Below are 55,998 nucleotides of genomic sequence, written 5' to 3' on the forward strand. Positions count from 1 at the left end.
TCCACCGGCCCATACTGATGACCCCGCAACCACCACCCGCTCAACCCCACCTGCGCGGCGAAGGTCAGCAGCGCCAGTGCCAGCATCGTTGTGGGCGGCACCTGGTCGGCGAGGCCGAGCCCGTAACCGGAGTAGAGGGCCATCAGCACGACCGATTGCGCGATGTAGTTCGTCGCCGCCATTCGCCCTGCCGGAGCCAGCCATTCGAGGTAGCGCCGGAGGAACGGCGCGTAGACCGCCACCTGCATGATGGCGGCGACGTAGGCCAACGTCATCAGCGGGTTGACGAGAGCCTGGAGTTCCGACCAGGTCTCGGGCTGGTCTATCCACCGCATGGTGTCGGCGAAAGTGACCAGCGAAACCGGCAGGCCCACAAGCAGACCGACCCGCACGGTTCGAGGCGCCCACCGGTACAGGATGTCGGGACGGTGCAGGATTCCTCGCTTACCCGCGGCCATGCCGATCAGCAGCAAACCGAGGCTCGGCAGGGCCTGCCCGAACCAGTTCAGCAGCATGAACTTCGGCCCGACCGTCGTCTGGGCATCCAGGGTCTCGGCGAAGCCGCGGGTGAAATCCGCTCGCAGACTCGGAAAGTCGAGCACGTTCCAGACTGCGTAGAAGGCCGCATCCATACCGGGCATCAGTACCGATGTGATGTAGAGCACGGCGCCGGCGATCCAGGCGGTGCGCGGGCGCAGGTGACGGCAGGCGATCAGAACCAGGCCCAGGACCGCGTACAAAGTGAGAATGTCACCGAGCCACAACAGGGACACGTGCGCGAACCCGATCGCGCCCAAGGCCACACATCGTCGCAGCAACCGAGCTCGCTCGGAGACCCGCGCCTGCCGCGCCGCCGCCATCTGCAGGGTGAACGAATATCCGAACAGGAACGCGAACAGTAGGTAGAACCGGCCGGAGAACAGAGCGTCGAGTATCGCGAGTACCCAGTGCCCGTTGTCGCGCGACGACTGCTCGAAGTCGCGGGCGTTGCCGAAGTCCCACAGTTGCGTCGCGACGAAGACATTGACCACCAGGATGCCGAACAGGGCGAATCCGCGCAGGATGTCGATCTCGGTGATGCGCGTCGGCGGGGCTGCCGCGACGGGCGGCGCGGAATCGGGTGAAACGGACATCCGGAGACCGTATGCCATGGCCTCGGCATCGGCTGATCCGGTAGCGGGTCTATCGCACGCCCGGCGCCAATTCCTCATACAGACCTTGCAGGGCGGTGTGGTCGTCGTCGGTGCCGGTGTGCGGGCCGGCGAACCATCGGGCGTACTCGGCGATTTCGGCCAGGCGCCAGTCCAAGGCGAAGAGTTCGACCATTGCGGGGTCCGGATGCGGCAGGGCGGCAGCCGGGAGGTCGGCGTAGTCGCGTGGCGCCAGCGCCAGTGACTCCCAGTCGACCAGGCGCAGGCCGTCGGCGGTCACGACCTGGTTGTCGTTGTGTGGCTCACCATGGGTGGGTACCCATGAATCTCGTTCGGCCAGGGCGGTTTCCGACAGCTCCAGGTAGCGGTGCGTCCAGTCCGCGATGTGATCGTGGTGCGCGGCCAGAGCGTTGCGGGCCGATTCGGCCAGTGGACCACTCGTCCATGGTTCGGCGGTGCGAGCGCGCAAGAGATCGGGAAAGTCGGCACCTACTTGCGGGGTCCATGACCGCAGACCGGCGGGCGGAGCCGAGGCGTGCAGAGCAGCCAGCGCGCTGACGACCTGCCGCACATGGCTGGGCTCGCCGGCCTCGGCGCTGCTGGGGCTGCGGCCGCGCAGCCACGGCGTCGCGCTGAGCACACCCGCGCCGACATCGACGGTGAAGCGTCCGGACCGTGCGAGCAATGGCGGGCACACCACCTGCAGACCGGCGTCCGACAAGGAGGCCGCCCCGGCATAGGCAGCCTCCAAAGACGCCGCGGTGTGTCGCGGCTCGAGCTGATCCAGCGTCACGAACAACACGGCTTCCCGGCCGGTCGCACGCCAATGATGCGCGCCGAATCCCCATGGCAGATAACTGATCTCGGCGATGTCGGGCAGCCACTGCGCCGCGACCACCTCCGCGATCGCCGCCGCACCGATAGCGGAAGGAGGGGTGAACATGAACTCCGCTCTCTACTCTCCAACGACTGCGGCACGCCCAACCGGCTTGTGGCCGACAAGTCAGCGGTGCCGAGCACAGAATGCGATCACGATGCAGTACACCCGCGCACCGATCAAGTGGATTGATCTCCGGGCTGATCCCGCAGCACGCGGTAGCGAAGGTGCGTCACATCGCGGGCTTCCAGCCGCCGGATCAACTCGAGCTCGATGTGGTCGGGCCCCAGACTGTCGAACAACCGGCGTCCCTCGCCCAGTAGAACCGGCACGAGGTGGATCTCCATCTCATCCAGCAACCCGGCCCGCAGCAGCGCTTGCGCCGCACCCGCGCCGTGCACGAGCACGGGACGGCCGCCCGCGGCGGCACGGGCGCGCGCGACACAGTCTCCGACATCGGTGACGAACCGCGCGCTGCCCGGCGGGACATCGTCGTCGTCGATGTGATGGGTGAGGACGAGGATCGGCACGCCGTCGTGGTGGTCGCCCTGCCAGCGCCCGGCCAACTCGAAGGTGCGCCGACCGGAGATCACCGCCCCGGTGGCCGAGGCTTCGCTGAACACCTGCCCGCTCGGGCCGTCCGACATCCGATCGTCGAGCCAGTTGAACAGCCGCCCGCCGTCGCGACCGAGTTCCTGCCCTGGACGGTCATCCGGGCCGGCGATGAAACCGTCCAGCGACATCGACATGTAGAGCCGGATCGGCGATTCGCCCTGCGAGATATCTGCGTTCATGTCCGTTGAGACGAGCCCGGATCACCGAACTCATCGGTGACGCTTGCCGCTTCGACCCCGGCTTATTTCGCGGCGGTATATGTCCAGTGGCATTCGATCAGGCACGGTCGTGCAGGGTGATCTGGTAGCCGTCGGGGTCGGCGAAGGTGAATGTCCGGCCGAAGGGGCCGTCGATCGGCGCGGAGACGATGGTGTGACCGTCGGCGGCGAGCGCATCGTGAATGGCCTGAACGTCGTTGGCGTGCAACCAGATCGCGGCTCCGATGCCGGGGTGCGCGACGGTGCTGAGATCGGTGCCGGGAATGATCTCGCGGAGCGCGAAGGCGATCGGCTCGGTCGCGAAGACGACGGCGTGTGGCGGTCCGGCCGGCGAGCGGACGAGGCCGAGGTACCGCTCGTAGAACGCCTGCGAAGCCGCGAGATCGCGCGCTTGGAGCGAGAGGAAATCGGGACCGGTGGCGGGCATGGTGCTCCTTCTGTACGTGTCAGTATCCTGACATAAATCACCATATGTCAGCATGTTGACATCGGTCAAGGCGTGCCGGACTCCGGTTGTCGAAAATCGGTGGCTCGTCAGGCCCGCGTGCGGTTGACTGCGCACTCATGATTCCCCTCGATACCCGCCCGCTGTTCCGCGGCGAAAGGCAGGCGCTGCTCGAGCTGCTCGATTCTCTGGACGCCGCCGACTGGCAGCAGCCGACCGTATGTCCGGGCTGGAATGTGGCCGACATCGCCGCGCACATCCTCAACGATTACCTACGACGGATCTCCGGCAGCCGGGACGGGCACACCGGTGCGGTGTTCGCCGACGACGAGACCCTGCCGTCCTACTTGGCGCGCGTCAACGAGGAATTCGTGCGCGCGATGCGCCAAGGCAGCCCCCGGGTGCTCACCGATCTACTGGCACATCTTGGCCCCCAACTGGATTCGGTCTGGGCAACCACCGTCGATCTCACCGAACCCGCACGGCTCAACGTTTCCTGGGCGGGACTCGGTACCAGTCCGGCGTGGCTCGATATCGCCCGCGAATACACCGAATTCTGGGTCCATCAGCAGCAGATCCGCGACGCGGTGTCGCGCCCCGGCGCGGACGACGCCGCGTTGCTGGGCCCGGTGCTCGTGACTTTTCTGCACGCGTTGCCGTGGGCACTACGCGAGCAGGCGCGGCCCGAGGGCACGACTGTGCGTTTCGAGATCAGCGGCCCCGCGGGCGGTCACTGGTCGGCGGTATCCGACGGTGCGCGCTGGGAGCTCACGACCGCGCAGGTCGACGAGCCCGCCGCGGTTGTTCGCATGGACCAGGACACCTTCTGGCGTCTGGCCAGTCGCGGGATCACCGTCGAGGAGGCGCGTGCCCGAGCTGACCTTCGTGGCGATCCCGAGCTGACGGAGGCGGCGACGACATTGCTTGCCGTGGTCGTTTGAATCACCGCGGCCGGAGCAAGCGGACCGCTGGCGGCGGGCGAACCTCCGCAGATACGTGACGCTGACCAGGGATGGCCGATCCCTGGCCAACGGCCCGCCGCCGGGTACGCGGGGGGTTACTTCGCTATCGCGTAGCGCACGAGCATCACTCCATTGGCGAACGAGGCGGCCTCGATCAGCTTCAGGTCTCGCCGATCGTCGAAAAGATGTGTGCCTTTGCCTCGGGTGACCGGGCAGACGAGCATCTGGATTTCGTCGACGAGGCCCGCGTCGAACAGCGAGCGCATGAGTGTCAAACTCCCGAACAGCCAGAGGTTCTTGCCGTCCTGGTCCTTGAGTTCGCGGACCGTGGCGACCGGGTCGCGGGTTACGGTCGCGGCGGGGAAGTCGCCCCAGGGCGCGTCGTCCAGTTTCGACGAGGCGACGAACTTGGTGAGGTTGTTGAGCTTCTCGCCGTACTCACCCTGATCCTCGGCATCGGCCCAGCCGGTCGATTGGGCGTAGGTGTTCGCGCCCAGAATCATTGTGTCAACCGAGTCGATAAGACCCAGCACGCTTGCCTTGAACACCTGGTCGGTGGTCTCCGAGAAGGGCTCCACCGAGACGAAACTCAGCCCTCCGTCCTCCTCCGCGACAATGTTGTCCGCGGTGACCCACTGCTGGACTATGAGCTTGCGCATGGCGGTGATTCTCCTTCGTCGGGCGGCCCGTGATCGCCGCTGTGCCCCTGGGACGGAGCCGGGCCGGGATTCTCGACATCAGGATTGCCGGGGAATGGAAACCGGCTCAGTACAGGGGCGGCGCCGGTTGCGCCTATCGACCCGGGTCGTACTCGTAAGCATTCGACGGCAGACCCGGCCGCGTCGGAAACGGGGTGATCCTGGCGTCGAGTGCGAACCCGATCTGCCCCAATGTCACCGGCATCATGCAGTCCCGGCCGGGGTGGGTGTAGAGCTCCCGGCCGGGCGTGGGATCAGCGAAGCCGGTGACCGACTTGTTGTAGGTCCCCACGATCGGACCACCGGCCAAATTCACGCCGACACAGTCGACTTCGAGAATGTAGGTGCCGTCCCCGCCGCAATGCGCCGCCGCACCTGTCGGCGAACGGTGCAGCGTGCAATCCCGGGGCTCGGCTCCCGCGGGCGCGGCGGCGACCACCGTCATCGTGGCCGCTCCGGCGATCAATAGCGACACACCGAGCACACTTCGCGTCTTACCCATTGTCAGCTCCTTCGATTGTCGTTGATGAGGGACGATGCGCGACGCGTCGGTGGCCTCGCTGTGCGGCGGCCTCAGGGTTTGGTGGCGACAACCAAGACGTTCTTGCCGAACAGTTTGCCGGTCATGCGCTGCAATGCCTTGCTGAGCGGAAAGACCAGCCGATCGTAGAAATGGAGCGCACGCGGATTGATTGTGCCGTCGTCACTTCCGGCGATCTTGTACACGAGTGTCGCGAAGAAGCCGATCGGGTCGCAGTAGCGGGATTCCACGACCTCCAATCCCGCGTTGCGCAGGATGCGGTTCAACTGGGTGCGGCGATAGCGCCGGTAATGACCCACCTTGGTATCCATCGAGGTGAACAGGATTTCCAGCGCGGGCACATAGACGACGAGCGTGCCGCCGGAACACAACCGGGAAGCGATCTGCTCCAAGGCCTCCTGGTCGTTCTTGATGTGCTCGAGCACATTGAAGGTGTAGATGAGGCTGTAGGTATCGGCGCCGGACTTGCGCGTGGCATCCTCGACCACGCAATAGCCCTTCGCATGCAGCAGCTTTCGCAGCTCCGTGTCCGGCTCGAGGCAGTCGGGGATGATCTGTCGCGCGGACAACATATCGGCGTAAGTTCCGCTGCCCGCACCGAAGTCGAGGATTCGCAGGTTCGGCGACGTGACGTGTTTGTCGACACAGTCGATCAGAAACCGGTTGTAGTTGACGGCGCCGGACATCGCTTCCAGGTTGTCCCGGCCGGTGTACACGAACTCGCTGGGCGTCAGAATCGATCCCCTTCGCTCGGAATGGAATGTAAACGACTCTCCGTTCGGAGATGATGCCACGTCGTTGATGCTCAGCCGGGATTTTGGGACCAGAAAACCGAATGGCTGCGCGGTTTCGGCTCAGCCGTCCGAGCGAGCGCGGCCGACAGCGAGCAGGGCGATCGGGACGATGGCAGCCAGAGCCGCGGCGAGAACCAGGAATGCCGTGGTGTCGCCGTAGGTCCGGGCCAGCGGCGCGACCAGAGCCAGCACGAGCGGCGGGCCGGTCTCCATCGCGGTGTTGGCCAGCCCACCGGTCGAGCCTTGCCGCGCGGGACCTGCGGCGGCCATCGTGATGGCCATCGCCGCCGAAAGGGCAAGTCCGACACCGAAGGGAAAGATCAGCAGCCCTGCCAGTTGCAGACCCAGATACGGACCCAGCGTGCTGACCAGCACCGTGCCGGCCGCTGCGAGCAGCAGGCCGGTGACGAGAACGGCACGGGCGCCATAGCGGCCGAGCAGTCGAGCCGCAGCCGGACCGGCGAGCAGTACCACGATCGCGGCGGGCACGAAGGCCGCCGAAATGCCCGCCGGGCTGTATCCCACAGAGGCCAGATACAGAGTCAGCAAGTAGTACAGCGACGCGTTGGCCCCCGCCGAGATCAGGATCGCCGCCAACCCCGCCCGTCCCGGAATGGCCAGCACCGGAAGCAACGGCGCGGAGGAATGGCGTTGCGTCACAACGAATCCCGCGAGCAGCAGCAGCCCCGCTCCGGCCAGGGGCAGCGATTCCGCCGCGAGACCATAGAGCAGAGCGGTGAGACCGGCGGTGACCGCGACGGTGCTCACCGGAGCTATCGCCGCATGTGGGAACCGCGCGGGCGGATCTATCGGAACGAGCGCGGCGATGACGACGGCCGCGCCCGACGCGATGAGCGCCACGGGCATGAACAGCCACCGCCACGACACCGCGTCGACCAGGAAGCCCGAAATCACCGTTCCCGCAGCGGCTCCGGTGACCGCGAGCACACCCCATACAGCCGTGGCGCGGATCCGGCGGCCAGAGTCGGCGAACACCGCGGGGATCAGCGCCATTGCCGCCGGCACGGCGAACGCCGCGCCGACTCCCTGGAGGAGCCGGGCCGCTACCAGGACCGTCATGCCCGGCGCGGCGGCCGCGGCGACCGAGGCCACCGCGAAGACCGCCAGCGCTCCGATCGCCGTGCGGCGCGGACCGTACCGATCGGCGGCGCGACCCGCCACGAGCAGCAACGCCCCGAACGTGACGCTGTAGGAGGTGGCGAGCACCACGAGTTCCGCGGAACTCGAGCCCCAATCCCGCTGTAGCTGAGGTAATGCCACGGTCAGCATGGTGATCGAGGCGATCATCACCAGCTGCACCGCTGCCAGCGCCGCGAACGCCGCCTCGGCCCGGCGTGCCGTCGGCAGCGCTCCGGTCATCTCTGTCGCTGACATACTTCCCCACTCTTTCTAGAACGATCGGTCTTGAATTGAAGCCGAAAAAACGGCGCGACCGAGGGATGCCGGAAATGAACCCGGTCAGCCCAGGACCGACACCGCTACCCGCGCGGCGTCCCGTAATCGAACGGCCGCGTCCGGGGTGCGTTCGAGCACTCGCACGCCTTGCAGGAACACCAGCAGGAACCGCGCCAACGCGCGCGGATCCGCATCCGCGGGCAGCTCGCCTTGCGCTCGGGCCCGCAGTAACGCGGCGGTCAGTGTTGTTTCCAGATGCGCCCAACTGGCTTCCACCAGCCGCGCCACGCCCCGATCCCGAGCGGCGAGCTCGACCGCGCTGTTGACCACGAGGCAGCCGAGATGACGCTCGTCCTCGGCCGCCTCGGTCGCATAGCGCCACACCAGCGCTCGTACCGCCGGCACTACCGGACCCGGCTGCGACAACTCGTTCATGATCTGCGGGTCGGAGATATCCAGATACCGCCGCAGCGCCTTGGCGAAGAACTCCTGCTTACTGCCGAAGGTCGCGTAGATACTGGCTTTGGCGATTCCCAAGTGGCGCACCAGGTCCGCCATCGAGGTCGCCTCGTAGCCACGTTCCCAGAACAGCTCCAGCGCACGCTCCAACACCGTGTCCGGATCGAACTCCTTTGCCCTTGCCATGGCCGGAACGATACGCAGTTCTAGACCAATCGGTCAATAATAGGTCGGAAAGTCATGCCCGCATTCCGCCATCGACCCGCAGGACCGTCCCGGTGACATAGGAGGAACGATCGCTCAGCAGCCAGGCGGCGGCCTCGGCGATCTCTTCCGGAGCGGCCGCCCGGCCCAAGGGGGTTCGGGCATTGAGCTGGTCGATCGTGCCCGGCGACTTCGCATCCCACTCGTGCAGCATCTCGGTGAGCGTGGTGCCGGGCGCGATGGCGTTGACGCGGATGCCTTCTGGACCATAGGTGACAGCGGCGGATTCGGTCAGGCTGTTCAGAGCTCGCTTCGCCGCACCATAGATGGGAAGCGCGGGATTGCCCATCAGGCTGCCGACGCTGGAGGTGTTCACGATCGCCCCCTGTCGCGCGGTGGCGCGGATGGCGGCGATCTCCGCGGTCATGGCCAGCCAAGGGCCCCTGAGGTTTACGGCGCAGACATGGTCGAAATCGGCCTGCGACAACTGGTCCAGCGGACCGGGTGGCTGGCCCGTCGCACCGTTGTTGAAGGCGCCGTCGAGCCGGCCGTAGCGCCGCACGCACCGATCGACAGCGGCTTGGACGCTGTCCGGGTCGGCCAGGTCGCAGACGACATAGTCGGCCGTGCCGCCGGTCGCGCGGATTTCCTCGGTGACCGCTTTCAGCTGAGTCTCGGTGCGGGCGGCGAGCAGCACCTGAGCGCCCTCCCGGGCGAACAATCGTGCGGCGGCCGCGCCGATGCCGCGGCCCGCGCCGGTGAGGAAGACGACTTTGCCGACAAGCAAACCGGGGGTCGTGGATGGTGTGTTGGTCATATCGCCGAGCTTGTCCGCGTCCGCCGGACCTATCCAGGTACCGGCGGTGCCTGGATGGATTTGCCCGCCTTGACACACTGAACCGGTGGACAGAGGAGAACTGGCCGGGTTCCTGCGCAGCAGACGTGAACGCATCACCCCTGCCGACGTAGGGCTTCCCGCCGGGCAACGCCGCCGCACCCCGGGGCTGCGCCGCGAGGAGGTCGCGCAGCTGGCGTTCATCTCGACCGAGTACTACACCCGGCTCGAACAGGCCCGCGGCCCGCATCCCACCCGAGAAGTGCTGTCCCAGCTTGCCCGCGCCCTGCGACTATCCGATGCCGAGCGCGATCACCTGCATCACCTCGCCGGTGTTCCGCCCGGGCCGCCGCCCGGACCCGCACGGGAGGTCCGCCAGAGCATCCTGGACCTACTGCGCCGATTGCCCGACACCGCCGCGCTCGTGCTCTCGGCCGCCTATGAGGTCCTCGCCTGGAACGACCTGGCCGCCGCCCTGCTCGAAGACTTCTCCGCGCTGTCCCGGCGCGACCGCAATCTCCTCCGCCGCGCGTTCCTCGGCCCGCACCGCGCGGGGCGTCGGCTCTACGGGATCTCGGACGCCGATGAGTTCAGCCGCACCGCCGCACAGCATCTGCGCGCGGCCGCGGCCCGCTACCCCGACGACCCGGAATTGACCGCCCTGATCAGCGAGCTCCGCTCCGGCAGTCCGGAATTCGCTGAGCTCTGGGCAGCGCACGACGTCACCGACGGCCCCACCCTCTGCAAGACCTTCGACCATCCGCTCGTCGGCCCCATCTCGGTGAACCGCGATGTGCTCGATATCGCCGACCGCGACCAGCGAGTCATCCTCTACACCGCGAACCCCGGCTCGCCCGCCGAACAGGCGCTGCGGCTGCTGTCCGTCATCGGGACGCAGCGCATGGAAACGACGCCCGGCTGACCGTCGCCACCGCAGGAAATACGCCAAGCGCCCCAACGACTTTGCCCCTCCGTCCGAAGAACCACGCCTCCCCCTTCGGCATCATTGTCCTCGATCACCGACCACAAGGTCGGGACACTCGCCGTGGCGCGCGCGGGCAGGTAGCCCGCAATCGTCTCGAAACTTCCTGCCGGCTGCCGCATCTCGGCGGTCCCGACGCGCGGAACCGGGAGTCACATAGCGCACCCGGCATAGTCAGTGCCAATCAGGTTAGGCTAATTTTCCTTGCATGCGCCCGGCGTGAGTTTGCTGGACGCATGTACTGATGGCACCACTGCCTCGGGCATACCCCGAGAGAAGTCAGGAAGAGATGACAACTAATCCGAGCACCGGATCCGGCTTGCTCACGCGATCTTTCGGAATCCTGGGCACCACGGTCGCGGCAGTCGGACTGTTCGCACCGGGCACAGCCACGGCCGACGTTCTCGTGCCGCTGCCGGACGGCCACAAGGTGGCGCCCGGCGCCGTCATCACCCGCACGGGTGAGCGGGCCCTGGTATCGCCGTCCTTGGCGGCAAATGGCGCGGGCCGCGTCGTGTGGGTTTCGGGCATGGTCGTCGCCGAGGTCACCGAGACACCGGAGGGGAAGGTCGGGCCCGATTCCGGCCCCTCGAACAACCCGGGCAGCAACAACTCCGCCACCTTCGGTGCGTCCCAGCTCAACACCGGGTACATCATCGGCTGCCAGGTCAGCATCGCCGACAACGCCGTCTCGCTGGGCGCGTCCGGTGGCGCGACCCTCCAGTCGGCCAGCATCAGCGGCTCGATCGGGGTGCGGATCAAGCCCGGCGAGGTGCGGTTCGTGCAGCTCGAGCGCGCCGACATCGTCAAGCCCGGAACGTATTCCGTGGACTACACCGACGTGGAGATGTCGATCGAGGGCTGCGCCGGTTACGCGCAGGCTCGCGCGTACACCAACCTCGAGATCATCGGCGAGAGTCACACCAAGACGACCCTCTATGGGCAGCCGTTCAGCATCGGCTGAGCCGGCGGCGTAGTCAGCACATCAATCCGCACCGAACCCTCGAAGGGTTAAATCTTCATGTTCAACCGTAGAAACCGCGCGGCCGTCTCCGGACTCGCCGCTGCCGCCACCGCAATCGGTTTGTTGTCCGCCGGAGCCGCGAGCGCCGACACCTTCATTCCGCTGCCCGGTGGCGAGATCATTCGTGACCTGCCCAACGGCATGACCATCACGGTCCGGCTGGTCGGCGAGTCGGCCACCATCAACCCCTCTCTGGCCAGCACGCCCCTGCACCGCAACACCTGGGTGTCCGGTACCGCGCACGTCGAACTCACCGGAGGCGACCGGTCGAGTGTCGGCGCGAAGATCGCGCCGGGCTATGTGGTGGGCTGCCAAGTCGACATCGGCGGCGGCAGTCTCACCGGCAACGGCAGTACCAGCCTGAGCGACGAGAATGTGTCCGTGTCCTCGCGAGCGGGCGGCAGGCTCACCCTCGGTCCCGGTCAGACCGGGCGGCACATGCTCCTCGATTTCGAGGCTCCCGACGATTACGGCAACGAGGAGCACAGCCGCGCCAATTCCTTCCGCGGCCCCACCGGCAGCGTCAATTGGACCGACGCCACCCTGGCGCTCGACGGATGCGCGGGCTACGCCCAGGCACGCGCTTTCGTGCTGGTGAAAGTTCGTGGCGCGCACGGTGTTTCCGTGGTGACCCTGTGGGGTCAGCCCTTCAGCCTCGGCTGAGAAAATCGCGTGCGGGCTCGGCGAGCGGGGTCGCCGAGCCCGTTGCACGTGGCGGCTACCTGCTGGGGTAGGGCAGCGTGGCGGCGAGACCGGCCAGCAAGATGTCCAGGCCCCGTTCGAGTTCGGCGGCGCCGTCGTAGGAAGCCAGGTCGGAGGCGAGACCGCGTAGCAGCGGGAAATCGCCTACCGGGAGGCGATGCAGGCCGAGCCGCAGCAGGTCGTCGGTTTCTTCCGGCCGTTCCACGACTTCCTGGAGTTCGTTCAGTACGTGCCCGTAGAGGAATCCGAACAGCGCGCGATAGATGTGCAGGGCGTCGGGGCCGGCGAAACCGGCCCGCGTGAGCAGCGCGAGCACATCTTCCAGCGGCCGCAACACCGACTGCGGGCGCTGCCCCAGCGGTGTCGACAACGGGCGGGTCACCAGCAGCGGCACCACTTTCGGATGCCGCAGGGCCAGTTGCCGGAATTCTCTGGCGACAGTGCGCAATTGATTGACCCAGTCCGGGTCGGTGGGATCGACGGTCAGTTGCGCGAACACCATTTCGGCGACCCCGTCGAGCACCGCCGCCTTGTTCGGCACATGCCGGTAGACCACCATCGGATCCCGCTGCACCGCCTCGGCCAGCCGCCGCATCGACAGACCCTCCACACCCTCACGATCGACGATCTCCAGCGCGGACGCCAGCACCATGTCCCGGGTGACTCGACTGGACTTGCCCTTCGAACGAGTTCGCGAAGTTTCTGCCATCACACAGTCAGTGTAGGGCTACGACGTTGACATCCGCTCTCGCAGGACATAACGCACGATCCTGAGTGCGACGGCCGTACCGGTGGGCTCCGCTGAAAAAGCCCCTGCCACAAGGGAAGTAGTCATGTTCATAGTGTAGGCCTACAGCGTTGACATTAGTTGCGCAACAGTGTCTACTGAGGGAATCCAAGACCGCCATCGCCTTTCAGCCGGATCCGAGGCAACACCATGAGCCCCCAGTCGACCACGACCCTTCTCCGCCCGGCGCCAGGCAAGAACGAGGGCAATGGCGGCTTCTACGCCATCGAGCAGTTGTTCGCCGATTTCGCCCAGCTGCGGCACGACGACCCTCGTCGAATCGTCGTGCGAGAGGAACTGCTCGCCAGCTGTCTCCCGCTGGCCGAGCACATCGCTCGCAGGTTCGACGGCCGTGGGCCAGCCTTCGAGCAATTGCTGCGGGCCGCGCGATCGGGCATGACGAGGGCTATCGATCGGCACGATGGCAGCAAGCCATTCCTGCACTCGGCGGTACCCGTGGTCACCGATGCCGTCCGTTCGCATTTCCGCGCGCCCGGATCGGTGACGCGAATGCCGCAGCGCCTCGCCGATATTCGGCACTCGATCGGCCCCGCCACCATCGCGCTCGACCGGCGACTGGGGCGGATGCCCACCGCCGCGCAGATCGCCGCCGAACTCGACGCCGACCTGCTGGAGGTCGTCCACGCACTGGTCATCGGCAACGCGACTCGATAGACACCCTCGCCAGCGCAGGCTCCGAGCATCAGCGCAGCACCCGATCACCAGCGTCATCGGCTCGAACGATCTCGTGATCGTCGACCCGGGCCTCGATTCAGTGGGCAACGGGTACCGGATTCGGCAGTAGCACAGCAACCTACCGGCCTGTGCGACGGTTCTTGCCGGAGTGAATGTAGTCGATGCCGACGACCTGACAGTGTCACCCATTGGGCAACAAGGAGATTCGACAATGAGAACTTATCAACGCGACAGCCGGCGGATGCGCGGCGGTGGCCGCTCCAGGATCACCGGTCTGCTCGCGGTAGTGGTGTTCGGGTGGCTGATCATTGGCGCGATCGCCGGCGCGCAGCGGGACTACTACACCGACGCACCGAACAACTGCGCGAGCACCGGAACCATCGCGGTGACCATTCTCGCCGGGCCGCTGAACTACCTCGGCATGAATCCCAAAGTCACCGACTGTCAGATCGATCTGCCACAGCCGAGCCAGTAACGACCCGAAGGAGAGACCGCCCACGCGGGGACTGTCGGACCTCCTCGGTAGGGTCGAGCGGGAGTGGCGGAGTTGCGAAGGGTTGGTTCATGGTTGAGGCGGCGGTCCGTATCCCGGGGTATGCGCACGGCTATCCGGAGGTGGCTTTCGGCGGGTACGTCGCCGGAGTGCTCGCCGCGAACTCGGAGGATCCGACGGAGTTGCGAGTCGACTTCCGGGCTCCGGTGCCGGTCGAGACGCCGTTGACGATCACCGCCACCGAGTCCGGCGGGCGCGCGCTCAGCAACGCCGACGGTCTGCTGCTCGCGCAGACCGCGAAGGCGACGGTCACCATCGCGGCCCCGCCCGCACCGTCCTGGGCCGAGGCGCAAGCCGCCACGGCGGCGGCGCTGTCCTCCCCCGAACGCTCGCGTGGCGACTGCTTCGGCTGCGGGGCGGATTGCGAACCAGGGCGCGGTATGCGCCTTTTCACCTCGAAGCTGCCCGGACACGACTTGATCGCGGGTGCGTGGAGTCCGGACCCGGCATTGGGCGGGGCCGGAGGCGAGCTCAGCGCCGAACACGTCTGGTCCCTGCTGGACTGCCCCGGCGGGTGGGCGGCGATGACCATGCGCGGTATGCGCCCCGGTGCGGTGACCGCCGCGCTGACCGGCACCCAGTTGCGGCCGGTTTCCGTTGGCGCGGAGTACATTTCGTATGCGTGGGCGGCCCATCGAGCGGGCCGCAAGTACACCGTCGGCGTCGCGCTCGCCACTGCGGACGGTAGCCTCTGTGCGCTGGCTGAGGCGCTGTGGATCGAGCCGCGCCCGAGCTGATCGCTCAGAACAGAAACTGTGCGGCGACACCGGCGAGGATGCCGCCGAGTGCGGGCCCGAGCACCGGCACCCAGGCGTAGCTCCAATCGCTGGTCCCGGCCGGTCGCGCCGGTCCCGGATCGGCTTGCGGGTGCGCGCCGGCCGCGACCGGCGTCCGAGCGGATCGCCCGACCGGCAGGACGGCATGCGCCAACCGGGGGCCGAGATCGCGGGCGGGATTGATGGCATAACCGGTGGGTCCGCCGAGCGAAGCGCCGATACCGACAACCAGCAGCGCCACCGCGAGCGGGCCGAGACCCGACGGCGTGTTCCCGAACGACAGCACCACCAGCACCAGCACGAAGGTCGCGATGATCTCGGTGAGCAGATTCCAGCGGTAGTCGCGGATCTCGGGTCCGGTGGCGAAAACGGCGAGCTTCTTGGCCGCGTCCGGTTCGGCGTCGAAATGCTTCTTGTAAGCGAGGTAGGTCAGGCACGCACCGGCAAAGGCCCCGGTCAGTTGCGCGGCGAGATAGGTCGCCGTGGCACCGAAGGTCACGGGAATGCCCGGCGCGTAATCATCGGCGCCGCTGGTCAGAATGCCAAGGGTGACTGCCGGATTCAGGTGCGCGCCGGTCTTGAACGCCAGGTACACACCGGCCATCACACCCAGGCCCCAGCCGAAGCTGATCAGCAGCCATCCGCCATCGAAACCCTTGGACTTGACCAGCAATACATTGGCTACGACTCCGGTGCCAAGCAGAAGCAGCACTGCCGTACCGACTGCTTCGCTGACGAACACCGATCCGAGACCCATCGCTCCTCCGTTTCACATGCCCCCAAACAGACACAGCGGACCGACAGTAACCCACCGGGCTGTTGGCTAACGTTCAGCAGCCGTGCGGCGGGTGAGTTCAGGTGTTCTCGGTGAAGCGATACCAATCGCCGTCGAAGTCTTCGTATCCGATGCCCGGCCCCGGCGGCCGCCCCAGCACCGGCGGCGGATTATCGGGGAAGTAGGCGAACCCGGACCGATCCAGGTCACCGCCGTCGATATAGAACAGGCATCCGCCGTCGCGGCGCTCGACGAAACGCACCAGGTAGACGCCCAACCGGGTGCGCTCCCCCGGGTTCACACAGTCGACCGCCTGGTCTTCCAGGATGCCGCGGGTGATCTCCCACCCCGCCCGTTCCGGAATCTCGTACCAGACCAGCGCGGCCAGCGCGCCGATGAACAGCGGTGCCGCCAGGCACAATTGGATCGCGTGATAGCGGATCAGGCCGATCAGTCCGAGCGCCGCCGACACCAGCCCGAACCCCACCAACGCTGCCCACAGCAGCGCTTTGGCGACGAAAGTGCCCTGCGCGGCGAGCACCCAGCACAGGGCCAGGCACAGGGCCGCGACGACCAGGGTGAGCAAACCCATGGTGCCCACGAACCAGCGCGGTGTGCGAATCCGCTCGCCACCAACGCTCATGTCCCACAACATACGACGACGACCGCGTCCCCGCATGAGAAAACCCCCGGGTCATATCCTCGAACGAGGTTACCGACCAGGGGGTTTCGCCAAGATTCGCTCAGCTCGGCATCACAGCGGCGGGAATCCGGCGGAGCCAGTGGCCATCCAATTCCAGAATGCCGCGGCGCGGTTGATGAGCAAAGCGAAAATATCGAGCGCGGTGCTTCCCATGTTTTCCTAACCTCGAGCGATCTTTCTAGCAGCGACCAGGGTAACGGATCGCGGTAACCACTGCTCAACCACACGAAACCACAATCCGCCACCGGCAGCTACCGGCCGGGTACCGTGTGCGCGGTCCCACCCGCGGTCGAACCCGCCCAGTCGGCAGACGGCGAGCCCCGTTACCGGACGAGCGGCGAAAGGTCCTACCATCCAACGTAAACCGCCCGTCACAGCCTGCCGACGGGTCGCATAGCGCACTGTGTGCCCAGACCCGAGGATCCGGATCGAGAATGACGACAACGGTGGACGACCGCGCACCACGGCACGACATCTCGACCCGCATGCTCATAGCCGCGTTGCTGGCGGCGGTGGCGACCCTGGTCTGGCATATCTACGCCATCCCGATCGGGAGCCCCTACTACGGCCTGTTCAACAATGACGTCGACCAGTACGTCTACACCGCCGGCGGCGAAGCCGTCCGCTATGGAGTCAGCCTGTACGACACTCCGGTCTTCTTCGACATGGAGTTCACCTACACGCCGTTCGCCGCGCTGCTGTTCGTCGCGTTCACCCTGACCGTTCCAGTGGTGGCCAAGGCGGTGTGGTGGGTCGCCATCATGGTCGCGCTGATCGCGCTGGTCGCCGTCTGCCTACGTGCGTTGAACTACCGGAATACTTGGCGCACTTGGCTGTTCGCCGCTCTCCTAGCGGTGCTCTGCACGGCCTTCGAACCAGTGCGGACCACGATCTGGCTCGGGCAGATCAATATCTTCCTGGTCCTGCTCTGCGTATGGGATCTAACCCGCGCCCGCACCGCCACGCTGCGTGGTGCGGGCGTCGGCATCGCGGCCGGCATCAAGCTCACCCCCGGGTTCTTCCTCGTCTATCTCGCCTGCACCCGCCAGTGGCGGGCCTTCTGGATCGCGACGACCGCCTTCGCGACCACGGTCGGCATCGGCTTCCTGATCCGGCCCACCGACTCCACCACCTATTGGGGACGCCAGTTCGACGCGACCGGCCGGGTCGGCCCCGTCGATTCGCCCGCCAATCAATCCGTCAACGGATTCCTCGCACAGATGCTGCGGTTCTACGACATCGAGCGCTACGCCGTACACAGTCCCACAGCGACCGTGTACGCCGCACCCACCTGGATGTGGCTGGCCGTCGCCACCCCGCTGGTCCTGCTGGGACTCGCCGCGAGCGTTCGTGCCTATCGTTGCGGGCAGGTCCTGCTGTCGATCACCTTGGCGGGCATGACCGCGGCGTGCCTGTCCCCGTTCTCCTGGGGACACCACTGGGTGTGGTTCGTCCCGCTGTTCGTCCTCGCGCTGCACTACGCGCGGACCACCCGAGTGCACCTACGCTGGGCGCTGCCGATCCTCGTCTTCCTCATCAGCTTCTGCTGGTGGTGGAACTACCCCGAACGACCGCCCATGCGAGACGCACCCCACCCCATCGGCCTCGGCTTGTTCATGCTCCCCCGCGACAACCTCCCCACCTGGCTGGCCCACCTCGCCGTCCCCTTCTACTCAGGCTGCTACCTGCTGCTGTTCATCGTGACCGCGGCGTACGTCCTATGGCATGAACGCAACGTGCGCGGGGCGAACGCGGGCATCAAGGTCAGGGCCGCCGCGTGAAAGCCGGGGCCCCAAGCGGGCAAAGCCGTTTCGGGCTGCTCGGATGCCGAGCGGCTCAGTAGCCGAAGTTCCGCACCACTGGTCGCTGTGGGGCATACGCCGGCCAGCCCGGGTCTCCGGTTGTCGCGAATGCGACCCAGGCGGCGTGCATCTGGGCCGCGAGGCCACGCGGGGCGGCGCCGGGTCCGAGCAGACCGGTGGCCCCGTGCAGCCACGGTTCGTCGGCATTGTCGAACACGAACGGCAGTTCGACGGTATGGGCGGCGCCGAGGCGGCCGTTCAGGGCTGTCGAGCGATAGCCGAATGAGTAGACGTGGGTTCGACCACCCGAGATTCCGGCGTGGGCCCCGGCCATACGCGCCGCACCGGCCCCGAACAAGGCGTCGCCGAGGAGCACCGAGCGCAACTCGCCCGGTGTCGCGTCCGGATGTGCCGAGCGCAACGCGGCAACCGTGGCTTCCGGGTCCGGGTGCACTCGAGCGGCGACAGCGCGGAGGTCAGCCTCTGTCGTCGACTCCAGCGTGCCCGCCGGCACGAGATAAAGACGCCCTTCCTCGGTGTTGGTGCCGATCAACAGGTCGACCTCATCGGCTGGGCCGTCGCCGAGACCATCGGCAGGCTGGACCGGGAGCACCAGGCTGAACGGGCTCAAACCGACCAATGGGTCCGTGGCGGTGCCGGTGCGTAGGTCCAGGTCGGTCAGTGCCGGGAGAACAGCCAGAAACCGTTCGTCCGCGATCGTGGCGAACGCCTCGGCGGTTGGTTCGATACCCAGTGCGGCAGCTGCCGCACTGGTAACCCGGCGCGCCTGCTCCGGAGTGAAAGCGCCTGTGCCGCTGCCACTTTGGATGATCGACCGCCGGAAGAGACCTCGAGCGTCCGGTGTCGCGAGCAGCCCGCCGACAATTGTGGCACCGGCGGACTGGCCGAAGACGGTCACGTTCTCCGGGTCACCGCCGAAGGCGGAAATCGTGTCGTGCACCCAGCCGAGCGCGGCGAGCACGTCGAGCAGTCCGCGGTTGGGCAGAGCTCCTTCCAGGTCGAGGAAGCCGGGGACACCGAGGCGGTAGTTCACCGTCACCAGGACGACGCCGTCGCGGGCGAAGGCGCCGCCGTCATAGATCGCGGCGCGCGTGGAGCCGCTGACGAACCCCCCGCCGTGCACGAAGACCATGACGGGACGTGCACCGCCGTCGGCGGCGGGGGTGCGGATGTCGACGGTCAGGTACTCCGCGCCGCGTACCCAACCCGGTCCGAAGTAGGGCGTCATATCGAGCAGGCCGAAATCGCGGGTGGGCTGCGGGGCGGTCGGCGCGGGCCGCGTGCCATCGCGCACACCGGACCAGCCCGGATGCGGCGCGGGTGGCTCGAAACGGCCGCGGCCGATCGGGGCTGCCGCGTAAGGGAGGCCGCGGTAGAGCTCGCCGGAGCTGTCACGGTGGCCACGTATGGCGCCCGCCGGGGTTTCGACAACCGGAGTTGTGGACTGAGCCATGGGAATTGCTTCCTTTCTGATCAGGAGATCCGGGAGAAACCGGCCCACCCCTTGATCGCGAACCGCGACCCGCTGCGCTCGACCGATACCGCGCCGTGGCCGCCGAAATGGGCCGGGAAGACGAGCGCGTTGCTGTCGGCGGCGGACCCCAGCAGCTTGTAGCGGGTGGCCCGGGACTCGACCGGATCCTCACAAAAGCAGGAGTTGGTCTCCGGCTCCATGACCTGGAGCGCGGTGTGCATCAGATCCCCGACGAACAGCGCTCGATCGCCGCCGGACTGCAAGGTGAGCACGGACGAGCCGGGCGTGTGGCCGGGAGCCAGGTCGAGTCGTAAGTTCTTGTCGATTCGGTACGACCCGTCCCACAGGTGGGTCAGCCCCGCCTGCTGGACCGGTGCGACGCTGTCTTCGAAAACGTTCTGGTTACCGCGACCGAGCACGGAGGTGTATTCGTTGGCCGGGTCCCAGAACTCGAAGTCCCGACGCGGCATCAGATAGGTGGCGTTGGGGAAGGTCGGCACCCAGGTTCGGCCGTCGAGCCGGGTGTTCCAGCCGACATGGTCGATGTGCAGATGTGTGTTGACCACGATGTCGACGTCCTCGGGCCGCACGCCGACGGCGGCCAGATTGTCGAGATAGTTGGTGTCCAACCTGCTCCACACGGGCGCGTAGGGCCGTTCCTTGTGGTTGCCCACGCCGGTGTCGACGAGGATCGTGCGTCCCTCGCTGTGCAGCAACCAGGACTGAATGGTGGAGTGGCACTCATCCGTTTCCGGGTTCCAGAAGTCCGGCGCCAATTCGTGGCGGTGTTCGTGCCACGAATCGGCAGGACTGTCCGGAAAGAACTGCGCCGGAGTCATTTCGACGGAGCCGTAATACTCTTTGATGCGGGTGACGGTGACGTCGCCGAGCATGATCTGTTCGGGAAACTGGTCCATGTGGCCGAGTCTGTCCGTGCGATCGGGCGCGAACCACTCCCGCGTTGTCCTACCCCTGACAGGGTGTGGCTGGGCTCGTGCCGGGCCCCGGATACTGAAGAGATGAACGGACCCGGCCCACTCGGCGACTTTCTCCGAGCTCGACGCGCGCGGCTCGAGCCGGAGGACGTCGGCTTGCGCGAAACCGGCACGCGCAGGCGAGTCCGAGGCCTGCGCCGCGAAGAATTAGCCCAGCTGGCCGGGGTCAGCGTCTCGTACTACACACGGCTGGAACAAGGTACGTCCCGCGGGGCGTCGGCCGAGGTACTCGATGCGGTCGCCCGCGCGCTACGACTCGACGACCACGAGCGCGAACACCTCGACCGACTGGCCGACGCCGCCCGCCACCACCCACGGGTGCGTCGTCCCCGCCCCGAGAAGCTCGTCGACGAGACTCGCGACCTGCTCCGCGCCGTCGACGGTGTCCCGGCACTGGTGCTCGGCCGGCGCACGGACGTGCTGGCATGGAACGCACTCGGCCACGCCCTGCTGGCTGGGCACCTGGACTTCCGCGGCCCGGACGACCCGGCGCGGCGGCCGAATATGAGCCGGATGCTATTCCTGGACCCGCATTGCCGGGAGCTGTACGCGGACTGGAAAACCAAGGCACGCGCGATAGTCGGCAACCTGCGCATCGCTGTCGGCAAGTACCCGGACGATCCACTGCTCGCGGAACTGATCGGCGAGCTTACGATGAAAAGCCCCGAGTTCGTCACGCTTTGGCGCGACCACCGCGTGGCACCATGCGACGCGGCGTCCTACGAACTGCACCATCCCGTGGTGGGCCCGGTGACGGTGACACAGCAAACCCTCTCGATCGCCCGTGCCCCCGGCCAAGCGCTGATCGTGTGCACGACCTCCGCCGGGTCGCCCGCCCAGGAAGCCCTCGCGCTACTGCGGCAGGTCAACCGTCCCCGAACACCCGAGCCGATGCCGGCGGCAATGGCATAGTCGCTACCCATTGCGCGAATTCCACCCACCGGACAACTCGACCGCGCTCGACGCACATCGCGAAATGCCGCCCCGCTGAACGGGTCTCACGTGGCCGGTGGCATCGCGGAGATGCAGGCGACCAGATCGTCGCGCAGTCGGTGTTGTCGTTCCGCGGACAGCGGAGCGAACATTTGTCGTTCGATGGTGCGTACGGCGACGCTGGCTGCGCGGAGTTTCTTCTGTCCGGCGCTGGTGAGCTGGGTGGGTAGTGCGCGGCCGCGGGGAGGTTGGCCGGGCCGGCTGAGCAGGCCGCGGGTTTCCAGTCCGCGCAGCACGAGGTTCATGGATTGCCGGGTGACGAACGCACCGCGGGCGAGTTCGGAGTTGGATATTCCCGGGTTTCGGCCGAGTAGTTCGAGGCAGGCGTATTGCGCGACAGTCAGTTCCAGTGGGCGCAGTACCGCGTCCATCGCGGAGTGCAGGGCGGCTTGGGCCTGTTTGAGGACGTAACCCACCGACTGCTCCAGTTCACCCACGGTCTCCTCTTGACTCATGTCAGTATCTTGACACAGACTGGGCATGTCAACATACTGACAATCCGGAAGCTCGTGATCTCTCGCGAGAGGGTGTGATCGCCCACTTCGGCTCCACATCACGACATCGAGGAGAAACAGTGGCCGAGTTCCGCGACAGGACAGGCGATGTCGACGACATCAACCGGAGAACGAGCGGCAGCGACACGCGGGCCGCCACGATCCTCGACAGCCACATCGGCATACTCGGCAAGAAAGCCTTCGCCCACCTGGCGTCGTTGGGACCCGGCGGTGCGCCGCAATCACACCCGGTGTGGTTCGACTTCGACCCGGTCAGCGGGCGGCTGCTCATCTCCACCGGCACGGACCGGCAGAAATATCGCAATATCCGGCGCGATCCGCGGGTGTCGGTTTCGATCCTCGATCCCGACGACCCCTATCGCTATCTGGAAATCCGCGGCCACGTCGTGATGATCGAGCCGGACCCCGGGAAAGCATTCCTGGACCGGTTGGCGCGCAAGTACCTGGATCTGGATACCTATCCGTACGAGCAGCGACGCAACGTCGAGCGCGTGATTGTCCACATCCGCCCCGACCACATCATAGCTTGACCACCCGGATGCGTTGGCGGCCAACGGATCACCCATGCATTCGGATTACCCGATGCACAGTAGACCTGCGCATGCGCGCGAGCGTGACGTTCACCGTGTGAACAACGCGCGGTCGGGCTCCGGTATCCACATCGCGCCGACCGCGTCGCGGTTGTAACAACCGCTGATGTAGTCGATCAAAGGGCTGAGCTGTGGATGCGCGGCGGTCGGCTCGCGCCACAGCAGTGCCATGGGGTAGGCGGGCGTGGGGTCGACGATGGGAATGCGGCGGATGTTCGGATGCCACGGAGTCGTGGTTCCCTCGCCGCCGAAGGTGACCAGGGTGGTGGAGTCCGCGACGCGGTCGACCACGTTCGCGAATCCGATCCCGCCGGGGTGTCTTTCGGTAGTGATCGTGATGCCGCAGCTGTCGCTGAGGCGGCTGTAGAAGTCGCTGACTTCGGAGCCGAAGCCGGCGCCGGGTACCCATGCGGTCCATGCCCCGAGTTCGCCGAACTTCACATGGTCGCGGTCTGCCAGCGGATGGCCCTTTCCGACGAGCAGATGCAGGGCGTCGAGATAGGCGGGCACCGCGGTGACGTGCGCCGGCAGTGGACGGGCGCGCCAGTGACCGCGGGCAAAGGCGACATCCACCCGACCGTCGATCACGGCGTCCCGGGAAGTGGTCGACGGTCCCATCATGATGAGTTCGATGTCGGCGTCCGGGTGCTTTTCGAGGTAGAACCGCATCAAGTTCGCGTCGGCGATCTGGGCGCCGTGCACGGCGACGCGCAGGATGCGCGAGTCGCGCACCGCCGCGATCGCGGCATCGGCCGTGGCGAGGGTCGAGCGTGCGTGCGGCAGGAAGCGCGCGCCGTGGGCGGTCAACGCGGCGTTGCCGATTCGGCGTTCGAACAGTGGGACGCCCAGCTGGCTTTCCAGCTTCGCGATCCGTTTCGACACCGCCTGCTGGCTGATACCCAGCACGGCCGCGGCCAGCCCGAACTGGCCCTCCTCGCTGATCGCGACCATCGCGCGCACCGCGGACAGGTCCAGATCCAACCCGAGCACCTGCTTTCACATCCATTGGTTGTCTGCCAACGCGTGTCGATTGTTCGACAGGACCGGAGTCTAGCTGGTCATATACCCCGGAAATCGCCGAGCGCGGAAGCGGCGCTCGACAACCGAAGATGGAGCGGGTGGTCTGATCATGAGTCGTTCGTCCTTCGTGCATCTGCACAATCACACCGAGTACTCCATGCTCGACGGTGCCGCCAAGATTTCTCCGCTGTTCACGGAGGCGAAACGGCTGGGGATGACGGCGGTCGGCATGACCGACCACGGAAACATGTACGGCGCTTCGGAGTTCTACAACTCCGCGAAGAAGCACGGCATCACGCCGATCATCGGTATCGAGGCCTACATCGCGCCGGCGTCGCGGTTCGACACCAAGCGTGTGCTGTGGGGCGATCCGAGCCAGAAGGGCGATGACGTCTCGGGTTCGGGCGCGTACACGCACATGACGATGGTCGCGGAGAACGCGACCGGTTTGCGCAACTTGTTCAAGCTGTCTTCGCTCGCTTCGATCGAGGGTCAGCTCGGTAAGTGGGCGCGTATGGACGAGGAGATCATCGCCCAGTATGCCGAGGGCATCATCGCGACCACGGGGTGTCCGTCGGGTGAGGTGCAGACGCGGTTGCGTCTGGGTCATGATCGCGAGGCGTTGGAGGCGGCGGCGAAGTGGCAGGAGATTTTCGGTAAGGAGAATTTCTTTCTCGAGGTGATGGATCATGGTCTGTCGATCGAGCGGCGGGTGCGGGAGGGGTTGCTGAATATCAGTAAGCAGCTCGATATTCCGCCGTTGGCGACCAATGACTGTCATTACGTCACCAAGGATCAGTCGACCAATCATGAGGCGCTGCTGTGTATTCAGACCGGCAAGACCCTTTCGGATCCGACCCGGTTCAAGTTCGACGGTGACGGCTATTACCTGAAGTCCGCCGAGGAGATGCGGGCGATCTGGGATGCCGAGGTGCCCGGCGCGTGCGACAACACGGTGCTCATCGGCGAACGCGTCCAGTCCTACGACGAGGTGTGGAAACACCGCGACCGGATGCCGCTCTTCCCGGTGCCGGACGGTGAGACCCAAGCGACCTGGCTGCACAAGGAGGTCATGCGCGGTCTCGACCGGCGCTTCCCGGACGGTGCGTCCGAAGACTACGTCCGGCGCGCCGAATACGAGATCGACGTCATCTGTGAGATGGGTTTCCCCGCGTACTTTCTCGTCGTAGGTGACCTCATCGACCACGCACGCGAGGTCGGTATCCGCGTCGGCCCCGGGCGTGGTTCGGCCGCGGGTTCGCTGGTGGCCTACGCGCTCGGCATCACCAATATCGACCCGATCCCGCACGGCCTGCTGTTCGAACGGTTTCTCAACCCCGAGCGTGTTTCGATGCCTGATATCGATATCGACTTCGACGACCGCCGCCGCGGTGAAATGGTCCGCTACGCCACCGAGAAATGGGGCAGCGACCGAGTCGCCCAGGTCATCACCTTCGGCACCATCAAAACCAAAGCCGCGATCAAAGACTCCGCACGCGTACTGTTCGGCCAACCCGGATTCGCCATCGCCGACCAGATCTCCAAAGCACTGCCCCCGCCGATCATGGCCAAAGACATCTCGGTCGCGGGCATCACCGACCCCGACCACGAGCGGTACAAAGAAGCCGCCGAGGTCCGCGAACTCATCGCCGCCAACCCCGATGTCGCCAAGATCTACGAAACCGCCCGCGGCCTGGAAGGGCTGATCCGCAACGCCGGCGTGCACGCCTGCGCGGTCATCATGTCCTCCGAACCGCTCATGGACGCCATCCCACTGTGGAAACGCGCCCAGGACGGCGCCATCATCACCGGCTGGGACTACCCGTCCTGCGAGGCCATCGGCCTGCTCAAAATGGACTTCCTCGGCCTGCGCAACCTCACCGTCATCGGTGACGCCCTGGAAAACATCAAAGCCAACCGCGGCATCGACCTCGATCTCGACGCCCTCGCGTTGGATGACGACGCTACCTACGCGATGCTTGCCCGCGGCGACAATCTCGGCGTCTTCCAACTGGATTCAGCGGGCATGCGCGAGTTGCTGCTCCGTATGGCACCGACCGAGTTCAACGACCTCATTGCCTCGAACGCCCTCTACCGTCCCGGTCCGATGGGGGTCGGCGCGCACTGGGCATACGCGGACCGCAAGAACGGCCGCGAGGCTGTCACGCCGATCCACCCGGAGCTCGACGAACCGCTGCGCGCCATCTTGGGCGAGACATACGCGCTGATCGTCTACCAGGAGCAGATCATGCAGATCGCGCAGCGGGTGGCCGGTTACTCGCTCGGTCAGGCCGACCTGCTCCGTCGGGCCATGGGCAAGAAGAAGCCGGAAGTGCTGGCCGCCGAGTTCGCGAACTTCCGAAAAGGCATGCGCGGCAACGGTTACAGCGAGGACGCGGTCACCGCACTGTGGGAGGCCGTCTTGCCGTTCGCCGGCTACGCGTACAACAAGTCGCACGCCGCCGGCTACAGCCTGGTCATGTACTGGACCGCATACCTCAAGGCGAACTATCCGGCCGAGTACATGGCCGGCCTGCTCACCTCCGTCGGTGACGACAAGGACAAGTCGGCGGTCTATCTGGCAGACTGCCGCAAGCGGGGCATCACCGTGCTGCCACCGGACGTCAACGCCTCCCGCGCCGACTTCGCCTCGGTCGGGGGCGATATCCGCTTCGGTCTGGGCGCGGTGCGCAACGTAGGGGCCACTGTGGTGTCGGCGATCATCACCGCCCGCGCGAAGCAGGGGAAGTTCACCGATTTCTCCGACTACCTGGCCAAGGTCGACGCTCAGGCGTGCTCGAAGAAAGTCACCGAATCCCTCATCAAGGCAGGGGGATTCGATTCGCTGGGCCATCCCCGCAAGGGTTTGCTGCTGGTGCACGCCGAAGCGATAGATGCGGCGATGAGCACCAAGAAGGCCGAGGCGATGGGCCAGTTCGATCTTTTCGGCGGGGACGAATCGATCAGCTCTGTGTTCACCGTCGAGGTGCCCGACGAGGAGTGGGACACCAAGCACAAGCTCGCGCTCGAACGGGAAATGCTGGGGCTGTACGTGTCCGGTCATCCGCTGGAAGGCGTTGCGGCGGCGCTCACCTCGCGCACCGACACCTCGATCGCGGCCGTGCACGCCGGAAAGGTCCGCCATGGCCAGCGGATCACCCTCGGCGGCATCGTCGCGGCGGTCGATCGCCGCGTCAGCAAGAAGGGCGAGCCCTGGGCCATCGTCGAGATCGCCGACCTCGACGCCGCCACCGAGATCCTGGTCTTCTCCTCGACCTACAGTCAGTACCAGCACACGCTCACCGAGGACTCCATCTTGCTCGTCACCGCGACTGTCACCATCCGCGAGGGCCGCACGTCGATCCTCGCGACCGAGATCTCCACACCCGGCCTGGGCGAGAACGGACCATCCTCCGCCCCGATCACCCTCACCCTCCCCGTGCACGCGTGCACCCGTCCCAATGTCGAAGCCCTTCGGGAGGTCTTGCAGCGGCACCCCGGGTCCACCGAAGTGCGCATCGCACTGGTCGGGAACAAGACGACACAGCTGGCGATAGACCCGAGATTCCGGGTGCACAAGACTCCGGCACTGTTCGGAGATCTCAAAGCATTGTTCGGACCCGCTTGCCTGATACCCGTTGCCACTGCGGCGAATACGTAGCTGGGCACCCGCGTCCTTTGCTAGTCTCCCGCTGCGTGGATACCTGTGCGCACTGTGGTTTCGTCTACGACCTGTCCGGTGCGATCGAGGTGGCGGCCCAGACCAGAGACCACGCTGCCGAATTCGCCGACCTGCTGGGCACCGACTCGCCGAAGTTGCGGCAACGAACGGAACCGCAGGTGTGGTCCCCGCTCGAATACGCGTGCCATATGCGCGACGTGCTGTTGGTGCAACGGGAACGTGCCCTGGCGGCCCGCCGGTGGGACACCCCGGAAGCCACCCCGATGGGTCGCGACGAACGTGTCGAGCACGACGGGTACGCGGACCAACAGCCTGCCGATGTCGGCAGGCAGATCAGGGACGCCGCGCAGTTGTTCGCCAATGTGCTCGACCGCCTCGCGGACGAAGACTGGGAGCGCACCCTGATCTACAACTTCCCCGCGCGAGAAGAGCGGTCGCTGCGCTGGCTCGCCGTGCACACTCTGCACGAACTGCGCCACCACCTGATCGACATGCGCACCCAGCTGGCGAGCGGCTAGCCCTCGGGGCGGCCCGCCGTTCCTGAACTCAAATGCTCGCGCACTGTTCGCCGGCGGCGTCGGCGTGTCCTGGTCTGGCAGCTTCCCAACCAGGCAATACTCGGACGGCAAAGTCCGGGCAATCACGCGAGTCTTGGAGGGTTTACGTATCGTGCTCATGTCCGTCGTTCGTCGCTCCTTGTCGGCACCGTTCCTCTCACTAGCTGCGCTGGGTGCGGTCACCGCGCTCGCGCTGGCTTCCGCGACCGCTACTGCTGAGCCGCTCTATCCGACGCCGGACCCCGATCCGTTCTATTCCGCGCCGGCGGACCTCGAGTCCGCGGCACCCGGCGATGTGCTGGCAACCCGTCCGATGCCGCCGCTCCTGTCGTTCCCCGGTGCCCGCGTCACACTGATCAAGTTCCGGTCGACCAACTCCACCGGTGAGCCGATCGCGGCCACGACGACGGTGCTGACCCCGATGAACCACCAGGCCGGGGCGCCCCTGCTGTCCTATCAGCACATCATCAACGGCTTGGGCACCCAATGCGCTGTCTCCCATGTGCTTTACACCACTGACCCGAATCTGTTCGTCAAGGAGGCGCCCGTCCTCAACGCCCTCCTACTGCGCGGCTGGTCCATCGCGCTGCCCGATCATCTCGGCCCGAACGCCGCTTACGGCGCCGCCCGCCTCGGCGGCCTGATCACTCTCGACGGCATTCGCGCCGCGCAACGCGTCTCCGAACTCGGGCTCGACACCAGCCCCGTCGCGATGCTCGGGTACTCCGGTGGCGGGATGGCCACCGGGTGGGCGGCCGCCTTGCAGCGCGAATACGCCCCGGAGCTGCGGATTGTCGGGGCAGCGGAGGGCGGTGTGCCGATGAACCTGGTGAAGATGATCGAAGAGCTGGGGTACCAGCGTCACCCGGTCTTCGGACTGGCGCTCGCCGCGGCGATCGGCCTCGAACGCGAATACCCGCGGCAACTGCCGATCAGTGAGCACATGAGCCCGGCCGGGCTCGCCGTCCGCGCCAGCATCGCCAACGGCTGCACCAACGACATCCTGATGGCCGGCGCCGGCCGCGGCGTCATGGACGTCGCCAAATCCACGTCGCTGATCGAGGATTCGAACGCGCGGCAGGTGGTGGAAGCGAACAGCCTGGAACTCTACGACGGCACCCCGATGGCGCCGGTCTACGAGTGGCACGCTCCGCAGGACGCGCTGATCCCCGTCGATTCCATCGACAACACCGTGGCGCGCTACTGCGCGGCGGGTCTGCCCGTGCTGTCGGAGCTGTTCCCCAGCCCCGACCACCTCAGCACCGCGGTACTCGGCGCACCGGCCGCGATCAACTGGATCGATGCCCGCTTCCGCGGCGAACCGGCGCCCAGCAACTGCTGAGAACCCGCACAGTGATCTGAAGAGGCCCCGCACCGTGTATATCCAGTGCGGGGCCTCTTGACGTAATCGCCTGGGGCCGAGCGAGTTCGGCGTTGCGCAGGAACCGTTTTCATTCGGATTCGGCAGCGGCCTGGCTCTGGTGCGTCGGAGATCCGACGCGAAACGGCGCTCGCGGCGGAGCGAGCACCGGACTGTCGCCATGCTGACGCATACGTAACCCGGTGGCCAGTTCGGCGGCCACGGCAATGGCGTCGTGCTTCGGTGACCAGCCGAGTTCCCGGCGGGCCCGGCCTGTTTCGATCAGGCACGCCTGGTCGGCCAGGTCGAGCCAGCCGTGGTGCAACGGTTGCAAGCCCAGCCGCCAGCTTGCCCATGCGGCGGCGGTCAACAGGGGCCGCGGCACGGGCAGCCGGAATCCGCCGAAGATGGTGGCGAGCATGGGCGCCGAAAGGACCGGTTCCGCGGCGAGATCGAAAGCCCCCGTCGCTTTTTCGCGAATGATCAGCCGGATCGCGGCAGCCACATCTTCGGCGTGCACCAGCTGTAACCGGAAATCCCGCCACAGCGGCACCGGCAGAAGGCGATGACCGATGACCGCACGCGGCAGCCAGCGGCTCAGGAGCCAGTCGGCGAGCTCGGCAGCAGCGGCACCCTGCGTGACGGCACAGGGACGGATCCGGGCGAGGCGTATCGCGGGATGCGCGCGGGCGAACGCATCGAGTTGCTGCTCGAGGACGACCTTTCCGCTGCTGTAGGCGCTGGTCGCGATGCCGGACCGCGGCCACTGCTCGTCGACTCGTCGCCACCGTGCGGTGGGTGTGTAGGCCGCCACCGACGAGGCGCATATCAGATGCGCTACCCCGCTGGCCGCGGCAGCGTGCAGCACCTGGGCCGTGCCGAGGCGATTCGTCCGGTCCGGGGGCGGATCTCCGGTTCGCGGGTGGATCGCCCACGCCAGATGGACGACCACGTCGGCCCCGGTGCACGCGCTGGTCAGCACCGGGAGGGCCGACGGGTCACCGATGTCGCACTGAATCCAGCGGACTCCGGTGTAGGGCTCGCGGTCCGCCGCGGGTGGGCGACGGGCGATTCCCACCACCTCCCACCCCTCCGCGCGCACCGTATTCAACAGTGCCGTACCGACATTGCCGCTCGCCCCCGTGATCACCACCTTCACGGATAGCCGACCGCGCGGCCCGTGACCAGACCGGTGTCCCAGGCCCGTTCGATGAGTTCGGCAACGTCGATGCGGCTCAACTCGCGCACCCGCGGGCTGGTCACCAAGGTGTTGACGTAGTCGACCACCTGATCGGCGACCAGGTAGTCCAAACGCGCGAAGGGCTCGGCGAGGCGAGCGATCACGTTCTGCGCGTGCACCTTCGTGGACACATCCGCCCGGGTGATCAGCCGATGCCGAATCACCAGCGCACACGGCGCGTCGGGCACGAGCGTGACCCGCGTCCGCACACAGGCCGCGGCGAGGTACTGGGCGGAGATCCCACCCAGGCCCGCCTGAATCCGTAATGTGAGCGGCACCAGCACCGCCATCTCGCAGCAGTCCGTTTCCGACGGCAGGACCTGCACGCGCTCGGTCCGGCCGGCGGCGATCACGGAGCAGAACCCACCCGGGCCGACCGCGATCGGGCCGGTTTCCAGGTGGTCGCCGACGATCTCCCCGACCACCTCGGCGATGCGTTCCGGTGGAGTCGCGGCCCGCAACAGGTTGTCGGCGAATGCGATGCGCGAATGCGCCGGCGAGACGGGCCGATCCTCGGCCACCGTGAACTGGTCGTACATGAACACCTCCGTTGCGGGCCGAACCCTCGAACTAACCTTCGGCCAGCTGTTGTGCTTTCGCGTACGCGAGGTGCAGGAAGTCGGCGCCGGCCAGGGCCGCCATCCCGTCGGCCACCAGGCGGGTCGCCCGGGGCGCGAAGACGTGCCCGACGGTGAGAGCGGTGACCGCCCAGACGTCGAAACAGAAAGGGCAGCTGAGTAATTCGCCGAAGCTGTGCTGGATGCCGGCCGCACTCTTCGGCCGCTCTATGACTTCGCCGGGACCACCGGCGCCGGTCTCCTCGGTGAACGGGGCTCGCACGGGTCTGGTGACAGCGGCTTTGGTCACCGTGCGGGAAAGTTTGTGGGCGGCTGCCGCGGTGGTGATCAACTCCCGCACCGTCATGTCTCGCGGGAGGTGCCGATCGGTCAGCCTGCCCCAGAGTGCGACGGCGACGACGACAATCGCGTAGAGCGTCATCGTCGCCGCGTAACCGCCCAGGCGGCGCTGGTTCTCGTTCATGGGCGGAATACCGCCCGGATGCAACCTTCCCGCTTGTTCTTGAAAATGTCGTAGCCGCGCACCGCGTCTTCCAGCGGCAGGTCATGGGTGATGAGATACGACGGGTCGAGGTCGCCCTGCTGGATGTAGTCGAACATCCGCGGCACGTATCGCTGACCGTGCTGCTGGGAGGACCGGATCGTCAAACCCTTGTTGGTCACCACACCCATCGGGAACTTGTCGGTCAACCCGTAGATGCCCAGTACCGACACCACTCCGCCTTTGCGGCAGGCGATGATCGCCTCGCGTAGCGGCGTCGCGCGGTCGGTCTCCAATCGCAGCAATTGCTTCGCGCGGTCATAGATCTGCTGTATTCCGGTGCCGTGCGCTTCCATGCCGACCGCCTCGATGCAGGCGTCCGGCCCGCGGCCGCCGGTCATTTCGCGCAGCGCCTCGGGCACGCTGTCGACCGCGGTGTAATCGATGGTCTCGGCGCCGAACTGCTTGCGCGCCAGCGCCAGTCGTTCCGGGAAGCGATCGATGACGATGACCTGACCCGCCCCGAGCAGGCGGGCGGTGTGCCCGGCCATGAGTCCCACGCCACCGCTGCCCCATACGGCGACCGTGTCACCGGGCGCGATGTCGCAGAAGTCCGCGCCCATCAGGCCGGTCGGCACGGCGTCGGAGAGGAACAGGGCCTGCTCGTCGCTGATGCCTTCGGGAATGGCGAAGCAGTTGACGTCACCGAACGGCACGCGCACATACTGCGCGTGCGATCCCTGATAGCCGCCGAACGGGTGGGTGTACCCGTAGATCCCGCCGGTCGGGTATCCGAAGACCGGCTGTTGCAGTTCGGCATTCGGGTTCGTGGTGTCACACGCCGACCACAATTCATGCTGACAGAACCAGCAGGACCCGCAGCCGATGAACGACGGAACCACCACGCGGTCACCGACTTTGCGCGTGGTGACCTCGCGGCCCACTTCGACGATCTCGCCCATGAACTCGTGCCCGAAGACGTCGCCCGCACGCATACCGGGCAGATAGCCGTCGATGAAGTGCAGGTCGGAGCCACAGGTGGTGGTCAGCCCGACCCGCACGATGACGTCGTGCGGATTGAGCAGTGACGGGTCGTCCACGGTTTCCACCGCCAGGTCGTTGACACCGTTCCAACAGAGTGCACGCATGTGTCGTCTCTCCTAGGTCAGTGCGCGGCCGCACGCGCGCTCGGATTGTGGGCAAGAGTGGGCACCTCGCCGGTTTGCAGCAGTGCGCGGGCCCGGTAGAGCGCCTTGAAAGTCGCGGCGCCGGTGAGCAAATCGGGTACCGGCGACTTCACCCGCAGGGTCACCTCGGTACCGAGCTCGCGCGGCGCGTCCCGGAACGTCACCCGGATTTCCGCCGGCTCGGCTGGATCACCGTTACCGGCGGCCCGCACGAAACGCAGACCGTCCGGCTCCGTCTCCAGAGTGGTGTCCCAGGTGATCGGTTCCTCGTCCGCGCGGTGCAGAACCCATTCGTAACGCATGGGTTCGGTCGAACGGACCTCGGCGAGTTCCCCGAGCACCTGCGACAACTTCTCCGGATCCCGCCAGAATTGTTCAACCTCGGCCCGCGGGCGGCTGATGGTGACGGTTTGCGCGCCCCCGCCGCTGCCGGAGTCGATGACCTTGCCCACCAGATCCGTCAGCTGTTCCTTGGCTTTATCGATGTAACTCATGGAATTCCCTTCCAGGTCCGTCGGAGATATCAGGTCCTTGTCGTGGGGTTTTCGCCGCGGCGCAGCGGGGGCAGGTGTTCGACCGCCCCGGCCACCGTCGCGAGAGCACGGCTGGCGCCACGGCATCCGGCGGCCAACGGCGCCGGCGCTCGGCGCGAAGCCTGGTCGAGCCGATCCCGCGATCGGTCCAGCCCCGTCAGCGGCAGCGCGGCCAGTGCGTTTCCCGGTGGCCGGCGGGCGACGGTGGGGTGCGGTCGGGTGGGCGCGGTGTACCGGACCGCCAGCCACAGCACACCGGCCCGGCGCAACGCGCGCGGGTCCAGCGCCTCCTGCAGCTTCGGCAGCAGGACATCCTCCTCGTCGCGCGCGTCCTGCCGGAGCAGTTCGGCAATGCGCTCGAACAGCCGCATATGCTCGAGACTGCCGGGGTCGGTCACTTCGAGTTCGGTGAACAGCTCGTTGATCTCCTGGTGTTCCTGTTCCACCCGCAACGTCAGCTCCGCGCCGTCGGGCAGCGTCCGGCGAACCAGCGGCCACAACACCGCCTCCTCCGCGAACGCGTGCGGGAAGACCAGCCGGCACAGCGCGGTCAGCGCGGCACCGCGCTCACTACCGCTGCTGGACTCGACCCGGTCCAAGAGCAGTTCCAGCCGCTGGTGGTCGCGACGCTGCAGCGTCAAGACACTCAATGCGCCGCCGAGGTCGGTTTCCGTTTGAGCGGCAAGTGAGCGTGGCATCGGTCCTCCTCCAGCACGGGCATGCGAGTCGTCGCAGATCTACCCGGCGGTCGAGGTCGCAAACCACATCGGCGTATTCATCGGATCCGGTGCAATGGTCGGCCGCAGTGCGTTGCGGCGTTTGACCGGCCGAGGCATCGCGTTCGGCGTAGCGGCACTCGGCGCGCACGATGGGGGATATTGTCTGACAGATCGCCTCGGAGTTGCCTGAGTCGTTTGCGTGGTGCGCGGACGTATTTGCTGTCCGCACACCGAAGAGAGGGAACCCGTGCGTCACAACCTGGTCGCCGCCGTCATGCTCACCGTCCTCGCCGCTACCGGGCTCAGTGCCTGTGGCAGTGCCGACCCCAACGTGTTGAAGATCGGCACCGAAGGCGTTTACGCGCCCTTCAGCTATCAGGGCTCCGACGGCGAACTCACCGGCTTCGACATCGAGGTAGTCCAGGCGGTCGCCGAAAAGCTCGGCAAGAAGGTCGAGTTCGTGCAGATTCCGTGGGACGCGATTTTCGCGGGACTCGAGTCGAAACGCTTCGACCTCATCGCCAACCAGGTGACAGTCAATGACGAGCGCAAGGACAAATACGCGCTGTCGCAGCCTTACACCTTCTCCGAGGGTGTGATTGTCACGCGGACAGACAACAACGACATCGCCTCGCTCGCCGACCTCAATGGCAAGACCTGCGCGGAGTCGCCGACCACGACCTGGGCGAAGGTCGCCACGAATGCGGGCGCGAAAATCGAAGCGGTGGAAGGCTTCGTGCAGGCCATCCAGCTGCTGAAGGCCGGCCGCGTCGACGCCACCGTCAACGACAACCTCGCGGTCGCCGAATACACCAAGAAAACCGGCGATACCAGCGTGCGGATCGCCGGCAAAACCGGCGCCGCCAGCCTGCAGGCGTTTGCCGCGCGCAAAGGTGATGCGCTGATGACCGACGTCGACAAGGCATTGGCGGCCCTGCGCGCCGACGGTACGCTGGCGAAGATTTCCGATGAATATTTCGGCACCGACGTCAGCAAATAGCCGGCTGTCGATCAGGCGGGACTGATGTGGTTCCACACGTCCGCGCGCCGCTCGGCGAGCGAACGTAGACCCTTCTCCGCGGTGGACCGCACCTGCTCGGCGGTGGCGGCGTCGGGGCCGAGCAGGGCGGTGACGGCGGCCGCGAATACCGTCTCGGGGTCGACTGCCAGGGACCGGGTCGAGCGGTCGGCCGCGGTCGCGAGAAATCCGGTGGTCAGCGCCTGCAGGGCGAAGGCCTGGTCGGCCGCCGACCAGTCGGTGCGCGCCATGCCATCGGCACGCCACATCGGCAGGACGTCATGCATCATGGCGTCGGGCCCCAGGGTGTCGAAAAGCCGGGTGATCGCTGGATCCGCCGCTATGACGCCGAGTAGTTCCTCGTCCCGGGCCATCAGGGCATTCGCATACGGATGCCCCGCCATGACACGCAGCAGGAAGGGGCACAGCCGGGACGGGCGGGCCAGGTCGGGATCGGCGGAGACCGCGGCGATGATCTCGTCGGCCACGGCGATGTAGTCCCGCCCGACCACGCCCAGCAGAAGGTCTTCCTTGGACTTCCAATACAGGTAAACGGTGCCCTTGCCGACGTGCGCCTTCCGGGCCACGTCGGCGATCGTCATCCCTTTACTGCCGACGCTGAGCAGCAGATCGCCCGCAGCGGCGAGAATACGCGCGGCCTTGGGCGAACTGTGCTCGGGCAGATCAGGCAACGGTGATCCTCTCGTGTGGGCCGGTCGGCGGAAGTCCGCGCAGTACCTTGCCGACAATATCGGCATTCTTGAATTCGATGATGTCAGCGGTGTCCATCACCCAGTCGGCGATCCGCTTGCCGAGCCGGGTCCGCGACAACAGTGGCAGCGCGCGGCGCATCATGATCTGGAACCGATTGTCCATCACGAAGATTCGGCGCTGATCGATGCCTTTGTCCTGGTAGTGGGTCAGATAGGGACGCAGCGCGGCTTCCCATTCGCTGAGTGCGGTCTCGATATCGCGGTGCCGCTCCAGCATGGTGCCGAGCAGATCCGCGCCCGCGAAACCAGTCGAGACGCCCATTCCGGCATAGAGGCTCACGCACCACGCCGCGTCTCCGACCAGGACCACCCGGCCGCGATGCCAGCTGTCCATCCGCACCTGCTCGACCGAATCGAACAACATGGTGTCGGCGGATTCCAGCGCGGCCACCGCCTCGGCGAGGACGCCGCTGAGCGGCGCGGGCCCGAAGGCAGCGCGAACGCTGTCGGCGGGGGGCTGGGTGAACTCGGCGTCGACATCGTCGGTGCGGTAGGTCAGCAGCACCGTCGGATCGTGGTCGGCGAACGGAAAGACCCACATCGAGCGGCCCGGCTCGAACAGGGTCGCGCCTTGGGTGGGCACCAGATCGGTGGGTGTGCCGGGGAATTGGAACGCGGCGATCATGTAGTTCAGGCGCTTCAGGTATCGGTCGTGCGGCCCGAACACCAAGGCGCGCACGGTCGATCGCACTCCGTCCGCGCCGACGACCAGGTCGAATCGCTCGGTCACCGAGGTATCTGCCGAGGTGTCGCGCAGTGTCACCCATACGTCGTCGCCGTCCTGCTCGATCGAGGTCGGCACGGTCGAGAAACGGATCTCCACCTCGTCGGGAAGCACCGAGTACGCGGCCCTTTCCGCGTCGCCGCGCAGCATCATCCACGGCTGACCGGGCAGATCACTCATCGAAACGCCGGGGCGGATACGTCCGCGGCGGTCGAGATCGAGGGTCGGTGTCGTCGTGGTGCGGTCGTGCATGGCATCGAGAATCCCCAGCCGGCGCGCGGCCGCTCGTCCCGCCCCGAACAGCAACACGAAGTAGCCGCCGGAGCGTCGGCTCGGTGACCGCTCGACCACAACCGGCGTCCATCCCGCCCGGTGTAGCCGGGCGGCCGTGGCCAATCCGCTGACACCCATTCCGACCACCAGAACCCGCTTTTCATTTGAATCACTCATACGTGAAGACTAAATGACCAGAAAGTTCATTCGGTCAGTTTGTGGCGTGCATCACCGACGCAGAGCCCAAGCCGAGACCTCGATAGGAGCGATGCCGGTTCCGGAACGGCAGCTGTCGAATTTCGTCTATAGGCGCATGCCCGATGATCGGCGCAGGTTGTTCTCCGAGGTGGGAGTGCCTGTCACGCTTCGCTTTTCACGCCGAGCGCTTGCCGCAAGACGGCGTGCACGTAGTCGGCGTCAGCGGGCGCATTGTCGATCAGGATGGCGGCGCACAGACCGTCGGAGGTCGCGACGACAGTGGTTACGGCATCAGGGTCGTCGGTGCAGTGCCGGGCGAGTTCGGCGACGCTTTCGCGCCAGCGGCGGGCGACGGGACGGAGAGCGGGGCGGCGGGCGGCAAGCGTGGAGAGTTCGCGTTCGGCCAGGGCGCGGTCTCGGCCGGGGCCCGCGGATTCGGCAATGAGTTCAGCGAGGCCGCGAAGTTTGTCGTCGCGGTGGTCGATGATGTGGCGGATGCGCGCGGTATAAGCCTCGGCGATGCTGGTCAGGGCGGCGACCAGTAGGTCGTCGAGGCTGGCGAAGTAGTAGTTGCTCAGGCTGACCGGTATACCGGCTTCCTTGGCTACGGTGCGATGGGTGACACCGGCCGCGCCGTCCCGCTGTACGACCGCCAAGGTGGCCTCGATGATTTCGGCTCGGCGTTTGTGCCCTCGGGCTTTGCGCCCGTCCGTGGATTCGCTGTCCCCCATAGCCTTACGCACCCTCAGGTCCGGGCAAGCCCGGCCGGGTTTCCCCGATGGGACGAATGTGCCTGAGCATAACCACGCACAGAATGATAACGACCACGATCGCGGCTCCCGCGGTGATGGAGGCTATGTTCATCCCGGTGGTGAACGCTTCCCGCGCGCCGTGCACGGTCTCCGGCGGGAGTTGGGCGGCGACAGCCACGGTGCCGTCGAGGCTGTCGGCGACACGGGCGGCGACCTCGGGCGCCACCTGGGTGGGCGGCTGAACCTGTGCACGGTAGCTGGCGGCGGTCAGGCTGCCCAGCAAGGCGACTCCTACGGCGAGCCCGAGTTCCTGCACGGTTTCCGACAAAGCCGCCGCCGATCCGGACTTCGCGGCCGGAGCGGCGCCGACGACGATGTCGGTGCCCAGCGCGGCGATAGCTCCCAATCCCAGATAGACGAAGGCGAATCCCGCCACCGTCCGCCCCGCGCTGCCGGTGTCCGCGGTGGCGAGGAGTGCGTATCCGACCAGGGACAGGCCCTGCGTGACCGCCATGACCGTCCCCGGCCGGATGCTCCTGGCCACGATGGGGGCGCCGATGGCGGCGGCGAACATCGCCAGCGCCGGTGGGCCCATCCACAATCCGGCCACCGCCGGGGAGAGCCCTTCGACCAGCTGCAAGTACTGGGTGACGAGATACATCGTGCCGCCCACGCCGACCAGCCCGATCAGCAGAACCGTCAAGGCGGCGGAGAAGGCGCGATCGGCGAACAAGGTCACATCCAGCAGCGGGGAGGCGAGCCGAAGTTGCCTGCGCGCGAAGGCAATTCCGGAACCCGCTCCGATCAGTACGAGCGGCAGCGTCGATACGTCGGCCCCGTGGGTGGCGAAGTGCTTCACGGCGTAGACCACCGGCAGGATGGCGGCCAAGGACAGCGCGACGCTGAGGGGGTCGAGCCGGCCGGCACCAGGCGTCGAGTATTCCGGCAGCAACCTATGCGCGCCCGCCAGCACGGCGATCGCCACCGGCACCGCGAGCAGGAAGGCGGCACCCCACCAGAATCGATCGACCAGCGCGCCGCCGACTATCGGACCGGCCGCCATACCGAGAGCGAACATGGTGGCCCACACACCGATCGCTACCGCCCGCTGGCGTAGGTCGCTGAACATATTGCTGATCAGCGACAGCGTCGAGGGCATGAGCGTGGCACCGGCGACGCCCAGCAACGCCCGTGCCGCGATCAGCAGTTCGGCGCTCGGGGCGAATGCCGCGACGACCGAGACGGCCGCGAATGCCGCGACGCCGATCATCAGCAGACGCCGCCTGCCGATTCGATCGCCCAGTGTGCCCATGGTGATGAGGAAGCCGGCGATGAAGAAGCCGTAGGCGTCCATGATCCACAAGGACTGTGCCGCAGTGGGATTCAGCTCCGCGGCCATGCTCGGCGCCACCAGGTACAGGACCGTGACGTCCAACCCGAGCAGCACGGTCGGCAGCGCCAACAGTGCCAGGCCGAACCACTCCCGCGCTCCGGCACCAGGCTTCCCGGCATGCGGCAAGACGCAATTTTCCGTCGACATACTTGAACGATAGTACAACTTGTACCATCGTTCAAATAGACCGACCCCGCCGCCGGCACCTCAGCGGCGTGGACATCCGTTCGGGGCTGGGACACCCTGTAGCCGCTCGTCTAGCCAACCCATCGCACCGAGGAAGGTGGTCAGCGATCCGGTGATGTGCTCCCCCGGGCTGATCTGCACAGTCGCGGATACGCCCAGCGCGCACTGTTCCGCATACAGATCGGTCGCGCCGGATGCGGGAACCCATTGATCGTTTTTCGCGTGGAAGATATACAACGGGAATGCGGACTTTCTGCCGCGAAGGTCGGTAGCGCGGAAAATCTTGTCAGCGAGCGCGCTGTCGAGGGGTTTCTCATATTTGGACGCGAGTTCGAGCGGGATTCCCACCGCGCCGAGCAAGGCTTCCTCGGTACCGCACACATCCTTGAGCGGTGAGGTCGCACCGAACTTCGCCAAATCGTTCATCGCAGTGAGGATTTCGGGGTGTTCACGGGCGAAGGCGAGCACGACCGCCATCAGGATCCCGGACTGCACCCGGCCATCGAACAATTCCGCGACCCGACGCAAGTCGGTCATGATCCCGCCCAGCGCCGCACCCTCGATCACCGAGCGCAGTTCCGGCGCATACTCCTCCAAGAGCATCGCCGCGGAATAAGCCGCCAGTCCCCCACCGGAATAGCCGAACAGCGCGTAACGGCTGTCATCGAATTCGGACCCGAACGCCGAGCGAGCGGCCCGAATGCCATCGAGCAACGCCTGACCGGTCACTCGAGGCTCGGCGTACGCCATTCTGGGGCCTTCGTGGTCCGGTACCAGGACCGCGAAACCGCGCGCGAGTGCTTTTACTGTCACCGGTGGGATCCAGTTGAAACCCGCCATCTCGCCGCCGCCGCCGTGCGCCGTCCGATAACCGGGCGCGCACCGCAGGCCCAGCGAGTTGATCGGCAGAGCGTGGACCAGCACCGGGCGATCGCCCGCACCGCGCCAATCGTCGACGGGTTTCAGCAGTGTCGCTGTCGTGAAGGAGGGCGCACCGGCCGAATCCCGGGTGGCGTACCTCACCTGGACCGCTTCGCGGATCGGAATCGGCAGTTGCATGGCGGTGGCAGTGGTGAGGTCCCGTCGCCCGATCACCTCACCGGCCGCGCGGTGTGTCGATGCAGCGGGCCAGGTATCGAGGAATGGGTCGCCTGACGGAGTGGGCTGCACCCCGCGCCACAATTTCTCGATTTCGGGTGTCAGACCTGCGGGCGGGGGCGTACCGGAGGATTCGAGGCCGAGTCCGTGCAGCACGCTGTCTCGGTCTGGCGGTGCGGCGGCGGTGTGCCCGGGTAATGCGATCGCCACAACACAACCGACGGCGATCGCGGTTTCGATATAACTCGCGTAACCCATGCCGTCCCGGCCTTTCACATCATCCACCATGGCTTCGTGATGTTCTGCCAGCCGTTTTTTTCAGGCTCCGCACAATTCAACACCGGCTGCCGGTGGCGATCAGGCCGACACGCCAGCCATTGCGCCGGCCGTCAGTTGCGTGTTGCCGAGCCCATCAATACCGCGGCGATCTGCGCGAAGAGTCCGGCCAATGGCGGCTGCGGCGCGGACGGTGAGAGGATATGCGCGCCGTAGTGGACGATCACGAGGTCGGTTCCGGGGGAAATGAACAGACGCTGGCCATGGATTCCGCTGGCCATATAGGAGCCGTACCCGTCGTTGAGCACCCACCAGAAATCGCGATAGCTCAACGAGGCAGGTGCGTCGGCACTGTCGCGGGGCAGCCGGACCCGGGCCGCCGGGCCGCTGGACACTCGGCCGATCGCATCGACCACCCGGGCGGGAACGATCTGCCGGTCTCCGACCGCGCCGCCGCAACGCAACATCTCCCCCAGCCTCGCGACGTCCGAGGCGGTCGCGGCGAAACCACCGCACGCCATCTCCGTGCCCGCGGAATCGAGCAGGTAGCACCCGTCCTCGGCGGTGCCGATCTTCGACCACAGCAGCGTGCTGAACAGCTCGGCCGTCGAGATTCCGGTGATGCGGCGCAGCACCTCCGCGAGCGCTTCGACATTGCCGTTCTCGTAACGGAATTCGCGGCCGTAAGGGCCGGCGGCGCGGGCGGTCGCGAGGTGGTCGAGGATAGTGGTGGGACCGCGATAGCCCTGCGGCCGCAGCGACGGCGTCACCACCGCCCAATAGCGGTGGGCCTCCAGCACCCGATCGTAGGGGCGATTGCCGAAACGGACGTCGGTGCTCATGTGCAGGAGCTGGTCGATCGTAGCGTCACCGTAGCCGGTCCCGGCGAACTCCGGGACGTAGTGCGCGACCGGCGAATCCCGGTTGAGCAGGCCTTGGTCTTCCAGCAGGGCTGCCAGCAAGCCGAGGTAGGACTTGGCCGCCGAGGCGTTCAGATGCGGTTCGTGCGCCCGGTAGCCGTGCAGGTATGTCTCGTAGACTTTCCGGCCGCGGTGCATGACCAGCAGGGCGTCGGTCTCGGATTCCGCCAGCGCCGTCGCCAGCGGGACCGTGCGGCCATGGGTCCATGCGAGGGAGATGTCGGACAGATCGATCGGAGCACTCGGCAACGGCCGCGGGTCGCCGGCGCCGCGCCAAACCGCCCGGGTGGGTCCTGTTTCGCGCACCGCGGTCGCGTTGTGGCGAACGTGGGCGGGATCGAGAAACCCACGGCCCCAAATGATGTCGTCGTTGCGCAGCGTTCGTGTCATCGTGTCGGTATCCCTTCGAAGGCCCAGGCACGGGCCTCCTTGATCGTCGGCGAAACAGGGTCAAGCGAGGAGCAGTTCGCGGGCGATGCCGTTGCGCTGAATCTCCGAGGATCCGGTCAGAATGCGGAACATACGCAGTCGCTGGAACAGGGATTCGATCTCGCCGCCGCGCACCACACCGGCTTTGCCGTGGATCTGGACCGCGTGGTCGGCGATGTCGAACGCCTTCTCCGCGACGAACAACTTGCACAAGAACGCCTCGACTCGGGGCCGGCTACCGGCATCGAGTGCCGCCAGCGCGTCGTAGGTCATCGATCGCGCGGCGTAATAGTCGGCCGCCATGTCCGCCAGGCGATGCTGGATCGATTGCAGCATGCCCAGCGGCGCCCCGTTGACCATCCGAGTCTTGGCGTAGTCCACCGACAACGCCAGCGCACGCCGCGCGCCGCCCAGTGCGGTCGGGCAGTGCAGCAGCCGGTTGACCGTGACCCGGCCCAATCCGATGCGCAGACCTTGACCGATTTCACCGAGCAGCTGTTCGGGTCCGACGTAGCAGTCGTCGAGCAGGATGTCGGCTTCGATGTGCTCCCCCGACATCGGCAGATCCCCTTCTGCCACTGTGCATCCGGGCGCGTCCAGGTCTACCAGGAACGCGGAGTAGGTGTCGGTGTCGGCCATGCGGGCGATCAGGACCGAGAAGTCGGCGAAGGGTCCCGCACTGGAGAAGACTTTGTGGCCGTTGAGCCGCCAGCCGTCGCCGTCCGGGGTCGCGGTGGTGCGAATGCCGCGCACGTCGGAACCGGCGTCCTGTTCGGTGAGCGAGAAGCAGCAGGCGCGTTCGCCGCGCAACACCGGCAGCAGATATTTCTCCAGCTGGTAGCGGGTGGCATGCTCGAAGATCGAGCCGACCCGTAGCGGTCCGCCCATGTCTCCGAGCACCGAGGTCGCGAGAATGCGCGGGGAGGCGCCGATCTCTTCTTTCAGGGCGGCCAGTTCGGTGAAACTCAAGCCGTGGCCACCATATTCGGCGGGCAGGTGGATGCCGTAGAAGCCGAGCTCGCGGCTGCGCCGCCACACCGGCTCCAATGTCTGGCGGGTGTAGCGCGATTCGCGGGCGAGACCGAGTCCGGCCTCGTACTCGGCGAGCTCGGTGTCGAGGTAGGTGCGCAGTCGTTCGACCAGATCCTGTAGCCGCGGGTTGTCGGCATAGCTCGGAGTGAGGGTGAAAGGCATTGCGATGGCTCCGATTTCAGTTGACGCCGCGCGCGGTGGCGGCCCAGTAGGGGGCACGCACGGCGCGGCGATCGAGTTTGCCGTTGCGGTTGACCGGCAGCGTGGCGACGAAGTCCACCGACTGCGGCTTCTTCATCCGAGCCAATCTGGCGGCGCAGTGCTCGATCAGCTCCGACTCGCTCGGGTCGGTGCCCGCGCGGGCCACGACCACTGCCTTGACCGCTTCGCCCCACTGCTCGTCGGGCACGCCGACCACACAGACCTCGGCCACCGCGGGATGTTCGTAGAGGACGGCTTCGACCTCGCTGCAATAGATATTGAAGCCACCGGAGATGATCATGTCCTTCTTGCGGTCGACGATGAACAGATAGCCGTCGTGGCGGAAGTAGCCGACATCACCGGTGTACACCCACCCGTCCCGGAACGTCTCCGCCGACAGCTCCGGTTCGTGCCAGTACTCGCGCACACAATCCGGACCGCGGGCGACGATTTCGCCGATTTCCCCTGCGGGCACCGGGATTCCGGCGTCGTCGACAACGCGAACCTCGGTGTCGAAGACCGGGCGGCCGCAGGAGCTGAGCAACTCGGGATCGGAGTCGATGCCGCGCACCACGTCCTCGGCGGTCAGAATGGTGATGCCGCTGGTGGTCTCGCCGAGCCCGTAGCCCTGCATGACGATCGGCCCGAAAACGGCCACCGCGTCCCGCAGCCGTTGCGGTGACACCGGCGCGCCGCCGACACCCAGACAGGTGAGGCTGGACAGATCCACCTCGGTGATCGCCGGGTGCTGCATCAGCATGTTCAACATCGTCGGCACCACGAAAGTGGCGGTGACGCGCTCGGTTTCGATGGTGCGGAGAAAGGTTCCGGTCTCGAAGGCGGGCAGGATCACCACCGCCCCGCCGCGCGACAGTACCGCCAGCAAGACCATCCCCGAGGCATGGGTGATCGGCCCGGGAGCGAGGTAGCGCTCGTTCAGGTGCGGCGCGGAGCCGGGGCTCATCAACCGTTTGCGCATATTGGCCAGCCGGTTTCCGGTGGTCTGCACCGCGGCTTTCAGCGAACCGGTCGAGCCCGAGGTGTAGTTCAGGACCGCCGGATGATTTTCATCGACGTCGACGGAAATCGGCTTGTCACTGCCCTGGTCGAGCAACTTCCCGTAGTTTCCGGCGTCTGCGGCCGCACCGGCGTAATCGAAGACGGCGCAATCGATTCCGGCTGCGGCGACGGCGGCGAGGGCGGCGGCGGCATGGTCGGTATCGACGAACAGAACGCGCACGTCCGCGTCACGCAGCACGTGCGCCAGCTCCCCGCCCGCCAGCCGGGCGTTGATCGGCACCCGGACGAAACCGCCCTTGGACAGCGCCATTTCGGTCACGACCAGTTCGCCGCAGTTGGCGGCGAAAGTGGCCACGGCCTGCCCGGGCGCGATGCCGGTGCGCAGCAGGGCCGAAGCCAATCGGTTCGCTTCAGCCTCCAGCCTGCGGTAATTCCATCGCGCCGCGCCGCACACGAGCGCCTCGCGCTCGGGCCAGAAAGTGGCGCTTCGGGTCAGATAACCGCCCAGGTTCATCGACAGGCTCCAAATGTGACGCAGTGACTGATATTGGACATGATGTCTATTTACTGTCGCCGTGTCAACGGCCGCTATGCTGACTCTTCAAGTCACGCCGAGAGAGAGGTCGAACCGTGCCGCCCGAAGACCGTCGCGTCCGGCGCAGCCGCCGCGCGCTGCGCGAGGCTCTGGTTTCCCTGACACTCGAACGTGGCTACTCCAACGTCACGGTCGAAGACATCACCGTCCGCGCCGACCTGGGCCGAGCCACGTTCTACAGCCACTACACCGACAAAGACGATCTGCTGCAGCAGATCGTCACCGACCTGATCGAGGATCTGAACCGCCGCCTCGAACCCCTGGCCGACCCCGGCGAGGTGGGTTTCACCGGCAAACCCGTACTCGAGGTGTTCCGGCACGCGGCCGAGGAGCGCGACGCCTACCGGGTGATCCTGCGCGGCGAGGGCGACGGCCGGGCACTGCGGCGCTACATCGAAGACCGCACCGCGGTCGCCGCGGCCACTTTCGCCGCGCGGGCGAAAAATCTCGGCGTCACACCGAAGATGGACCTCTACGTGCTGGCCCGGGCGTGGGTCGGCGAGCAGACCGCGATCCTGCAGTGGTGGCTCGAGACGGACCCGCCGCCGATCCCGCTGGAGGATATCGCCGCGATGCTGCGCGCCCTGTCGCTGCACGGCCGGTTCCGGGCCATGGGATTCGAGGATGAACCACCGGCCTGACCTGGCGTAACCCAACCCCGAAGCGGTGACCACGCACGGTCACCGCTTTTTCTGTCCACACATCGCGGCCAATGATAGACATCATGTCTGCTATTGAACTTTGTGCCCAACCGTGGTGTTATTGCCGTCACCATCGCTCGGCTGTGCGTCAGCCGCCATGACCCGAACTTCCCAGCGCCGGTTGACCCGGGTCCACCCGAAACACCGCACCGGACGCAATGCCGCGTCGTCGCTCGAGAGGATTTCCATGAGCACCGAGACCACCGGTCTGGTCGCGCCCGCACACCGGCCACGCCGGGCCCGGACGCTGAGCCTGCTGACCGCGTCGACCGCGATGGACAACACCGAATCGAGTCTGACGACCGTGCTCTTCCCGCTTATGCGAGAAGCGTTGGGACTTTCCTCGGCGGCGCTGGGAACCGTGGTCGCGGTGTCCAAGGCCGTCGGCGTGTTCGCCGCGTTCCCGTGGGCACTGCTGGCCCACCGCTACCCCCGCAAAACGGTACTGGCGGTGTGTTCCGGGTTCTGGGGCGTGTGGGTGATCTTCGCCGGATTCTCCACCAGCTTTCTACAATTCGTCGTCCTCTACGGCATCGCCGCGGCCGGTTTCGCGGGGGCGGGGCCGATCGCGCTGTCCATCCTCGGCGACATCTACGACGACGACCGGCGCGGCCGCGCCACCGGAGTCCTCTACGGCGGTGTCGCGATCATCGCGGGCGGCAGCGCTCCACTGTTCGGTCTGCTATCCGGATCCGCGGATGGATGGCGCTACGGCTACATCATCTCCGGCGGCGTCTGTTTGCTCATCGGCATCCTGATCGTGCTGTTTCTCGACGATCCACAGCAGGACGCGATACCCCCGGGACCCGCACCCGCCCAACCACTCGAAAAACTCGAGGGTAAGGCTCGTGTCATTCGACGGGAACTGCGGGAGTTGCTGGGGATCGAGTCGTTTCGGCTGATTCTGTGGCAGCGGGCGCTGTCCGGCCAGAACGTGATCATGAGCTTCGGCGCCGTATTCCTCGTCGAGGACCGGGGATTCAGCACCGCGGCGGCCGCTGTCGTCGCGCTCCCGTTCGCCGCGGGCTACCTCTCGGGAACGATCGTCGGCGGTCGCGTAAACGACGCCATCCATCGCGCGCTCCCCCGCAGCGGCCGGGTCGTGATGTTGCAGGCCAGCCAGATCCTCTTCGCCGCGGTCGGATTGCTCACCACACAGCTGGTGTGGGGCTCGATCGCGAGCTATGCCGTGCTCTTCGCGCTCCTCGGCTTCCTGCAGGGGCAAGTGCCCGTGGTCAATCGGCCGCTCATCATGGCCGTGGTGGCACCGCGGCTGCGCCCGCTGGCTTTCGCGGTGTCGGTGTCGATGGTCGAGGGCCTCGCCTACGCCGGGTACGCCCTGCTCACCGGATTTCTCGGCGATGCCATCGGGCTCCAGGGCGCGCTTCTCCTGGTCACCGTCGTACTGACCGCCGTCAATGGCATCGGATCGGCCGTGCTGTACCGACCGTACGCTCGCGACAGCGCCGCGATATCCGAATCGGAAACGAAATGTCTTGGCTGAGAACACTATTCGCGCCACCCCCGGTTGCCGAACGCGAACCACCGCCCGCGCCGGTGGACTACCGGTTCACCCTTGCCGCGGAACGCACCTTCCTGGCATGGATCCGCACCGCGCTGGCACTGCTGGCCGGTGGGGTGGCGATGCATGAACTGGCGCGAACCTTCGCCACCCCGCTGTTGCGCACCCTCATCGCGACGAGCGTGCTGGTTCTCGCCACGGTCGTCGCCGTGGGCGCCTACCGGCGGTGGTGCGTCGTCGACGACGCGATCCGGCACGATCGCCCCCTGCCGGGGTCTCGATTGATGGTGGTTCTGGCGGTGCTGGTCGCCGCCGTCGGAATCATGGCCGGCGTGGCAGTGGCCACCGGATGAGCACGGTCCCTCGAGACCCGGGACTGCAAGCCGAGCGGACCGCGCTGGCGTGGCGACGTACGGCCGCCACCGCGATGTGCGTCGCGCTGCTGCTGGCGCATCACGCAGCCCAGCGTCCCGGGATCCCCTCCGCGACAGCCCCTATCGTGAGCTCCGTCTGTCTGCTCGTACTCGCATTCGTCGGCCACTACCGCGGACGCCGTGTCCTGGCCGACCACCACAGCAGCGCGCGGGCGGCGGCCCTGTTCGCCTCGGTCGCGGTGGCCGGCGCATCGGGCACGATCGCGATCGGCCTGTACTTCGGATGAGGACTGCCGCAGACAGCGGTGGCCAGGCGTTTCAACCAATACCTCGTCCGATCTCTGCTTGACCACGCGTCCCGCATTGTGTGGGCACTAGCGTGGTCACATGCTCAGCCTCGAACAGCTGATCACGTTCGGCGTGGCAGCCCTGATCATTATCGTGATTCCCGGCCCCAGCGTGGTCTTCGCCATCGGCCGAGCCCTCGCCCACGGCCGGTCGGTCGCGCTGGCCAGCGTGGCCGGCAACACTCTCGGCCTGCTCACTGTGCTGGTGCTGGTCTCGGCCGGGCTCGGCGCGATCGTCGCCGAGTCGGCCACCGCGTTCTGGATGGTGAAAATCGCCGGCGCGGCCTACCTGATCTACCTCGGGGTCAACGCTGTCCGGCACCGGGGCACCTTCGGCGCGGGCGACCTCGATCCGGAACGCTTCGCCTTGCCCTGGCGTACCTCGGTACGCCAGGGCTTCGTCGTCGGCGCGTCGAACCCGAAGTCGTTCATCCTGGCCGCCGCCGTCGTACCGCAGTTCGTGGACCGAGACGCCGGACAGGTCCAGCTCCAGATCTTTTTGCTCGGTCTGATCGCCGTCGTGATCGCGTTGGTGTCGGACAGCCTCTGGGCGGTGCTCGCCGCCCACCTGCGCGACTGGTTCAGCCGGTCTCCGCGACGCGAAAAGATCCTCGGGACGGCGGGAGGCTTTTCGATGATCGGGCTCGGCGTCTCAGTGGCGTTCACCGGCAACCACTCGAAATAGCGGTGTCAGTCAACCAAATTCAGGTGTGGTGAACGTACCCATCCTTCTACGCGTCAGCGACGAAGAAACCGTGGAGTATCGCGATAGCTTGCCGAATGCAACCATCACCAGGAGGAACAATTGCTCGAATCGTTCACCCGCCGCACACGATCCAGGCGTTGCGCGATCACACGGGTCGCGACATTTCTGCTCCTGACCACTGCGGTATGCAATACCGGACTCGTACCCACGGCACACGCCGCACCCGACTACGCCAAAATCATCGAGCAACGTGAAACGTACTGTCGCGAGAAGGGTTACAACGCCATCGCCGGCTGGTACAAAGGCAAGGAAGTAGAGGCATTCGCATACAAATTCAGCGGTGAGGAGTTCGCCAACTATCATGCGCGCCGAAAGCTGGATGGCTTCGATTGCGTCAGTGAGGGCAAGCTGCACAAGAAAGGGCGATATGCATTCCATCAAGACGGCGATGTAGGGAGTTGGTATCCCTCCAGTTCCGGCACATACGAGTATTTCTACCAAGAGCTGGATGCCGACGGGAAACCCACTTCCCTCTATCTTCGAGGGGGAGAATTTCATCGGATCCCCAAACAGTAACGGCTCGCGACCACTGCGATCGCATGGTGCCAGAGCAGATTCGGCACGATCTGCGGTTGGCTCGGGCCAAGGGGAAGTTCGAATGACGCACTGAGCGGGCGCGGCGGCGAGGTGGGATTCCTCGCCGCGCTCGGCCGATCGAGCTACAGCAAAAGATTTGATTCCAGTTTGCAGTCCGTCCCGAGGACAGTCTTGGGGACGTCCGGCGCTACTTCCCTGCAAATGTAGGCGGTTCGGCTGTCTTTGCTGCTGGCTATGATGCCAGGACCTTCCGGCTTCTTTTTCTTCGGCGAGCCGGCGCCGGCTTTGCAGTCCGAGCCCAGCACGTCCGCGTTTTCTGTGCCTGTGCTGCTGATATTGTCGCACTCGTAATATGCATGGTCTGCACCGTAAGCGGCCGGTGCGACCGCGATTGCCCCCGCCGCCAGTAGACCGATCCCTGCCATTACCGTGGTTGATCGACGTATCCGCAAATCTTCCTCCTGTCATGTCCGCACGGTTCTTTACTGACGGTTATTCGGACCGACAGCCATGCCGGATTGGTTCGCCGCACCGATACCGACGTTCGGCGCCAGGCTCCAGATCAACTCCGGAAAATTAGTCTCGGTCCGCCGAAAAGGACCGAGCCTGACCAGGTACCGGCTGTCAGAGGAAGTCGAGTAGCAGGGTGGTGACTTCGGCTGGACTGTCTACCTGAGCGAAATGGGATGACTTGTCCAGCTGGTGTAGCTGCGCATCAGGCAGGAGCGCAGCAAGTTTCGTCCCGGTAGCGGGCGGCACCATCGGGTCTTGCCGGGAATAGATGAGCTGCAACGGCATCGGGAACGGTTGCCGTAGTGCCCGTCGCCGCCGCAGTTCGTGAGTGAACCGGGCGAATTCGCGCGGCGCCATCACATCCTTCGAGTAGCTGACGAAGGTGCGAGTGCCCGCGGCGGTGGCCAGCGGTGCGCCGTATTCGCGGGCCTCCTCGAGGGATTTGAGCGTGTCGTCGTAGTAGTTCACGATCCGGTGGGACCAGCGCATCGGGTCTCGCCGCACCCACCATCCGAAAATCGCCGGCGCACCCGGAAGCGACAGGGCCGCATGCAAGGCGTGCATCCGTGCCACCGGGAATGCCGGGGCGTGAATATTGACCAGTCGGGCGAATGCGCCGGGTTCGGCGAGAGCGTGGCGCATCGCCAGGTATCCGCCGAGGGAATTGCCGACCGCGGCGCAGCCCCGTATTCCGAGCGCGTGCTGGAATTCGCCGATCCATGCGGCCATCACCGGTGCCGAAAGCGGCACGGCCGGTTGACTACTGCGGCCGTGGCCCGGTAGGTCGGGGATGATCAGCCGGAAGCGCGCGCCGAGCCCCTCGAGCACGTAGCGCCACGAGTAGCCGGTGGTCATGAGGCCATGGATCAGCAAAAGCGGTGGCCCGCTGCCGTATTCGCGGTAGTGCACCCGAACGGGCCCCAGTGCGGCCGAGTCCGTCTGCACCTCACACGCCGGCGCCGCGAAGTACGGGTGGGGGCGGAGCGGCGAATCGGGCAACCGGGCGAATCGTTGCCGCTGGAACGGGCGGAGCGTGCGCGGCGGTACCAGGCCGGTATGGATGTCCATGAGCTTTCTCCCCACGAGTTCTTGCAACGCTTACATGAACTCTGCGCGCTACGCTACGCACCGACGGAACTTATTGCAACGATTGCAAGAGGCGGACTCAGTGGATCCTCGGAAACAACGCACCATCGACGCCCTCATGGCCGCCGCCGGAGAGATCTTCAGCGAACGACCGGCAGACGAGGTGACCGTGGAGGAGATCGCCGAGCGAGCGGGAGTAGCGGTCGGGTCGATCTACAACCACTTCGGATCCAAGTCCGGTTTGCACGCCGCCGTGGTCGATCGCGCACTCGATCTCGACCGCCGGTTCATCGACCTGGCCTTTACCGCAGATCGGGGACCGGCCGAACAGATCTACGCCGTGGCCGAACAGTACCTGCAGTTCTATCTGCAATATCCTGAGTACTTCCGCATGCTCGCGGCCCCGGCAGCCCCTGGCGGATACTCCGCCGGACGAGAGCTGTCCGAACGCCTGGCGCGAAACATCAAGCGACAGAACGATCGTCTGGCCCAGGCACTCAGCGCTGGAATCGACGCCGGCATCGCGCGTCCGATCGATCCTTCGAAGGTCGCCACCGTCTTGTTGGCCACGTGGAACGGCATCATCAGCCTCAACTGGCGACCGGATCAACTGCGCCGGACCGAGGCAGAACTGCGGGACCTGCTCGAAACCGCCGCCGACGTTATCGCACACGGCCTATTGCGGACGCCGAAGTAGCCAGGCGAAGGGAGTCACCCCCCTGCGCAATGGCAGCATTGCCAGTCCAATTCGACCGATGTCTCTCCATGCAGGACAACGATGTCGAAATGTAGAACAAATTCCTACTATTGCCTCACTCGTCCACTTGACTGAAGAGGTGAGGCAATGGCGCCACAGCGGCGAGGTATGCACGATGTAGTCGTCGTCGGGGCGGGACCGGTGGGATTGGCCACGGCGCGGATGCTGGGTTTGCGCGGATACGACGTTCTTGTCCTGGAACGGCAACGCGGGCCGTATCCACTGCCGCGCGCGGTGCATTTCGATGATGAGATCGGACGCGTCTTTCAAGCGATGGGGTTGGCCGAGGAAATTCGGGCGATTTCGGAGCCGGTGCCCGATCACTACGAGTGGCGCAATCGGGCCGGTGCGGCCCTGGTGCGGATCGACTGGTCCGGGATCGGGCCGAGCGGGTGGCCGACCGCGAGCTTCTTCTCGCAGCCGGAGCTCGAACAGGTTCTGGCGCAAGCGGTGACGGCGATGCCGGAGGTTACGCTGCGGCGTGGAGCCGAAGTAGTGGGGATCGAAGAACACGACGACTATGTCGTGCTGTCGCAGGCTGACGGCGATGCGTCCCGGGCCAGGTTCGTCATCGGCTGCGATGGCGCGAACAGTCTCGTACGCGAGCACCTCGAGACCGAAATGTGCGATCTCGGTTTCTTTTTCGACTGGTTGATCATCGACACTATTCCGCTCGACGACCAGCAATGGTCGCCACAGAACTGGCAGCTGTGCGACCCGGCCCGCCCCACCACCATCGTCTCGGGCGGCCCGGGACGACGACGGTGGGAGTTCATGCGGCTGCCCGCCGAAAGCCGGGAAACGCTCGACACCGCCGAGACCGCATGGCGATTGCTCGAACCATGGGGCCGCACACCGGAAAACACCGAGCTCGAGCGCCACTGCGTGTACACCTTCAGTGCCCGATGGGCGCAACGTTGGCAGCGCGGGCGCCTGGCGATCGCGGGTGACGCGGCTCATCTCATGCCGCCGTTCGCCGGGCAGGGTATGTGCTCCGGTCTGCGTGACGCTGCCAACCTGACGTGGAAACTCGACCGCGTCCTCCGCGGCGAATCCGAGGCCGGGCTGTTGGATACCTACACCGTAGAACGCCGCACGCACCTCCAGCACGCGATCACCATGTCGGTCGAACTCGGCCGGGTCATCTGCGTACTCGACGAAGCGGAGGCCACGGCACGCGATGCCCGCATGATCGCTGGTGGCGCGGATCCCGCTGTGGTGCTGCCGAGTACAGCGCTTCCGGTACTCGGCGCCGGTGTCACCGTGAGCACGATGGATCGTGCTGGGCTGCGAGGAACGCTGGCGCCTCAGTACCCGGTCGTCCACGAAGGCCGATCGGTACTTCTCGATGAAGTCGTCGGCCGGCGGGCGGCCCTGTTGATCGGTTCCGCGGGCTCTGCCAACATGCTCGGGGCGACGCTCAGCTCGCAACTGTCCGCAATCGACGTAAGCCCCTTCACGATCCACGGCGGTGACCCCGCGGACTTGGCCGATCACACCGGGCAGTGGACAGAGTGGTTCGCGGCCACCGGCATGCACGCGGTGCTGGTTCGGCCCGATCGCTACATCTTCGGAGCGGTCACCGATGCCGGCGCGCTCGGTTCACTTCTCGATGAATACCGCCAATGTTTGCGGCTGACCGTCCAGTAATGGCGGAGGGGCAACGGCATGACAAGCCGTCGCCCCTCCGGTGATTGCCACTGTCCGGCGGAAATCACGGCTGCTGAGCGGATTCGGTTGTGCCTGCGCCGGATTCAGCGCGACGCAGCAGGTACTGATATCCGGCCGCCAGCTGGGCAGGGTTCCAGACCTGTTCTTGTTTGAGCTTGGTTTCCACCTCGTGGGACCAGATGTTCGGTCCACCGGCCGCCTGTGCCAACAGTTGTGTGCGGCAGGCACGTTCGAGCAAGACCGCGTACATCACCGCGGTGGCGGGATCCGGTCCGACGGTGACCGCGCCGTGGTTGGGCAGCAGCACGGCGTTGGCCTCCCCCAATCGTTCGGCCACGGCACGGCGGAGTTCCCGGTCCGCGATCAGCGCGCCGGTTCGGGTGAACCGGGGCAGCTGCGGATAGGTGAACGGCACGGCGTCGTGGGAGATGGCGCGCAGTTCACAGTCGAGGGAGGCGAACGCGCTCAGCGCTGGTGCGTGGGTATGCACGACGCTGGTCACCTCAGGGCGCAGCGCCATGATCTCGGTATGGATCGGAAATTCGAGATGGCGCCGGCCGTGACCTTCGACCACGGTCCCGTCCGCGCCGACCAGGACGACCTTTGTGTGGTCGATTTCCTCGAATCCCCACCCCGAGGCCTTCATCCAGACCCCACGACCGTCGGTGTCGCGTACCGACGCGTGCCCCCAGACCATGTCGCCCAGGCCCGCCGCGGCCAGCGCCCGGCTCGCCTGGACGACCGAAACCTGTTCCGGGCGCATCACTCTGGGCCGCCGGCGCGCACGGTGTACGGCGTGGCGTGGTCCAGGACGAGGACTTCGGTGGGTTCTGGTGCGAGCTTGCGCAACAGCCCGTAGTGCATTTGCTGGTGGGCGTGGGCGAGTCCGGCTTGATGAATCGGTATGGCGAGCCGCGGTGCCGTGGCACGCAGGTAGTCGATCGCCTCACCGATCTTCATCCACGGACCTCCCGCCGGTATCAACACGGTGTCGGCTGTGCTGGGCGGTAGATCGAAGGAGTCGCCGGGGTGGAAGACCGTGTCGGCGATGAGGTAGCCGTTGTTCTCCGAACCGGGCAGATCGGGATGGATGCACGCGTGCTCTCCCCCGGTGACGACGATCCGGATGCCTCGCACGCTCACGGTGGTACCGGGCTCGACCACCCGGCCCGAGATCGCGCGCTCCGCCAGCGCTACCGCAGCGGCCGGGCCGTGCAGCAGTTGCGCGTTCGGATTGTGTTCGACCAGGGCGGTGACGCCGTCGACGTCGAGGTGGTCGGGGTGAGCGTGGGTGATCAGGATGGCGTCGAGGTCGCGCAGCCCGGCATAGTCGGTGGAGTAGCTACCTGGATCGATCAGGATCCGGGCGGGCCGATCCCGCGACGGGAGCTCAAGCAGCACGCACGCGTGCCCGTAGTGGGTGATGATCATGTCAGCGTCCTTCCTGGAACAACTTGTGGCTCAGCCGGTTACGGGTTGACCACGGTCATCCACATCGGTTCGTCGCGGCGCTGCATCGCGTCGATGGCTCGCACCACGTCGGCGAGCGCGAAGCGCTGGGTGATCAGTTCCTCGACGTGCAGGGCGCCCTCGCCGAGCAGGGCGAGAACCTCGTGGGCGTCGTTGCGGGTGCAGGAGCGGGTGCCGACGTAGCGCCAGCAGTTGATCATCATCGCGGCGGGCGGGAACGGCAGCGGGGTCCGGTTGGCACCCATGTGCACCAGCGTTCCGCCGGTCGCCAACCCGGCCATGGCCTGGCCGGTCGCGGGGCCGTCGGGGATGAAATCGATCACCGCATCGGCTCCGCCGGGGGCCAGTTCGCGCAGTCGTGCGGTGAGCCCGTCGGTCCCCGCCCACTCGCTGTCGAGGTCGTCGATGGCGACGGTGTCGGTGGCCACCTCACCTGCCAGCGCCCGGACCGCTTCGAGCCGTTCGGCGTCGCGTCCGACCAGGATGAGCCGCGAGATCCCGTACTGCTCAGCGAGTTTGATCGTGGCGGTACCCATGGTGCCCGTGGCGGCGGTGACGATCACCGTGGCCCCGAGCGGCAGGTCGGCGCATTTGAGGGCACGCACGGCATTGGCGAGATCGTGGACCTTGGCGGCCACATCGAAGCCCACGTTGTCGGGCAACTTGTCGATGAGCCAGTGTGGAACCCGGATGTATTCGGCCAACGCGCCATCGTGGTAGCGGTCGTAGAGCGGCATCGGCGCCCTGCTGAAGGCTGCGTGCCCGATCATGGCCTGCTGGGCGCACATCATGTCGCGGTCGGTGCGACAGTACGCGCAGTCGCGGCAGTTGAGGTTCGGGTGAACTCGAACCCGTTGCCCCACAGTCATTCCCGATACTTCGGAGCCGAGGGCAGCGATCGTGCCGGCGGCCTCATGCCCCACAGTCGTGGGCAGATGTTTGAAGGCACCACTTGCCAGCAACCGCATCATCCCGGGCGCGAGTCCCGCCGAGGCGATCTCGACGACGACGTCGAGCGGCCCCGGGACGGGTACCGGGATCTTCTCCAGCACAACAGAATCCGAGCCGCGGTGGGCACGGGCAGCGAGCATGACGGTCATCGGCCGGCCTTTGCGCGGGCGGCGGCGAGCCGCTCGGGTGACCAGGGATCAGCGGTTCGGGTGGTGTCGGCGACCTGGGGCAACTCCCGATGCGACAGCAGGGTGATGTACTCCCCCGGTTCGTCGTTCACACTGGCGTAGGCCACGCCCAGCGGAATCTGGACGAAATCACCGGGTGCGAGATCGACGATGCCGCGCTGGGAGATCAGCGTGCGGGATCCGCTGACCTGGTAGTGGACGGTGTCGCCGTCGAGCAGCCGCCGGTAGCGCACGCCCTGGTTCCCGGCGGCGTCGTGGTGGACGCCG

Annotated in this window: 58 protein-coding genes (2 of these 58 only partly in view); 22 read left to right on the top strand and 36 right to left on the bottom strand. The window is 66.4% G+C overall.

Annotated features, from left to right (window positions below; translation table 11 throughout):
• From BJ987_RS26310 to BJ987_RS26325, 4 genes are all read right to left on the bottom strand, one after another.
• Positions 1-1,133 carry the 5' portion of a DUF418 domain-containing protein gene (locus BJ987_RS26310; RefSeq protein WP_209895181.1) on the bottom strand. Its footprint begins 58 nt before the window's first position, so only the first 1,133 of its 1,191 coding nucleotides appear in the window; it begins with the start codon at positions 1,131-1,133; the stop codon falls past the left edge of the window.
• 49 nt (positions 1,134-1,182) lie between these two features.
• Entirely contained in the window at positions 1,183-2,094 is a 912-nt protein-coding gene (locus tag BJ987_RS26315; protein WP_209895183.1) for a phosphotransferase family protein, read from the bottom strand.
• A gap of 113 nt (positions 2,095-2,207) precedes the next feature.
• Positions 2,208-2,822 carry a dihydrofolate reductase family protein gene (locus tag BJ987_RS26320; RefSeq protein WP_209895185.1) on the bottom strand — a complete coding sequence of 205 codons (615 nt, stop codon included), beginning with the start codon at positions 2,820-2,822 and terminating at the stop codon, positions 2,208-2,210.
• 97 nt (positions 2,823-2,919) lie between these two features.
• Positions 2,920-3,288 carry a VOC family protein gene (locus BJ987_RS26325; protein ID WP_209895187.1) on the bottom strand — a complete coding sequence of 123 codons (369 nt, stop codon included), beginning with the start codon at positions 3,286-3,288 and terminating at the stop codon, positions 2,920-2,922.
• 137 nt (positions 3,289-3,425) lie between these two features.
• Between BJ987_RS26325 and BJ987_RS26330 the strand changes: the two genes are divergently transcribed.
• Positions 3,426-4,247, top strand: coding sequence for a maleylpyruvate isomerase family mycothiol-dependent enzyme (locus tag BJ987_RS26330; protein WP_209895189.1), 822 nt, complete (start codon positions 3,426-3,428; stop codon positions 4,245-4,247).
• Between the two features lie 116 nt (positions 4,248-4,363).
• Here BJ987_RS26330 and BJ987_RS26335 read toward each other — a convergent pair whose 3' ends face one another.
• From BJ987_RS26335 to BJ987_RS26360, 6 genes are all read right to left on the bottom strand, one after another.
• Positions 4,364-4,927: a dihydrofolate reductase family protein gene (locus BJ987_RS26335; RefSeq protein WP_209895192.1), complete on the bottom strand. Its 564-nt coding sequence runs from the start codon at positions 4,925-4,927 to the stop codon at positions 4,364-4,366.
• 133 nt (positions 4,928-5,060) lie between these two features.
• Positions 5,061-5,468: a hypothetical protein gene (locus BJ987_RS26340; RefSeq protein ID WP_209895194.1), complete on the bottom strand. Its 408-nt coding sequence runs from the start codon at positions 5,466-5,468 to the stop codon at positions 5,061-5,063.
• Between the two features lie 71 nt (positions 5,469-5,539).
• Positions 5,540-6,301, bottom strand: a complete 762-nt coding sequence (locus BJ987_RS26345) for a class I SAM-dependent methyltransferase (RefSeq protein ID WP_209895196.1) — start codon at positions 6,299-6,301, stop codon at positions 5,540-5,542.
• Between the two features lie 60 nt (positions 6,302-6,361).
• Entirely contained in the window at positions 6,362-7,696 is a 1,335-nt protein-coding gene (locus BJ987_RS26350) for an MFS transporter (protein WP_209895198.1), read from the bottom strand.
• 84 nt (positions 7,697-7,780) lie between these two features.
• Complete coding sequence (locus tag BJ987_RS26355; RefSeq protein ID WP_209895200.1) at positions 7,781-8,362, bottom strand: TetR/AcrR family transcriptional regulator; 582 nt, start codon at positions 8,360-8,362, stop codon at positions 7,781-7,783.
• Between the two features lie 52 nt (positions 8,363-8,414).
• On the bottom strand, positions 8,415-9,197 hold the full coding sequence (locus BJ987_RS26360; protein ID WP_209895202.1) for an SDR family NAD(P)-dependent oxidoreductase: 783 nt from the start codon (positions 9,195-9,197) through the stop codon (positions 8,415-8,417).
• Positions 9,198-9,282: 85 nt separating this feature from the next.
• Here BJ987_RS26360 and BJ987_RS26365 point away from each other — a divergent pair, with 85 nt between their 5' ends.
• The 3 genes from BJ987_RS26365 to BJ987_RS26375 all read left to right on the top strand — a co-directional run bounded on the left by BJ987_RS26365 (position 9,283) and on the right by BJ987_RS26375 (position 11,884).
• Positions 9,283-10,137 carry a helix-turn-helix transcriptional regulator gene (locus BJ987_RS26365; RefSeq protein ID WP_209895204.1) on the top strand — a complete coding sequence of 285 codons (855 nt, stop codon included), beginning with the start codon at positions 9,283-9,285 and terminating at the stop codon, positions 10,135-10,137.
• A gap of 349 nt (positions 10,138-10,486) precedes the next feature.
• Complete coding sequence (locus BJ987_RS26370) at positions 10,487-11,161, top strand: MspA family porin (protein ID WP_209895207.1); 675 nt, start codon at positions 10,487-10,489, stop codon at positions 11,159-11,161.
• A gap of 57 nt (positions 11,162-11,218) precedes the next feature.
• Positions 11,219-11,884: an MspA family porin gene (locus BJ987_RS26375; RefSeq protein ID WP_209895209.1), complete on the top strand. Its 666-nt coding sequence runs from the start codon at positions 11,219-11,221 to the stop codon at positions 11,882-11,884.
• A 55-nt stretch (positions 11,885-11,939) separates the two neighbouring features.
• On the opposite strand, the gene BJ987_RS26380 is transcribed toward BJ987_RS26375, so the two are convergent.
• Positions 11,940-12,632, bottom strand: a complete 693-nt coding sequence (locus BJ987_RS26380; RefSeq protein WP_209895211.1) for a TetR/AcrR family transcriptional regulator C-terminal domain-containing protein — start codon at positions 12,630-12,632, stop codon at positions 11,940-11,942.
• 228 nt (positions 12,633-12,860) lie between these two features.
• On the opposite strand from BJ987_RS26380, the gene BJ987_RS26385 reads away from it, so the two are divergent.
• From BJ987_RS26385 to BJ987_RS26395, 3 genes are all read left to right on the top strand, one after another.
• On the top strand, positions 12,861-13,385 hold the full coding sequence (locus BJ987_RS26385; RefSeq protein WP_209895213.1) for a hypothetical protein: 525 nt from the start codon (positions 12,861-12,863) through the stop codon (positions 13,383-13,385).
• 232 nt (positions 13,386-13,617) lie between these two features.
• Entirely contained in the window at positions 13,618-13,881 is a 264-nt protein-coding gene (locus tag BJ987_RS26390) for a hypothetical protein (protein ID WP_372446890.1), read from the top strand.
• A gap of 89 nt (positions 13,882-13,970) precedes the next feature.
• The gene (locus BJ987_RS26395) at positions 13,971-14,696 is read left to right on the top strand and encodes a PaaI family thioesterase (protein WP_209895215.1); all 726 of its coding nucleotides are present in this window, start codon (positions 13,971-13,973) and stop codon (positions 14,694-14,696) included.
• Positions 14,697-14,700: 4 nt separating this feature from the next.
• On the opposite strand, the gene BJ987_RS26400 is transcribed toward BJ987_RS26395, so the two are convergent.
• The gene (locus BJ987_RS26400; protein WP_209895217.1) at positions 14,701-15,492 is read right to left on the bottom strand and encodes an MIP/aquaporin family protein; all 792 of its coding nucleotides are present in this window, start codon (positions 15,490-15,492) and stop codon (positions 14,701-14,703) included.
• 97 nt (positions 15,493-15,589) lie between these two features.
• Positions 15,590-16,153, bottom strand: a complete 564-nt coding sequence (locus BJ987_RS26405; protein ID WP_209895218.1) for a hypothetical protein — start codon at positions 16,151-16,153, stop codon at positions 15,590-15,592.
• A gap of 494 nt (positions 16,154-16,647) precedes the next feature.
• Here BJ987_RS26405 and BJ987_RS26410 point away from each other — a divergent pair, with 494 nt between their 5' ends.
• Positions 16,648-17,994 carry a glycosyltransferase 87 family protein gene (locus BJ987_RS26410; RefSeq protein WP_209895220.1) on the top strand — a complete coding sequence of 449 codons (1,347 nt, stop codon included), beginning with the start codon at positions 16,648-16,650 and terminating at the stop codon, positions 17,992-17,994.
• A 55-nt stretch (positions 17,995-18,049) separates the two neighbouring features.
• Here BJ987_RS26410 and BJ987_RS26415 read toward each other — a convergent pair whose 3' ends face one another.
• Entirely contained in the window at positions 18,050-19,489 is a 1,440-nt protein-coding gene (locus BJ987_RS26415) for a carboxylesterase/lipase family protein (RefSeq protein WP_209895222.1), read from the bottom strand.
• Between the two features lie 20 nt (positions 19,490-19,509).
• Entirely contained in the window at positions 19,510-20,427 is a 918-nt protein-coding gene (locus tag BJ987_RS26420; RefSeq protein ID WP_209895224.1) for an MBL fold metallo-hydrolase, read from the bottom strand.
• Positions 20,428-20,529: 102 nt separating this feature from the next.
• Here BJ987_RS26420 and BJ987_RS26425 point away from each other — a divergent pair, with 102 nt between their 5' ends.
• A complete protein-coding gene (locus BJ987_RS26425; protein ID WP_209895226.1) occupies positions 20,530-21,417 on the top strand; it encodes a helix-turn-helix transcriptional regulator in 888 nt (295 codons plus the stop codon).
• Between the two features lie 86 nt (positions 21,418-21,503).
• Here the strand turns inward: BJ987_RS26425 and BJ987_RS26430 are convergent, their stop codons facing one another.
• Positions 21,504-21,953: a MarR family winged helix-turn-helix transcriptional regulator gene (locus BJ987_RS26430; protein WP_209895228.1), complete on the bottom strand. Its 450-nt coding sequence runs from the start codon at positions 21,951-21,953 to the stop codon at positions 21,504-21,506.
• 119 nt (positions 21,954-22,072) lie between these two features.
• On the opposite strand from BJ987_RS26430, the gene BJ987_RS26435 reads away from it, so the two are divergent.
• Positions 22,073-22,543 carry a PPOX class F420-dependent oxidoreductase gene (locus BJ987_RS26435; protein WP_209895230.1) on the top strand — a complete coding sequence of 157 codons (471 nt, stop codon included), beginning with the start codon at positions 22,073-22,075 and terminating at the stop codon, positions 22,541-22,543.
• Positions 22,544-22,633: 90 nt separating this feature from the next.
• Here BJ987_RS26435 and BJ987_RS26440 read toward each other — a convergent pair whose 3' ends face one another.
• Positions 22,634-23,593 carry a LysR family transcriptional regulator gene (locus tag BJ987_RS26440; protein ID WP_307869766.1) on the bottom strand — a complete coding sequence of 320 codons (960 nt, stop codon included), beginning with the start codon at positions 23,591-23,593 and terminating at the stop codon, positions 22,634-22,636.
• 139 nt (positions 23,594-23,732) lie between these two features.
• Here BJ987_RS26440 and dnaE point away from each other — a divergent pair, with 139 nt between their 5' ends.
• The 3 genes from dnaE to BJ987_RS26455 all read left to right on the top strand — a co-directional run bounded on the left by dnaE (position 23,733) and on the right by BJ987_RS26455 (position 29,204).
• Entirely contained in the window at positions 23,733-27,284 is a 3,552-nt protein-coding gene (gene dnaE, locus BJ987_RS26445; RefSeq protein WP_209895232.1) for a DNA polymerase III subunit alpha, read from the top strand.
• 35 nt (positions 27,285-27,319) lie between these two features.
• On the top strand, positions 27,320-27,823 hold the full coding sequence (locus BJ987_RS26450; protein WP_372446891.1) for a DinB family protein: 504 nt from the start codon (positions 27,320-27,322) through the stop codon (positions 27,821-27,823).
• A gap of 157 nt (positions 27,824-27,980) precedes the next feature.
• Positions 27,981-29,204 carry a lipase family protein gene (locus BJ987_RS26455; RefSeq protein WP_209895236.1) on the top strand — a complete coding sequence of 408 codons (1,224 nt, stop codon included), beginning with the start codon at positions 27,981-27,983 and terminating at the stop codon, positions 29,202-29,204.
• Between the two features lie 109 nt (positions 29,205-29,313).
• On the opposite strand, the gene BJ987_RS26460 is transcribed toward BJ987_RS26455, so the two are convergent.
• Genes BJ987_RS26460 through BJ987_RS26485 form a run of 6 tightly spaced genes read right to left on the bottom strand, consistent with a single transcriptional unit; the run spans position 29,314 to position 33,939 of the window.
• Entirely contained in the window at positions 29,314-30,381 is a 1,068-nt protein-coding gene (locus tag BJ987_RS26460) for an NAD-dependent epimerase/dehydratase family protein (RefSeq protein ID WP_209895238.1), read from the bottom strand.
• Positions 30,378-31,001 (bottom strand): hypothetical protein, encoded by a 624-nt coding sequence (locus BJ987_RS26465; protein ID WP_209895241.1) that lies wholly within the window; start codon positions 30,999-31,001, stop codon positions 30,378-30,380. Before BJ987_RS26465 ends, BJ987_RS26460 begins: the two co-directional genes overlap by 4 nt.
• Before the next feature lie 31 nt (positions 31,002-31,032).
• Positions 31,033-31,503 (bottom strand): DUF1360 domain-containing protein, encoded by a 471-nt coding sequence (locus tag BJ987_RS26470; protein WP_209895242.1) that lies wholly within the window; start codon positions 31,501-31,503, stop codon positions 31,033-31,035.
• Positions 31,500-32,669 carry a zinc-dependent alcohol dehydrogenase gene (locus tag BJ987_RS26475; RefSeq protein WP_209895244.1) on the bottom strand — a complete coding sequence of 390 codons (1,170 nt, stop codon included), beginning with the start codon at positions 32,667-32,669 and terminating at the stop codon, positions 31,500-31,502. Before BJ987_RS26475 ends, BJ987_RS26470 begins: the two co-directional genes overlap by 4 nt.
• Before the next feature lie 17 nt (positions 32,670-32,686).
• The gene (locus BJ987_RS26480) at positions 32,687-33,202 is read right to left on the bottom strand and encodes an SRPBCC family protein (RefSeq protein ID WP_209895247.1); all 516 of its coding nucleotides are present in this window, start codon (positions 33,200-33,202) and stop codon (positions 32,687-32,689) included.
• Between the two features lie 29 nt (positions 33,203-33,231).
• Positions 33,232-33,939, bottom strand: coding sequence for a hemerythrin domain-containing protein (locus BJ987_RS26485; RefSeq protein ID WP_209895249.1), 708 nt, complete (start codon positions 33,937-33,939; stop codon positions 33,232-33,234).
• Between the two features lie 220 nt (positions 33,940-34,159).
• On the opposite strand from BJ987_RS26485, the gene BJ987_RS26490 reads away from it, so the two are divergent.
• Entirely contained in the window at positions 34,160-34,960 is an 801-nt protein-coding gene (locus tag BJ987_RS26490) for an amino acid ABC transporter substrate-binding protein (RefSeq protein ID WP_307869767.1), read from the top strand.
• Positions 34,961-34,971: 11 nt separating this feature from the next.
• Here BJ987_RS26490 and BJ987_RS26495 read toward each other — a convergent pair whose 3' ends face one another.
• From BJ987_RS26495 to BJ987_RS26530, 8 genes are all read right to left on the bottom strand, one after another.
• On the bottom strand, positions 34,972-35,670 hold the full coding sequence (locus BJ987_RS26495; protein ID WP_209895251.1) for a TetR/AcrR family transcriptional regulator: 699 nt from the start codon (positions 35,668-35,670) through the stop codon (positions 34,972-34,974).
• Positions 35,663-36,925: an FAD-dependent monooxygenase gene (locus tag BJ987_RS26500; protein WP_245366135.1), complete on the bottom strand. Its 1,263-nt coding sequence runs from the start codon at positions 36,923-36,925 to the stop codon at positions 35,663-35,665. The genes BJ987_RS26495 and BJ987_RS26500 overlap by 8 nt, the downstream gene beginning before the upstream one ends.
• A gap of 182 nt (positions 36,926-37,107) precedes the next feature.
• Positions 37,108-37,677 (bottom strand): TetR/AcrR family transcriptional regulator, encoded by a 570-nt coding sequence (locus BJ987_RS26505; RefSeq protein ID WP_209895253.1) that lies wholly within the window; start codon positions 37,675-37,677, stop codon positions 37,108-37,110.
• A 4-nt stretch (positions 37,678-37,681) separates the two neighbouring features.
• Positions 37,682-39,238: an MFS transporter gene (locus tag BJ987_RS26510; protein ID WP_209895256.1), complete on the bottom strand. Its 1,557-nt coding sequence runs from the start codon at positions 39,236-39,238 to the stop codon at positions 37,682-37,684.
• A gap of 60 nt (positions 39,239-39,298) precedes the next feature.
• Positions 39,299-40,663, bottom strand: a complete 1,365-nt coding sequence (locus tag BJ987_RS26515; RefSeq protein WP_209895258.1) for a lipase family protein — start codon at positions 40,661-40,663, stop codon at positions 39,299-39,301.
• Positions 40,664-40,764: 101 nt separating this feature from the next.
• Positions 40,765-41,961, bottom strand: a complete 1,197-nt coding sequence (locus tag BJ987_RS26520) for a serine hydrolase domain-containing protein (protein WP_209895260.1) — start codon at positions 41,959-41,961, stop codon at positions 40,765-40,767.
• Positions 41,962-42,021: 60 nt separating this feature from the next.
• Positions 42,022-43,194: an acyl-CoA dehydrogenase family protein gene (locus BJ987_RS26525; RefSeq protein WP_209895262.1), complete on the bottom strand. Its 1,173-nt coding sequence runs from the start codon at positions 43,192-43,194 to the stop codon at positions 42,022-42,024.
• A 16-nt stretch (positions 43,195-43,210) separates the two neighbouring features.
• Positions 43,211-44,767, bottom strand: a complete 1,557-nt coding sequence (locus BJ987_RS26530; protein WP_209895264.1) for an AMP-binding protein — start codon at positions 44,765-44,767, stop codon at positions 43,211-43,213.
• A gap of 116 nt (positions 44,768-44,883) precedes the next feature.
• On the opposite strand from BJ987_RS26530, the gene BJ987_RS26535 reads away from it, so the two are divergent.
• The 6 genes from BJ987_RS26535 (at position 44,884) to BJ987_RS26560 (ending at position 49,074) form a co-directional block, all read left to right on the top strand.
• On the top strand, positions 44,884-45,489 hold the full coding sequence (locus tag BJ987_RS26535) for a TetR/AcrR family transcriptional regulator (RefSeq protein WP_209895266.1): 606 nt from the start codon (positions 44,884-44,886) through the stop codon (positions 45,487-45,489).
• Positions 45,490-45,736: 247 nt separating this feature from the next.
• Positions 45,737-47,053 carry an MFS transporter gene (locus BJ987_RS26540; protein ID WP_245366136.1) on the top strand — a complete coding sequence of 439 codons (1,317 nt, stop codon included), beginning with the start codon at positions 45,737-45,739 and terminating at the stop codon, positions 47,051-47,053.
• Positions 47,041-47,424, top strand: coding sequence for a YidH family protein (locus BJ987_RS26545; protein WP_209895268.1), 384 nt, complete (start codon positions 47,041-47,043; stop codon positions 47,422-47,424). Before BJ987_RS26540 ends, BJ987_RS26545 begins: the two co-directional genes overlap by 13 nt.
• Positions 47,421-47,732, top strand: coding sequence for a DUF202 domain-containing protein (locus BJ987_RS26550; protein ID WP_209895270.1), 312 nt, complete (start codon positions 47,421-47,423; stop codon positions 47,730-47,732). Before BJ987_RS26545 ends, BJ987_RS26550 begins: the two co-directional genes overlap by 4 nt.
• A 100-nt stretch (positions 47,733-47,832) precedes the next feature.
• A complete protein-coding gene (locus BJ987_RS26555; protein ID WP_209895272.1) occupies positions 47,833-48,477 on the top strand; it encodes a LysE family translocator in 645 nt (214 codons plus the stop codon).
• Between the two features lie 120 nt (positions 48,478-48,597).
• The gene (locus BJ987_RS26560; protein WP_209895274.1) at positions 48,598-49,074 is read left to right on the top strand and encodes a hypothetical protein; all 477 of its coding nucleotides are present in this window, start codon (positions 48,598-48,600) and stop codon (positions 49,072-49,074) included.
• Positions 49,075-49,719: 645 nt separating this feature from the next.
• Here the strand turns inward: BJ987_RS26560 and BJ987_RS26565 are convergent.
• Positions 49,720-50,676: an alpha/beta fold hydrolase gene (locus BJ987_RS26565; RefSeq protein ID WP_209895276.1), complete on the bottom strand. Its 957-nt coding sequence runs from the start codon at positions 50,674-50,676 to the stop codon at positions 49,720-49,722.
• A gap of 100 nt (positions 50,677-50,776) precedes the next feature.
• On the opposite strand from BJ987_RS26565, the gene BJ987_RS26570 reads away from it, so the two are divergent.
• Positions 50,777-51,391: a TetR/AcrR family transcriptional regulator gene (locus BJ987_RS26570; RefSeq protein WP_209895278.1), complete on the top strand. Its 615-nt coding sequence runs from the start codon at positions 50,777-50,779 to the stop codon at positions 51,389-51,391.
• A 168-nt stretch (positions 51,392-51,559) separates the two neighbouring features.
• Positions 51,560-53,101 (top strand): bifunctional 3-(3-hydroxy-phenyl)propionate/3-hydroxycinnamic acid hydroxylase MhpA, encoded by a 1,542-nt coding sequence (gene mhpA, locus BJ987_RS26575; RefSeq protein WP_372446954.1) that lies wholly within the window; start codon positions 51,560-51,562, stop codon positions 53,099-53,101.
• Between the two features lie 64 nt (positions 53,102-53,165).
• Here mhpA and BJ987_RS26580 read toward each other — a convergent pair whose 3' ends face one another.
• The 4 genes in view from BJ987_RS26580 to BJ987_RS26595 are tightly spaced (at most 38 nt apart) and all read right to left on the bottom strand, a layout consistent with a single transcriptional unit that may run on beyond the window.
• Positions 53,166-53,885: a class II aldolase/adducin family protein gene (locus tag BJ987_RS26580; protein ID WP_245367518.1), complete on the bottom strand. Its 720-nt coding sequence runs from the start codon at positions 53,883-53,885 to the stop codon at positions 53,166-53,168.
• Positions 53,885-54,553 carry an MBL fold metallo-hydrolase gene (locus tag BJ987_RS26585; RefSeq protein WP_209895285.1) on the bottom strand — a complete coding sequence of 223 codons (669 nt, stop codon included), beginning with the start codon at positions 54,551-54,553 and terminating at the stop codon, positions 53,885-53,887. Before BJ987_RS26585 ends, BJ987_RS26580 begins: the two co-directional genes overlap by 1 nt.
• A gap of 38 nt (positions 54,554-54,591) precedes the next feature.
• Complete coding sequence (locus BJ987_RS26590) at positions 54,592-55,692, bottom strand: alcohol dehydrogenase catalytic domain-containing protein (protein WP_209895287.1); 1,101 nt, start codon at positions 55,690-55,692, stop codon at positions 54,592-54,594.
• Positions 55,689-55,998: the end of a hypothetical protein gene (locus tag BJ987_RS26595; protein WP_209895289.1), read on the bottom strand. 686 nt of this gene lie beyond the right edge of the window; 310 of the gene's 996 nt are visible here — the last part of the coding sequence; its start codon lies beyond the right edge, outside the window; the stop codon is at positions 55,689-55,691. The genes BJ987_RS26590 and BJ987_RS26595 overlap by 4 nt, the downstream gene beginning before the upstream one ends.

It is taken from the genome of Nocardia goodfellowii, assembly GCF_017875645.1.
In the GTDB taxonomy this organism is placed as follows: domain Bacteria; phylum Actinomycetota; class Actinomycetes; order Mycobacteriales; family Mycobacteriaceae; genus Nocardia; species Nocardia goodfellowii.

Bases quoted from the DNA above. Each gene is read 5' to 3' on its own strand.
- BJ987_RS26315 (WP_209895183.1), bottom strand. From the start codon at position 2,094: ATGTTCACCCCTCCTTCCGCTATCGGTGCGGCGGCGATCGCGGAGGTG.
- BJ987_RS26320 (WP_209895185.1), bottom strand. From the start codon at position 2,822: ATGAACGCAGATATCTCGCAGGGCGAATCGCCGATCCGGCTCTACATG.
- BJ987_RS26325 (WP_209895187.1), bottom strand. From the start codon at position 3,288: ATGCCCGCCACCGGTCCCGATTTCCTCTCGCTCCAAGCGCGCGATCTC.
- BJ987_RS26330 (WP_209895189.1), top strand. From the start codon at position 3,426: ATGATTCCCCTCGATACCCGCCCGCTGTTCCGCGGCGAAAGGCAGGCG.
- BJ987_RS26335 (WP_209895192.1), bottom strand. From the start codon at position 4,927: ATGCGCAAGCTCATAGTCCAGCAGTGGGTCACCGCGGACAACATTGTC.
- BJ987_RS26340 (WP_209895194.1), bottom strand. From the start codon at position 5,468: ATGGGTAAGACGCGAAGTGTGCTCGGTGTGTCGCTATTGATCGCCGGA.
- BJ987_RS26350 (WP_209895198.1), bottom strand. From the start codon at position 7,696: ATGTCAGCGACAGAGATGACCGGAGCGCTGCCGACGGCACGCCGGGCC.
- BJ987_RS26355 (WP_209895200.1), bottom strand. From the start codon at position 8,362: ATGGCAAGGGCAAAGGAGTTCGATCCGGACACGGTGTTGGAGCGTGCG.
- BJ987_RS26360 (WP_209895202.1), bottom strand. From the start codon at position 9,197: ATGACCAACACACCATCCACGACCCCCGGTTTGCTTGTCGGCAAAGTC.
- BJ987_RS26370 (WP_209895207.1), top strand. From the start codon at position 10,487: ATGACAACTAATCCGAGCACCGGATCCGGCTTGCTCACGCGATCTTTC.
- BJ987_RS26375 (WP_209895209.1), top strand. From the start codon at position 11,219: ATGTTCAACCGTAGAAACCGCGCGGCCGTCTCCGGACTCGCCGCTGCC.
- BJ987_RS26380 (WP_209895211.1), bottom strand. From the start codon at position 12,632: ATGGCAGAAACTTCGCGAACTCGTTCGAAGGGCAAGTCCAGTCGAGTC.
- BJ987_RS26385 (WP_209895213.1), top strand. From the start codon at position 12,861: ATGAGCCCCCAGTCGACCACGACCCTTCTCCGCCCGGCGCCAGGCAAG.
- BJ987_RS26390 (WP_372446890.1), top strand. From the start codon at position 13,618: ATGAGAACTTATCAACGCGACAGCCGGCGGATGCGCGGCGGTGGCCGC.
- BJ987_RS26395 (WP_209895215.1), top strand. From the start codon at position 13,971: ATGGTTGAGGCGGCGGTCCGTATCCCGGGGTATGCGCACGGCTATCCG.
- BJ987_RS26400 (WP_209895217.1), bottom strand. From the start codon at position 15,492: ATGGGTCTCGGATCGGTGTTCGTCAGCGAAGCAGTCGGTACGGCAGTG.
- BJ987_RS26405 (WP_209895218.1), bottom strand. From the start codon at position 16,153: ATGAGCGTTGGTGGCGAGCGGATTCGCACACCGCGCTGGTTCGTGGGC.
- BJ987_RS26410 (WP_209895220.1), top strand. From the start codon at position 16,648: ATGACGACAACGGTGGACGACCGCGCACCACGGCACGACATCTCGACC.
- BJ987_RS26415 (WP_209895222.1), bottom strand. From the start codon at position 19,489: ATGGCTCAGTCCACAACTCCGGTTGTCGAAACCCCGGCGGGCGCCATA.
- BJ987_RS26420 (WP_209895224.1), bottom strand. From the start codon at position 20,427: ATGGACCAGTTTCCCGAACAGATCATGCTCGGCGACGTCACCGTCACC.
- BJ987_RS26425 (WP_209895226.1), top strand. From the start codon at position 20,530: ATGAACGGACCCGGCCCACTCGGCGACTTTCTCCGAGCTCGACGCGCG.
- BJ987_RS26430 (WP_209895228.1), bottom strand. From the start codon at position 21,953: ATGAGTCAAGAGGAGACCGTGGGTGAACTGGAGCAGTCGGTGGGTTAC.
- dnaE (WP_209895232.1), top strand. From the start codon at position 23,733: ATGAGTCGTTCGTCCTTCGTGCATCTGCACAATCACACCGAGTACTCC.
- BJ987_RS26455 (WP_209895236.1), top strand. From the start codon at position 27,981: ATGTCCGTCGTTCGTCGCTCCTTGTCGGCACCGTTCCTCTCACTAGCT.
- BJ987_RS26465 (WP_209895241.1), bottom strand. From the start codon at position 31,001: ATGTACGACCAGTTCACGGTGGCCGAGGATCGGCCCGTCTCGCCGGCG.
- BJ987_RS26470 (WP_209895242.1), bottom strand. From the start codon at position 31,503: ATGAACGAGAACCAGCGCCGCCTGGGCGGTTACGCGGCGACGATGACG.
- BJ987_RS26475 (WP_209895244.1), bottom strand. From the start codon at position 32,669: ATGCGTGCACTCTGTTGGAACGGTGTCAACGACCTGGCGGTGGAAACC.
- BJ987_RS26480 (WP_209895247.1), bottom strand. From the start codon at position 33,202: ATGAGTTACATCGATAAAGCCAAGGAACAGCTGACGGATCTGGTGGGC.
- BJ987_RS26485 (WP_209895249.1), bottom strand. From the start codon at position 33,939: ATGCCACGCTCACTTGCCGCTCAAACGGAAACCGACCTCGGCGGCGCA.
- BJ987_RS26500 (WP_245366135.1), bottom strand. From the start codon at position 36,925: ATGAGTGATTCAAATGAAAAGCGGGTTCTGGTGGTCGGAATGGGTGTC.
- BJ987_RS26505 (WP_209895253.1), bottom strand. From the start codon at position 37,677: ATGGGGGACAGCGAATCCACGGACGGGCGCAAAGCCCGAGGGCACAAA.
- BJ987_RS26510 (WP_209895256.1), bottom strand. From the start codon at position 39,238: ATGTCGACGGAAAATTGCGTCTTGCCGCATGCCGGGAAGCCTGGTGCC.
- BJ987_RS26515 (WP_209895258.1), bottom strand. From the start codon at position 40,663: ATGGTGGATGATGTGAAAGGCCGGGACGGCATGGGTTACGCGAGTTAT.
- BJ987_RS26520 (WP_209895260.1), bottom strand. From the start codon at position 41,961: ATGACACGAACGCTGCGCAACGACGACATCATTTGGGGCCGTGGGTTT.
- BJ987_RS26525 (WP_209895262.1), bottom strand. From the start codon at position 43,194: ATGCCTTTCACCCTCACTCCGAGCTATGCCGACAACCCGCGGCTACAG.
- BJ987_RS26530 (WP_209895264.1), bottom strand. From the start codon at position 44,767: ATGAACCTGGGCGGTTATCTGACCCGAAGCGCCACTTTCTGGCCCGAG.
- BJ987_RS26540 (WP_245366136.1), top strand. From the start codon at position 45,737: ATGAGCACCGAGACCACCGGTCTGGTCGCGCCCGCACACCGGCCACGC.
- BJ987_RS26545 (WP_209895268.1), top strand. From the start codon at position 47,041: ATGTCTTGGCTGAGAACACTATTCGCGCCACCCCCGGTTGCCGAACGC.
- BJ987_RS26550 (WP_209895270.1), top strand. From the start codon at position 47,421: ATGAGCACGGTCCCTCGAGACCCGGGACTGCAAGCCGAGCGGACCGCG.
- BJ987_RS26555 (WP_209895272.1), top strand. From the start codon at position 47,833: ATGCTCAGCCTCGAACAGCTGATCACGTTCGGCGTGGCAGCCCTGATC.
- BJ987_RS26565 (WP_209895276.1), bottom strand. From the start codon at position 50,676: ATGGACATCCATACCGGCCTGGTACCGCCGCGCACGCTCCGCCCGTTC.
- mhpA (WP_372446954.1), top strand. From the start codon at position 51,560: ATGCACGATGTAGTCGTCGTCGGGGCGGGACCGGTGGGATTGGCCACG.
- BJ987_RS26580 (WP_245367518.1), bottom strand. From the start codon at position 53,885: ATGCGCCCGGAACAGGTTTCGGTCGTCCAGGCGAGCCGGGCGCTGGCC.
- BJ987_RS26585 (WP_209895285.1), bottom strand. From the start codon at position 54,553: ATGATCATCACCCACTACGGGCACGCGTGCGTGCTGCTTGAGCTCCCG.
- BJ987_RS26590 (WP_209895287.1), bottom strand. From the start codon at position 55,692: ATGACCGTCATGCTCGCTGCCCGTGCCCACCGCGGCTCGGATTCTGTT.